Raw genomic sequence first — 57,108 nt, forward strand, 5'->3', positions numbered from 1 at the left:
CCCTGTTCCCGTCCGCCCCAAAACCAAAGCCCAACTCAACGCCGAAGAACAAGCACTCGAACCCCGCCACCTCACCTGGGACGAACTCATGGCCCTCCCGATACCCACGGACGAGATCCTGCCCTTCTGAACCCTTCTGAACCCTTCTGAACCCTTCTGAACCCGTCTGACCCCTTCTGAACCCTTGTGCGGCATCCGCCGGGCGGCGTAGTTTGACGGTCAACACGGTGCCCAAGGCGGTGCACCCAAGAGCCACTTTTTTCTCATCGGATTTTTTGCATCGGCTTTTTCTTGTCGGGAGTTTTTCTCATCGGGAGGGTGTTATGCACGCCACACAGGGAGATCGAATCGTCATCCGCGGCAGGTCGGTCGGCAGCCCCGACCGGCACGGCGAGATCATCGACGTGCGCGGCGCAGACGGAGGGCCGCCCTACGAGGTGCGCTTCCAGGACGGCCACCGCAGTGTCGTGTTTCCCGGGTCTGACTTCATCGTCGAGCACGCTTCCGCAGACGAGACCGTGTAGGTCGAGCCCGTGTAGGTCTGCTCCCTGCAGTTCGTGCCCTCCCACGCCGCTAAAGTTGGAGGGTCCGCAATAAACAGGGAGTTATACACGTGGCTGACGGCTTTGCGCTTTTCACCGACCGGTCTGTTGTCGCCATGCGCGTCAACGGCGAGCTGAAAGATCTCGCGGCTACCGTCGAGACCACGGATGTCGTGGAGCCGGTCACGATTGATTCTCCCGACGGCCTGAACATTCTGCGACACTCCGCCACTCACGTGCTGGCACAGGCGGTGCAGACGGTCAACCCGGCCGCGCGCCTCGGCATCGGGCCGTTCGTCACGGACGGCTTCTACTATGATTTCGACGTCGCCGATCCGTTCACCCCCGAGGACATCAAGTCGCTCGAGAAGGCGATGGACCGCATCATCCGCCAGGGCCAGCGTTTCGTGCGCCGCGTCGTCACCCACGACGAGGCCCGCGCCGAACTCGCCGCCGAGCCGTACAAGCTCGAACTGATCGGCATCAAGGGCGGCCCCGGCGGTGGCGGCACCGACGCGGCCACTGAAGAAGCCACTGAGGAAGCCAACAACAGCGCGACCGCCGAAGAAGAGTCCGTTGAGGTCGGCGGCGCCGAACTGACCATCTACGACAACGTCGACCCGAAGACGGGGGAGACTGTCTGGAAGGACCTCTGCCGCGGCCCTCACCTGCCCAACACCCGCATGATCGGCAACGGCTTTTCGCTCACCCGCCTGGCCGCCGCCTACTGGCGCGGCTCCGAGAAGAACCCGCAGCTGCAGCGCATCTACGGCACCGCCTGGCCCACCAAGGACGCCCTGCGCGCCTACCAAGCGCGCCAAGAGGAGGCGGCCAAGCGCGACCACCGCAAGCTCGGCGCCGAACTCGACCTGTTTAGCTTCCCCGAAGAAATCGGCTCCGGCCTGCCCGTCTTCCACCCCAAGGGCGGCATCATCCGCCAGGAGATGGAAAACTACTCCCGCCAGCGCCACACCGAAGCCGGCTACGACTTCGTCTATACCCCGCACATCACCAAGTCGACCCTGTTCGAGACCTCCGGCCACCTCGACTGGTACGCCGACGGCATGTTCCCGCCCATGCACCTCGATGAGGAGCGCGACGACTCCGGCCACGTGACCCGCCAGGGCGTCGACTATTACCTCAAGCCGATGAACTGCCCGTTCCACAACCTCATCTTCAAGTCCCGCGGCCGCAGCTACCGCGAGCTTCCGCTGCGCCTGTTCGAGTTCGGCTCGGTCTACCGCTACGAGAAGTCCGGCGTGGTTCACGGCCTTACCCGGGTGCGCGGCATGACCCAGGACGACGCCCACATCTACACGACCAAGGAAGGCATGAAGGAGGAGCTCACGAGCACCCTCAACTTCGTGCTCGACCTACTCGCCGACTACGGCCTGAACGACTACTACCTCGAGCTCTCCACCAAGGACCCGAAAAAGTTCGTCGGCAGCGACGAGGCCTGGGAGGAAGCCACCCAGACCCTGTCTGAGGTCGCCACCGCCTCCGGCCTCGAACTGGTCGCCGACCCGGGCGGAGCCGCGTTCTACGGCCCCAAGATCTCCGTGCAGGCCCGCGACGCCCTCGGCCGCACCTGGCAGATGTCGACCATCCAGCTCGACTTCAACCTGCCCGAGCGTTTCGAGCTCGAATACACCGCCAATGACGGCACCCGCCAGCGCCCGGTCATGATCCACCGCGCGCTGTTCGGGTCCGTCGAGCGGTTCTTCGCCGTGCTCACCGAGCACTATGCCGGGGCGTTCCCGGTCTGGCTGTCCCCGGTTCAGGTCGTCGGCATCCCCGTCTCGGAGCAGTACGGCCCGTTCCTCGACGACATCATCATGCGGCTCAAGAAGGTCGGCGTGCGCGCTGAGGTCGACCACTCCGACGACCGCATGCAGAAGAAGATCCGCACCCACACCAAGGCGAAGGTGCCCTTCCAGCTCATCGTCGGCGAAGAAGACCAGGCCAACAACGCGGTCAGCTTCCGGTTCCGCGACGGCACGCAGGACAACGGCGTGCCGGTGGAGGAGGCCATCCGTCGCATCGTGGAGGCCATCGAGACCCGGGCGCAGGTCGTGACCTCGCCGACCCCGGTCGTCGAGGCTGCCCCGACGGATGCTGCAGCGCCGACGGACGCCGCCGTCGCGCAGGCCGCGCACTAACGTGGTCGACTATCCCACTGACCGGCTGCGCGGTCCCGGCCCCGACGCGGACGGCCTCGTCGTTGACGGCTCGAGCGAGTACGCGGCCGTGCCCGATGCCTTCCAGCGTCTCTGGACCCCGCACCGGATGGCTTACATCCAGGACGGCCAGCAGCCCCACGCCGATGACTGCCCGTTTTGCGTTGCCCCGGCGATGACCGACGAGAAGGCGCTCATTGTGGCGCGGGGCGAGCACGCCTACGTGCTGCTCAACCTGTTCCCGTACAACAGCGGCCACCTGCTCGTCTGCCCCTACCGTCACGTGGCGACGTATGACCAGGCCACGCCCGCGGAGGTCGCCGAAATCGGCGAACTGACGCAGATCGCGATGCGCGTGCTCACCGCGGTCTCCCGCTGTGACGGCTTCAACATCGGCATGAACCAGGGCCGCATCGCTGGCGCCGGCATCGCCGAGCACCTGCACCAGCACATCGTGCCGCGCTGGGCACTCGACTCGAATTTCTTCCCCATCATCGCCGGTACCAAGGCGATTCCGCGGCTGCTCGGCGACGTGCGCGACGATGTCGCCAACGGCTGGCCGTCACGCTGAGCGCAGTAGCTCCTGAACTCCGGGCGCGCCCACCGGCCTCCCGTATCAATACAAAGCAAGGAATAGGATCAAGCATGACTGAAATCACTTCCCCCGAGCAGTTCGGCTCGAGCCGCGTCAAGCGTGGACTCGCCGAAATGCTCAAGGGCGGCGTCATCATGGACGTCGTCACCGCAGCCCAGGCCCGCATTGCCGAAGATGCCGGCGCGGTCGCCGTCATGGCGCTCGAGCGAGTCCCGGCCGACATCCGCTCGCAGGGCGGCGTGGCACGCATGAGCGACCCCGACCTGATCGACAGCATCCGCGCCGAGGTCAACATCCCGGTCATGGCGAAGGCCCGCATCGGTCACTTCGTCGAGGCGCAGATCCTGCAGGCACTCGAGGTGGACTACATCGACGAGTCCGAGGTGCTGAGCCCCGCCGACTACGTCAACCACATCGACAAGTGGAACTTCACCATCCCCTTCGTATGCGGCGCAACCAACCTGGGTGAGGCGCTGCGTCGCATCGTCGAGGGCGCGGCCATGATCCGATCCAAGGGTGAGGCCGGCACCGGCGACGTCTCCGAGGCGACCAAGCACATCCGCACGATCAAGGGTGAGATCGCCCGCCTCTCCTCCCTGGGCAAGGACGAACTCTACGTCGCCGCCAAGGAGCTGCAGGCCCCGTACGAGCTGGTCGCCGAGATCGCCGCAACCGGCAAGCTCCCCGTCGTACTCTTCACCGCCGGGGGAGTGGCCACCCCGGCCGACGCCGCGATGATGATGCAGCTCGGTGCCGACGGAGTCTTCGTCGGATCCGGCATCTTCAAATCGGGCAACCCGGAGCAGCGCGCCGCCGCCATCGTCAAGGCCGTCACTTTCTACGACGACGCCAAGATCATCGCGGATGTCTCGCGGGGCCTCGGCGAAGCGATGGTCGGCATCAACGTGACCGACATCCCGGCACCGCACCGCCTCGCCACCCGCGGCTGGTAGCGCACCCCTCGATGCCTGAGGCCACGCTCGTCGACATGCCCGCGCCCGCTCGTCTGGCAGGGGAGGCCCCCATCGGGGTTCTCGCCCTGCAGGGTGACTTTCGCGAGCATGCCGACGTGTTGCGGGCCCTGGGCGCCGAGGTCGTTCTGGTTCGTCGCCCCGAGGAACTCGCCCTCGTGGGCGGACTCGTCATTCCGGGCGGCGAGTCCAGCGTGATGGACAAGCTGGCGCGCATGTTCGGGCTGTTCGAGCCGCTGAGTGACGCGGTGGCTGCGGGACTGCCGGTCTACGGCACGTGTGCGGGCCTCATCATGCTCGCCGACACGGTTCTCGATGGCATCACCGGGCAGCAGAGCATCGGCGGCCTTGACATCGTCGTGCGTCGTAATGCCTTCGGCTCGCAGGCAGCCAGTTTCGAAACCGAGCTTGACGTGTCCGGGCTGGCCGGCGGCCCGATGCACGCCGCGTTCATTCGTGCCCCGGTCGTCGAGACGGTCGGGCCGGCCGCCACGGCGCTGGCCCGCCTGGCCGATGGCCGCTGTGTTGCCGTCGAGCAGGGCAGTCTGCTCGGCACCTCGTTTCACCCCGAAATCACCGGGGACTACCGGTTTCACGAGTACTTTTTACGCAGGGTGGCTGCCGCCGCCTTTCGTCGCTAACGCCCGGTCCAGCATCCGTCACGTCGTGACCGGATGATGCCGGGCGGTTATGGAAAGAGTCAACGATGACACGCTATATCGCCCTTCTTCGCGGCATCAACGTCAATGGCATCACGATCACCATGACGGACCTGGCCGATACTTTTACCGACCTCGGCTACACCGACGTGAAGACCGTCCTCGCCAGCGGCAACGTGATCTTCAGCATCGACAAGCCCCTCGCCGACCACGACGAGCTCGCCGCGCTCAAGGCGCGCATCGAGGCGGCCCTCACCGCCCGCTTCGACTACGAGGCCTGGATCGTGCTGATCGACCACGAGACCCTCGACCGGGTCGTGCGCGCGTATCCCTTCGATGAGAAGCATGCCGCCTGGCACCCCTACGTGATGTTCTCCTCCGAGCCCGGGCATCTGTCCGAGCTCGCCGGACACGCCCGGGAACTCGACGCCGCCGATGAGCGCGTCGAGCTCGGCCACGGCGTTCTGTACTGGGAGGTCAAGAAGGCCGTCGGCGTCAAGAGCGCCTTCAGCAAGAAGAGCGGCAAGGTCAAATACCGCGCCACCACGACGACCCGCAACCTGCACACGCTGCATACCTTGCTCGAGTGAGCCCCGGGATAGACTTCAACCACTAGAACGACAGCCGTAACAGGCACTGTTCACAGCAGTACGAACGAACACCAGTACGAACGAACACCAGTACCAGCGAGCAGACAACGGGAGAATTATGTCCGGGCATTCCAAATGGGCCACCACGAAGCACCAGAAGGCGGTCACCGACTCTCGGCGCGCCAAGGCCTTCGCCAAGCTCATCAAGAACATCGAAGTTGCCGCCCGCATGGGCGGCGCCGACCTGTCGGGCAACCCGACCCTGGTCGACGCCATCCAGAAGGCGAAGAAGACCTCGGTGCCCAACGACAACATCGACCGTGCCGTCAAGCGCGGCGCCGGGCTGTCAGGCGAGCAGGTCGACTACACGACCATCATGTACGAAGGCTATGCCGCCCACGGCGTGGCCATCATGGTCGAGTGCCTCACCGACAACAAGAACCGCGCGGCGGCCGAAGTGCGCACCACCATGGCCCGCAACGGCGGCACCATGGCCGATCCCGGCAGCGTCGCCTACAACTTCCACCGCAAGGGCGTTGTTGTCGTGGGACAGAGCGGCGGCCTCACGGAGGACGACATCATGCTGGCCGTTCTCGACGCTGGTGCCGAAGAGGTCATCACGGACGACGACACCTTCGAGGTGCACTCCGACGCGGCCGACCTCGTCGCGACCCGAACCGCCCTGCAGGCCGCCGGAATCGACTACAACTCCGCCGATATCGCCTTCATCCCCTCCCTCAAGGTCGAGGTCGACGCCGAGACCGCCCGCAAGGTGTTCCGACTCATCGACGCCCTCGAAGACCTCGACGACGTGCAGAACATCTATAGCAACTACGACGTGACCCCCGAGGTGCAGGCCGAACTCGAAGCCGACTCCGAGTAGGCGGTATGGTTCCGGCAGGCATGGTTCCGGCAGGCGCCGTCCGGTCCGGCGCTGTGCGGGCCGGTGCCGTCCGGGTGCTCGGTATCGACCCGGGCCTCACCCGCTGCGGAGTCGGCGTCGTCGACGTGGCTGGTAATCGCTCAGCCACCCTCGTCGACGTGGCCACCCTGAAAAGTGCGCCCGATCTCCCCCTCGAGGAGCGCCTGCTGCTGCTCAGCCGCGGCATTGAGGACATGCTCGACCGGCACCAGCCGCAATTCGTGGCCATCGAGCGGGTCTTCGCCCAGCACAACGTGCGCACCGTCATGGGCACCGCGCAGATCAGCGGGGTCGCCCTGCTGCTGGCCGCACAGCGCGGCCTGACCGTGACCCTGCACACCCCGAGCGAGGTGAAGGCCGCCATCACCGGCTACGGCGCCGCCGACAAGAAACAGGTCGGCACGATGGTCGCCCGCATCCTCGGCCTGACCGAGATTCCGAAACCGGCTGACTCGGCGGATGCCCTCGCTCTCGCCATCTGCCACGCCTGGCGCACCGGGGCCGCCGGCGGAACCCTGCCCACGAAGGCGTCGATTGCGGCGTCCGGGCCGGCTCCTGCCCTCACCCCGGCCCAGAAAGCCTGGCGCGCGGCTGAGCGGGGAACAGCAGTGTCGGTGGCTCCGCGTAGTCTTAAGCGGTGATTTCTTCCATACGTGGCCCCGTCCTGTCCGCCCTGGGTTCTGTTGTCGTCGTCGAGGTCGGCGGCATCGGATTCTCGGTTCAGGTCACCCCGGCGACGGCGCTCGGCTGCCGTATCGGCGATGAGGTTCGCCTGACGACGACCCTGATCGTGCGCGAGGACTCGCTCACCCTCTACGGCTTCCCCAGCCCGGAAGAACTGCACGTCTTTGAGTTGCTCGTCGGCGTGACCGGTGTCGGCCCCAAATCGGCGCTCGGTGTGCTCGCCGTTTTGGTTCCGCAGCAGATCGCGCAGGCCGTCGCCGATGACGACGACGCGGTCTTTCGCAAGGTCAGCGGCATCGGCCCGAAGACCGCCAAACTGATCGTGCTGTCCCTCGCCGGCAAACTCGCCGTGACGGCGCCCGCCGCGACCGCCCGCACGGCGCCGAACCGTTCGGTCGCTTCGACCGTGCAGGCTGCCCTGATCGGGCTCGGCTGGACGGAGCGGGTCGCCTCGGAGACTGTGGAGGAGACGCTCGCCGACCTCGCGGACGGCGAGCCGGCATCCGTCGCCGCAGTGCTGCGCCTCGCCCTCGGCCGCTTGGGCCCGGCACAGCACGTTTCCAGTCCGCACCAGTCAAGCCCGGGACGCCCCGAATGACTGATCCGGGTGTTGAAATCACAAACCCGAGCCTCGAGAGCGAGGGTGAGCTCGCGTTCGAGGGGGCGCTGCGCCCCCGCAGCCTGGCCGAATTCGTCGGCCAGCAGAAGGTGCGGGGCCAGCTGCAGTTGCTCCTCACTGCGGCCACGATGCAGAACCGCACGCCCGATCACATCCTGCTCGCCGGCCCGCCCGGCCTCGGCAAGACCACCCTGGCCATGATCATCGCCTATGAGGGCGACCGGCCCCTGCGCATGGCGAGCGGTCCGGCCATCCAGCACGCCGGCGACCTGGCCGCCGTGCTGTCCTCTCTCGTTCCGGGTGAGGTGCTCTTCATCGACGAAATCCACCGCATGGCCCGCTCCGCGGAGGAGATGCTGTATCTCGCCATGGAGGACTTCCGCATCGACATCATGGTGGGCAAGGGCGCCGGAGCGACATCCGTACCCCTTGATCTGGCACCGTTCACGCTGGTCGGGGCCACGACGCGCTCCGGAATGCTGCCCAACCCGCTCAGAGACCGCTTCGGCTTTACCGCCAACCTCGAGTTTTACGCCGAGAACGAACTCGAACTCGTGCTGAAGCGCGCCGCCGTGCTCATCGGCCTGCCGATCGGCCAGCGGGCCCTCGCCGAAATAGCCGGGCGGTGCCGCGGCACACCGCGCATCGCGAACCGGCTGCTGCGGCGGGTGCGTGACTACGCCCTGGTGCACGGCGGTGAGGCTGACATCGCGGCCGTACATGCCGCCCTCGAGCTCTACGACGTGGATGAGATCGGGCTGGACCGTCTCGACCGAGAGGTGATGCGCATCGTGCTGACCCGGTTCGGGGGAGGTCCGGTCGGCTTGAATACCCTGGCCGTGTCCGTCGGTGAGGAGTCCGAGACCATCGAAGCGGTCGTCGAACCCTTCCTGGTGCGGATAGGCTTCCTCACACGCACGCCCCGCGGGCGGGTCGCAACCCCCGCAGCGTGGCGGCATTTCGGACTCAGTTCAACGGGGGGTATGACCACTCAGGGTGGGCTGCCCCTCGATGACCTATAATTCAAGCTGGTTCGTACCGAATGCGGGTTCAGACAGAGCCCGCAACACAGGCTTCGGCGCTGCGTTTGTGAAGCATCGCCGCAATGGGAAGGTTTTTTAGTTTTATGGATCCGTTGACTCTCGTCATGCTTGCCGTTCTGGCGATGCTGGTGTTCTTCATGTTCCGCAACGGCCGCAAGCGCAAGAAGGACCAGGAGGCCCTGCAGGCCACCATGGTGCCCGGCGCCGACGTCATGACCAACTTCGGTCTCTACGGCACGATCGTGTCGATTGACGAAGAGGCCAACAAGGTCGCCCTGCAGATCGCGCCCGGCACGATCGTGGAGATCCACCGCCAGACGATCGCACGCGTAGTCGACCCGATCGTGGAGACCGACGACGACGTCGAGGCCGAGGGCGTCGAGACGCTCGTCGTGCCCGAGCCGGCCGACTTCGGCAGCGAGCCGGAGTTCGGTCAGCGCCGCGATGGTGACGACGAGAAACCCAAAAAGAGCGACGCGTAACCTCGTACTGCTATAAACGTACGAACGATAGACAAACGTACGCGCCGTCGGTATCAACGACCGTCGGCTAAGCGGGTCTGCGCCGATTGGCGCGGACCCTGGCCTGTGTGAACGGGCCGGCATGCACTGAATAGAAAGCTGAGTTCATAGGTGGCTAAGTCGTCCCCGGGCAGAAAAGCCTGGCGTTCCCTGACCTGGCTCGGTGTCATCATCGTCGCCCTCATTGGATTCAACGCCGTCGGCGTGGCTACCGGTGGCGGATCGTGGACACCAGCGTTGGCCCTCGACCTCGAAGGTGGCACCCAGATCATTCTGGAGCCGCTCGTCGAAGAGGGCGACACCGTATCGAGCGAACAGCTCAGCCAGGCCGTGTCGATCATCCGCCAGCGGATCGACTCGTCCGGCGTCTCCGAATCCGAGATCACCACCCAGGGCGGACAGAACATCGTCGTGTCGATCCCGGGAACCCCGGACGACGAGACGATCAACCGCATCGAGTCCTCCGCCAAGCTTGAATTCCGGCCGGTCCTCGTTGCCTCAGCGCCGTCGAGCGCGACCGTCGGTGAAGACGGCGTGTCCACGCCCGCACCGACAAGCGTCGACCCGAACCTGTCGACGACACCCGAGGTCGAACCCACCGACGCCAGCGACCTGAACTACATCACTCCCGCTCTGGCCGCCCAGTTCGAAGCCTTCGACTGCGACGCCATCGACTCCAGCAACGTCGCTCCGGCCGACGACCCACTCATCACGTGCGAGGCCGACGGTTCGATCAAATACATCCTCGGACCGGTCGAAGTCAGCGGCGAGACCATCACCGACGCCACCAACGGCACCGGAACCACACAGAGTGGTGCCAGCACGGGCGAGTGGCTCGTCAACATTGAATTCAGCAGCCAGGGCGGCGAGGAATTCCAGGCCATCTCCAGCCGGCTGATTGCGCTCACGTCTCCGCAGAACCAGTTCGCGGTCGTGCTCGACGGTCAGGTCATCACGGCTCCCGCGGTTCAGGGCGTCACCAACAAGCCCCAGATCAGCGGAAACTTCACCCAGGAATCGTCGAAGACGCTCGCCGACCAGCTCAAGTTCGGCGCTCTTCCGATCAGCTTCACCGTGCAGAGCCAGGACACGATCTCGGCCACGCTCGGTGAGACGCAGCTTCGGAACGGACTGATCGCCGGTCTCATCGGACTCGCGCTCGTCGTGCTCTACTCCCTGGCGCAGTACCGTCTGCTGGGGCTGGTCACCGTTGCGTCCCTCGTGGTCGCCGGCGTCATCACCTACTTCCTGATCACGCTCTTGTCGTGGCGGGAGGGCTACCGACTCTCCCTCGCCGGGGTGGCGGGCCTGATCGTGGCGATCGGTATCACCGCCGACTCCTTCATCGTCTACTTCGAACGGGTTCGGGACGAACTGCGCGACGGGCGCGGACTCGAGTCTGCCGTCGAGGCGGGCTGGAGACGTGCCCTCCGCACCATCATCGCCTCCGACGTCGTCAACTTCCTCGCCGCTGCGGTGCTCTTCGTGCTCGCCGTCGGCAACGTTCGCGGTTTCGCGCTCACCCTGGGCCTCACGACGGTCGTCGACCTGCTCGTGGTGAGCCTGTTCACCCACCCGATGCTGCAGCTCGTCGCCAAGACGAAGTACTTCCGGGAAGGTCATTCCCTCAGCGGCCTCGACCCGCGCGCCCTGGGCGCCGTATACCGGGGGCGCGCGAAATTCGTGCCCTCGGCATCCGTCGCACCGAGCAAAGCGGCCTCGTCGAGCAAGGAAGCCGCGAAACGGCAGACCATCGCCGAGCGCAAGGCCGCCGAACTCGTGGGTAGCAGCAGCGGCACGGGAACCACAGCGACCAACACCACGGATCGATCGAACGACGGGAAGGATTCCTGATGGCCAGCTTCTCGCAGTTCGGAAATGACCTCTACACGGGCAAGCGCTCGATCAACATCGTCAACCGGCGCAAGCTCTGGTATCTCATCGCCGGGGCCATGATCCTCATAGCCGTGCTCGGGCCGTTCGCCCGCGGTGGGTTCGTCTTCGGCATCGAGTTCACCGGTGGCAGCGAGTTCGTCGTCACCGAGGTTGCGGACTCGAACCAGGACGCCGCAGCCGCGGCGGTTGAGAGCATCGTTCCGGAGTCGGTGCCCAAGATTTCGTCCGTCGGCGAGAGCGAAATCCGGATCCAGACCGACCAGCTGACCAGCGACGACACCCGCGCGGTGCGCAACGCCCTCGCCGCGGCCTACGACGTTCCGCAGTCCGAAGTCGCGGCCTCGTTCATCGGGCCGTCGTGGGGTGCTGACATCACCGGCCAGGCGATCCGCGCCCTGATCGTGTTCCTCGTACTCGCCGGAATCGTCATGGCCGTCTACTTCCGCACCTGGAAGATGAGCGCCGCGGCCATGGTCGCGTTGCTGCACGACCTCGTCATCACCGCCGGGTTCTATGGCATCACCGGTTTCGAGATCACTCCGGCGGCCGTGATCGGCTTCCTGACGATCCTCGGCTATTCGCTCTACGACACGGTGGTGGTCTTCGACAAGATCCGTGAAAATACGATGGAGGACGGCTCCGAATCGCGGCGTACGTTCGCCGAGTCCGTCAACCTGGCGGTCAACCAGACCCTGGTGCGTTCGATCAACACCTCGGTCGTGGCCGCCCTGCCGGTGGCATCGATCCTGGTCATCGGCGCCTTCGTCCTGGGTGCGGGAACGCTGCGGGACATTTCGCTCGCCCTGCTGATCGGTATCCTCGTCGGCACCTACTCGACGATCTTCATCGCGGCGCCGTTCTACTCGCAGCTGCGCACCCGTGAGCCCGAAATCCAGAGGCGCGACAAGCGGGCCACTGCGGCCCGTGAGCAGGCCGAAGCGGTCACGGCCAAGGCCGACAAGGCCAGCGCCAATGTGACGGCCTGAACCGCCCTGCACCGGCGGCGTGCGAGAAACAGGCATAATGAGGGAACGGCAGTACCTGCCACACGGTTCCTGTCACACAGCACATGCCACGGAACGCGGGCCCGCCAGGGGAATGAGGTGAAGCGATGACGGACACGACGACACCATCATCTGCCTCGCTGCGCCGGCTCGTGCCCCGCATCTTCTCGCGCGCACAGCCGGCCGGTGCCGTCGACACCCTCATCAAGACGGTGCGATTGCACCACCCGAAGGTGGACCTGTCGATCATCGAGCGGGCCTACGCGGTCGCGGAACGCGCCCATGAGGGGCAGATGCGCCGCAGCGGCGAACCGTACATCACGCATCCGGTCGCCGTGGCCCAGATCCTGGCAGACCTCGGCATCGGCACCAAGACCGTGTCGGCAGCACTGCTGCACGACACGGTCGAGGACACCGACTACACCCTGGATCAGTTGCGGGCCGATTTCGGCGATGAGATCGCCATGCTCGTCGACGGCGTCACCAAGCTCGACAAGGTCAAGTACGGCGATTCAACGCAGGCCGAGACCGTGCGCAAGATGATCGTCGCGATGTCGAAGGACATCCGGGTTCTGATCATCAAGCTCGCCGACCGACTGCACAACGCGCGCACCTGGGGCTTCGTGCCCAACGAATCGGCCGTGCGCAAGGCTACCGAGACCCTCGAGATCTACGCGCCACTCGCGCACCGCCTCGGCATCCAGACCATCAAGTGGGAACTCGAAGACCTCTCCTTCGCGGTGCTCTACCCCAAGCTGTACGCTGAAATCGAAAGCCTCGTCAAGCAGCGCACCCCTCAGCGCGAAGAATTCGTGCAGAACATCATTGACACCATCAATGAAGATCTGAAGGCGTCGCGCATCCGGGGCAAGGTGGCCGGTCGGCCCAAGCAGTACTACTCGATCTACCAGAAGATGGTTGTACGCGGCCGCGAGTTCGACGAGATCTACGACCTCGTCGGCATCCGCGTGCTGGTCAACTCGGTGCGCGACTGCTACGCCGTACTCGGGTCCATCCATGCCCGCTGGACGCCGCTTCCGGGCCGGTTCAAGGACTACATCGCCACCCCCAAGTTCAACCTGTACCAGTCCCTGCACACGACCGTGATGGGCCCCAAGGGGCGCCCGGTCGAAATTCAGATTCGCACCCAGGAGATGCACCAGCGCGCCGAATTCGGTGTCGCCGCGCACTGGAAGTACAAGGAACAGGTCAACGGCAAGAGCGCCGGCGGCCCCGGCCCGCAGAGCGACACGGATATGGCGTGGCTGGCCCACATCAGTGACTGGCAGGCCGAGACGGCCGATCCGGGGGAGTTCCTCGACTCGCTGCGCTACGAGATCGGCGCCAAAGAGGTCTACGTCTTCACCCCCAAGGGCCGTGTCATCGGGCTGCCGACCGGGGCGACCCCGGTGGACTTCGCCTATGCGGTGCACACCGAGGTCGGGCACCGCACCATGGGATCCAAGGTCAACGGTCGGCTCGTGCCCCTGGAGAGCACCCTCACCACCGGTGACGTCGTCGAGGTCTTCACCTCGAAGAATCCGGATTCCGGGCCCAGCAAGGACTGGCTCAACTTCGTGCGGAGCCCCCGGGCACGCAACAAGATTCGCCAGTGGTTCACCAAGGAACGCCGCGACGAGGCCATCGAGCAGGGCCGGGATGCGATCGCTCGCGCCATGCGCAAGCAGAACCTCCCGCTTCAGAAGCTCATGAACCAGGACTCCTTCGCCGAGGTCGCCGCGCTGCTGCGCTACGAGGACGTCTCGGCGCTCTATGCCGCCGTCGGCGAAGGCCACGTATCGACGCAGTCGGTGCTGGAGAAGGTCGTCGCGTCGCTGCAGAGCATCGAGGAGAGCGACAGCACCGACCTGCCCGTCGCGCCGCGCGGCCACAACCAGACCCTGCGGCACAGTGACTCCGGCGTGCTCGTGCGCGGCGCACCCGATATCCTCGTCAAGCTCGCACGCTGTTGCACTCCCGTACCCGGGGACAAGATCGTGGGGTTCATCACCCGCGGCTCCGGAGTGTCGGTGCACCAGGCGTCCTGCCACAACGTGGCATCGCTGCTCAAGGAACCCGAACGCATGATCGACGTCGAATGGGCGCCCACCTCGAAGAGCCTCTTTCTGGTGCACATCCAGATTGAGGCGCTCGACCGGTCCGGGCTGCTGTCCGACGTGACGCGCGTGCTCTCCGAACACCACGTCAACATCCTCTCCGCCACGGTCAATACGTCCAGCGACCGGCTGGCGCTCAGCCGCTTCGTCTTCGAGATGGGCGACGCGACGCACCTCGACCGCATCCTCAACGCCGTGCGGCGCATCGACACCGTCTACGACGTCTACCGCGTCAGCGACGGCTAGGCTGGGCGGCCTCGAGGAGGCCGAACCGGCACTGGGGTAGCAACAGGTCAGGGTGCCCGGTCGAGGAGCTGCTGCACGGCTGCAAACCGTGCGGCAGCTCGCTCACCGACGGGTGAGTGGGCAGGCACGCAGCGGGCGATAGCCGCATGGGTGTCGCCGTATCCGCTGTAGCGCAGGAGATCCGCCAGCAGTGCGACGAGGCCGAGCTCGTGTCGCCCGTCGACGAGGTCACCGCGGCTGAGGGCCAGGTCGACCGCGGTGCGCAACGGAGTCGTCACCGGCACTCCGCCGATGTCGACAGTGTCGGCGAAAGGGTCGCGTACTTCGCGGACCCGCACGCGGACGGACGGCTGGACGTGTTTGCGGGCACGGCTGTCGAGGCGCAACTCGTGTCTGGCCGGTTCGGGAGTGAGACCGTAGATCCAGGCCGCGGTCGCGCGCTCAGCCGCGACTGCGACCGAGACGAGCATGCTCGTGGCACGTGCTCGTGTGATGGGGCCGTCATTCTCGTCGACGAGGCACCAGAAGTCGCCGAGCGGGTATACTTCGCCGTCGAGGCGCGCACCGCACAGCGCGGCGATGGGCAGGTCCGTAGCCGACAAAATGGACGGGAGCCGGGTGTTCGCGGGTGGGGGAGTCATGCGCACACCTTGGCACCGCGTCAACAACACGAGGTCATTCTCGGAAATCTGTGGACAGATGCCGAGAATGACCTCGTGGGGATAACTGCTGTGTTTTGTCTCGCTACAGGCCGATGGCCTTGAGCCACGCCTTACGAGCCTCGAGGGCCTCGGTGGCTTCCGTGATGGCTGCCGGGTCGTTGCCTGACTGCGCGACGGCCAGTTCGGCTTCGAGCTTTTCGATGGCCTCATAGAGCTGGCCGGCGAGGCCCTCGGTGCGTGCCTTGGTCTCGGGGTTGTTGCGAATCCAGTGGTCGTCGTCGAGCTTACGCACGGCGGCTTCGACCTTGCGCAGGCGCTCGTCGACGGTCTTGACCTGGTCACGCGGCACCTTGCCGATGGCGTCCCACTTGCGCTGGATGACCGTGAGCGTGTCGCGGGCCTTGGTGCGGTCGGTCGCCGTGAGCAGTGTCTCGGCCTCCGTCAGGAGTTCGAGCTTGAGCACCAGGTTGCCGGCGTACTCCTCGTCGTCAACGGCGTCGACTTCGGACTTGGCGGAGTAGAGAACGTCGCCGGCGGCCTTGAACTTGGCCCACATCGCGTCGTCCTGCTTCTTGCCGCTGCGGCCCGCGAGCTTCCATTCCTCGAGCAGGTTGCGGTAGACGGGAATGCCGTCGGCGCCCTTGGCCGCGAGGTTCTCGGCCTGCTCGATGAGGTGCTGCTTGCGGGTGCGCACATCCTTGTGGGCGCTGTCCAGCTCGGCGAAGAACGCCTTGCGGTTCTGCTCGATGATGGTGCGTGCGGCCCGGAATCGCTTCCACAGGTCGTTCGCCTCGCCCTTGGGGATGCGCGGGGCGTCGTGCTGGTGTGCCTGCCATTTGGCGAAGAGCGCGTCGAGCGCGGCGCTGGTCTGCTTCCACTGCGTCTTGGCGGGGTCTTCGGCGGCGAGGCGTTCGGCCTCTTCGACGATCGCGGCGCGTTCGGCGACGGCAGCGGACGCCGCGGCCTTCGCTTCGATGCCCTGCTGCTCGGTAAGCTCGCTCACGGCACCACCGAGGGCGCCGAGACGGGTGACGAGTGCGGCGAGGTTGCCGACGGCGTTGGCCGTCGCGACCGTCGCGCTAAGATTGGCGACCGCCTTGGCGACGTCGGCGGCGGGGGCGCCGCCCTTGGCGCGCTGTTCGAGCAGGGTGACCTGGCCGTTCAACTCGTTGTACTTACGCTCGAAGTAGGCCAGTGCTTCTTCCGGAGTTGCGTCCGGATACTGTCCAACGGCGCGTTCGCCCGACGCCTCGCGCACGAATACCGTGCCGGTTTCGTCTACGCGACCCCATGGTTGCTGATCTGTCGTAGTCAAGAGCCTCACCTTGCTGTTCTCGTTTGTGTGCCCCTGAGAGGGCTAATACCCGCTCAAGCCTATTGCAAGCCTGCGCGCGGATTATCGGTTTTCGTGGATTTTCGAGCGGCGCCGATTGTTGAAGAGCGCTGCGGTAAGGCTACTGGACGGAAAAAGCCGTGATGGTCGTCTCGACGGCGGGTGTGGAAGATCCGTCGACGGTGCCCGCATCGATGATCCCCGCCTTCAGCTCATCGAGGCCACTCGTCACGCGTCCCATCACCGTGTACGCACCGGCGTCGTCGGATTGGATCGTGGTGTCTTCATAGACGATGAAGAACTGGCTGCCCATGCTGGCGCCATCGCCGCCGACTCGGGCCATGGCGAGTGTGCCCGCGGGATAGAAGTTGTCTGCGGGGCCATTTTCAATCGGCCCGTAGGCGTAGCCGGGGCCGCCCTCTCCCGTGCCGTCGGGGTCACCGCACTGGAGCACGAAGATGCCCTCCGTCGTGAGACGGTGACAGATGATCCCGTCGTAGAAGCCGTCCTGGGCCAGGGTGATCGTCGAGGCGACCGCCTGCGGGGCACGCGCGCCGTCGAGTTCGAGACCGAGGGGGATGTCGTTCAGGGTCAGCGTGCCGGTCCAGGTGCGGTTCTCGGCCACGTCGGGCGAGGGCAGCGTGCGGGCCTCGTCGGTGGCGGCATCCGTCGGCGTGTCACTCGCGGTATCGGTGGTTGCAGGGGTGCCCGGGCCGCCGGAGAAGTAGAACACCTGGGCACTGACGAGCAGCACGAGAACGACGACGAGGCCGGCGCCGGCCACCAGGTTGTCCCGCTTGCGGCGTTTCACCTGGGTGTCATGCACGGCGCGACGCGCCTGGTAGCCGCGTACCCGCCCGCGTTCCTCGCGTGCTTCACGCTCCGGCTTGTAGTTCTGTGCCAACTTGAATCCTCCTGGGCCACGCGGACCGGCCACATGCCGCGACCTCGTTGAACTCTACGCACAAAGTACGCTGGGGGAATGTCGGATGCTCAACCGGGTCTGCGCACGGGCGCAACCCCCCTCGCCGTGCGGATGCGCCCCACCACCCTCGATGAGGTCGCCGGCCAACGGCACCTGCTCACGCCCGGTTCACCCCTGGTCAGCCTCGCGAGTGACAAGACGGGGGAGCGCGGTTCGGTCTCGGTCATCCTCTGGGGGCCGCCCGGCACCGGTAAGACAACGCTCGCCCAGGCGATCGCGCACAGCTCCGGGCGTCGTTTCGTCGAGCTGTCCGCCGTGTCCGCCGGCGTGCGCGACGTGCGACAGGTCATGGAAGAGGCACGCACCAGCCGCGACCTCTACGGCCTGTCCACAGTTCTCTTTCTCGATGAGATTCACCGCTTCTCGAAGGCGCAGCAGGATGCCCTTCTGCCCGGGGTCGAAAACGGGGTCATTATTCTTGTGGCAGCGACGACGGAGAACCCGTCGTTCTCGGTGATCTCCCCGCTGTTGTCCCGCTCCTTGCTGCTGACCCTCGAAACCTTGAGTGACGACGACCTCGGCGTGGTCGTCGACCGTGCCGTGACGGATGCTCGCGGGCTCGATGACAAATTCGACCTCGACCCGGAGGCCCGCTCGGCGATCATTCGGCTGGCGTCGGGGGATGCCCGGCGGGCCCTGACCGCGCTGGAGGCGGCATCCGTCTCCGCGGCGACGACCATCGCGCCGGGGGAGACGGGCAAGCCCCTCATCACCACTGAGATCGTGGCCCTCGCGGTGGACCGGGCCCTGCTGCGCTACGACCGCAACGGCGACGAGCACTACGACGTGATCAGCGCCTTCATCAAATCGGTGCGCGGCTCCGACGTTGACGCGGCCCTGCACTATCTGGCGCGCATGATCGAGGCCGGCGAGGACCCGCGTTTCATCTGTCGTCGTATCATCGTGCTCGCCTCGGAGGACATCGGCATGGCCGACCCGCAGTCGCTCGTGATCGCGATGGCCGCCGCCGATGCCGTGCAGATGATCGGCATGCCCGAGGGGCGCATACCGATGGCGCAGGCCGTCGTGCACCTCGCGACGGCGCCGAAGTCCAACGCGGCGTATATGGCGCTCGACGCGGCGATCGCGGACGTCAGGGCGGGTAAGGCTGGGCGGGTGCCCAAGCACCTGCGTGACGCCCACTATCCCGGGGCCAAGCGTCTCGGCCACGGCAAGGGCTACCAGTACCCGCACAACGATCCGATCGGCGTCGTGACGCAGCAGTACCCGCCGGACGAGATCAAGTCCGTGCGGTACTACGTGCCCACCGAGCACGGGTATGAGCGTGAAGTGTCGGCGCGGCTGGCCAAGATCATGCGGATCGTGCGCGGCCGCGATTAGTCGGATGCGACGAGGCGGTCCCGGCGGCTGTCCCGGTGGCTGTCCTGTGTTAGTCTGATCCTCGCCTACAACTGGTTTCGGCATGCGGCTGCGTCCGTCACCAGCTTGGAGGGGAAAAGCCCTGTAGCCGGGCGTCCCGTGGCACCCAATCCTCTGATCTCCCATGACGTACAGCCTGCGCACTGCACATCAGTGACCTGCGCGGCACACGCCCTGGTATCCCTGTTTGAGTCCCATTGAAAGGAAACCGTGTCTACAAAGTCACGTACCCGCAGTAAAACTCGTCTGTCCCGTGCTCTGGGCATTGCCCTGACCCCGAAGGCAGCTCGCTTCCTCGAGAAGCGCCCCTACGCACCGGGCGAGCACGGTCGCACCAAGCGCAAGACCGACTCGGACTATGCCGTTCGTCTTCGCGAGAAGCAGCGCTTACGCGCCCAGTACGGCATCCGCGAAGCTCAGCTCAAGATTGCCTTCGAGCAGGCTCGTCGTCGTCAGGGACTGACCGGTGAAAACCTCGTTGAGATCCTCGAGACCCGTCTCGATGCTCTCCTCGTTCGTTCCGCGATCGCCCGCACCACCGCCCAGGCGCGTCAGATGGTGACCCACCGTCACATCCTCGTTGACGGAGAACTCGTCGACCGCCCGTCCTACCGCCTCAAGCCGGGCCAGCTCATTCACGTGAAGGCTCGCAGTGAGGGCATGGAGCCGTTCCAGGTTGCCGCCGCCGGCGGACACGTGGACCTGCTCCCGAAGCTTCCCCCGTACCTCGAGGTTGAGCTCGACAAGCTTCAGGCGCGCCTCGTGCGCTCCCCGAAGCGCATCGAGATCCCCGTGACGTGTGAAGTTCAGCTCGTCGTTGAGTACTACGCAGCTCGCTAGAACGCAGCACTGAAGTACAGTAAGGGCGGATTACCTTCGGGTGATCCGCCCTTTTTGCTTCCCAACGTCGAAGGAATGGTCAGTCATGTCAGGTGGAGATATTGCCGGCCTCATCGCTGCCGGAGTGTTCGCGGTGCTCGTTGCGATCCTCGCCGTGCCCCTCGTCAAGCTGGGCCGGGTGTTCGATGAGACGACCCACGCCATCCGCGACCTGAGTGAGAACGTCACGCCGCTCATCGCTGAGTCGACGACGACGCTGAAGCAGACCAACGAGCAGATCGCACGGCTCGACACGATCACGAGCAATGTCGCGGATGTCACGGGGAACGTGTCCGCGCTGGTGGCCCTGTTCTCCGCAACGGTGGGCGGACCCCTCATCAAGCTCGCCGGTTTCTCGGCCGGAGTTCGAGCCGCATTCCGCACTGTTGTTCCGGCCGCCGAGCCGTCCGCAGAGCGCACCCCCCGGCGGCGTCGTCGCTAGACCGATACGCTGGTCGTGTACCAATTACCTCTGGGAGCATTGAAATGAAGAAGTTCGTCTGGCTGGTTGTTGGCGTTGCCGTGGGATTTGTCGTCGCCCACGAGGTCAATCAGACCAAGCAGGGCAAGCAGTTCTTCAGCGACCTCGACGTCAAGGCCCGCGAATTCGGTGAAGCCATCTCCGACGGCTATCGCCAGCGCGAGGCCGAGCTGCGCGATGCGATCGCCGAAGACGCGCCGGACCGGTGAGCTTCGCCGACCGCTAGCGGCATCCTCCCGCCACCCCGTTCGAGCTCGGCTCGACGGCGCCGCGGGGGCACAATTTTTCATGCACCTTTCACGTATCACCGAATAAACGGACCCCATGCAGACTGCTGATATTCGCGGGCGTTGGCTCGACTTTTTCGCCGAACGCGGCCACACCGTCGTTCCCTCGGCCTCGCTCGTCAGCGATGACCCCACTTTGTTGTTCACGGTCGCCGGCATGGTCCCGTTCGTCCCGTACCTGACCGGCCTGGTTCCGGCACCGTACAAGCGCGCCACGAGCGTGCAGAAGTGCATCCGTACCAACGACATCGAAGAGGTCGGCAAGACGCCGCGGCACGGCACGTTCTTCCAGATGAACGGCAACTTCTCCTTCGGGGACTACTTCAAGCAGGAGGCCATCGGCTTCGCCTGGGAACTGTTGACGACCCCCGAAAACCAGGGTGGGTACGGATTCCGCGAGAGTGACCTGTGGGTCACCATCTACCTCGATGACGACGAAGCATTCCGCTACTGGCGCGCGATCGGCGTTCCCGAGAACCGCATCCAGCGCCTCGGCATGGAGAGCAACTACTGGTCCACCGGCCAGCCCGGCCCGGCCGGTCCCTGCTCGGAGATCTTCTTCGACCGTGGCCCCGCCTATGGCGCCGACGGCGGCCCCGCCACCGACGACGACCGCTACGTCGAAATCTGGAACCTCGTCTTCATGCAGTACCTGCGCGGTGAGAGCACCGGCAAGAGCGATTTCAAGATTCTTGGCGACCTGCCGAGCAAGAACATCGATACCGGCATGGGCCTGGAACGCGTCGCCTTCCTGAAGCAGGGCGTCGAGAACATGTATGAGATCGACCAGGTGCGACCCGTGCTTGACCGCGCAGCCGCTCTGTCCGGCCGTCGCTACGGCGCCGACCATGACGACGACGTGCGGATGCGCATCGTCGCCGACCATGTGCGTTCCTCGCTCATGCTGATGAGCGACGGCGTCATGCCGTCCAATGAGGGCCGCGGCTACATCCTGCGGCGTCTGCTGCGCCGCTCGGTGCGGGCCATGCGCCTGCTCGGCGTCGACGCGGCCACCCTGCCGGAGCTCCTGCCGGCCAGCCGCGACGCCATGGCAGCCTCGTACCCCGAGGTCGCCGCCGACTACGGTCGCATCAGCCAGGCCGCGTACGCGGAGGAAGAGACCTTCCTGCGCACCCTCGCGAGCGGCAGCAGCGTGCTCGACCTCGCGGTCGCGAAGACCAAGTCCGAGCAGAAAACCGAACTGCCCGGCAATACCGCATTCCTTCTGCACGACACCTACGGGTTCCCGATCGAGATCACGCTGGAAATGGCCGAAGAGGCCGGTCTCAGCGTGAACCGCGAGGCCTTCGACACCCTGATGAGCAAACAGCGCGCCATGGCCAAGGCCGACGCGAAGTCCAAGAAGACCCTGCTGGCCGACCTGTCGGTGTACGCCGCGTTCCGGGCCGCCGGCGAGACGGTCTTCACGGGATATGAGCAGTTGAACTCCGAGTCGGCCATCCTCGGCCTCATCGTGGACGGTGTGTCGGTCAACCGAGCGGTGGCCGGCGATATCGCCGAGGTCATCCTCGCGGAAACGTCCCTCTACGCCGAGTCCGGCGGCCAGGAAGCCGACGCGGGCCTGATCGTCGGCGCCGGCTACGAACTCGAAGTGCTCGATGTGCAGAAGCCCGTCAAGGGACTCATCAGCCACAAGGTGCAGGTGCGCAGCGGCGAGGTCGGCGTGGGGGAGCGTGCCACGAGCGTCGTTGATCCCGACTGGCGGCGCGGTGCCCGCCAGGCGCATTCCGGAACCCACATCCTGCACGCGGCCCTGCGTCAGGTACTCGGACCGAACGCCCACCAGTCCGGCTCCTACAACAAGGCCGGATTCTTTCGCCTCGACTTCTCGTGGAACCAGGCGCTGTCGCCGGCCACCCGCAGCGAGATCGAAGAGATCTCCAACAACGCCATCCGCGATAACCTGCAGGTCACCACGCGCGAACTGCCCCTGGCCGAGGCGAAGTCCCTCGGGGCGATGGCGCTGTTCGGCGAGAAGTACGGCGACGTCGTTCGGGTCGTCGACATCGGCGGCCCCTGGTCCCGCGAACTCTGTGCGGGCACCCACGTCGCCTCGAGCGCCGAGATCGGCATGATCAACCTGGTGAGTGAAGCATCCGTCGGCTCCGCCAACCGCCGAGTCGAATCCCTCGTGGGCCTCGAAGCCTTCCGCGACCTCGCCGTCGAGCGTGCGATCGTGTCCCAGCTGACCGCGAATCTGAAGACCCCGCGCGAACAGCTGCCGGAACGAATCGGCGACCTGCTCGCCAACCTGAAGGCCGCCGAGAAGAAGATCGCCGCCTTCGAGGCCCGCGCCCTGACCGATCGTGTTCCCGCACTCCTCGCCACCGTGCAGCGCGCCGGGGAAGTCGCGGTTGTCGCCGTCGACCTCGGCGTCATCGCCAGCGCTGACGACGTGCGCATGCTCGTCACCGCGACCCGCGAACGCCTCGGCAGCGAGCCCTCGATTGTCGCCCTGGCCGCAACTGTCGCCGACAAGCCCGTCGTCATCGTGGCGACGAACGCCGCGGCCCGTGCCGCGGGCCACCGCGCCGGAGCCCTGGCGAAGGAACTGTCGGGCATCCTCGGCGGCGGCGGCGGCGGCAAGGACGACCTCGCGCAGGGCGGCGGCACCGACGTGGCCGCCATCCCCACGGCGCTGCAGGCCGTTATCGCGGCCGTCAGCCGCTAGGCGTGGCCTCCGAGACGAGCCCGTCCGACGACGCCGGCCGCGGCCTGCGGTCCGGCGTGCGCGTGGGGGTCGACGTGGGCACCGTGCGCATCGGCGTCGCCCGCAGCGACAACCACGCCATGCTCGCGACGCCCGTGGAGACCGTACCCCGCGACAAGGGCGGCACGGCCGACCTGGCCCGCCTGGGCGCGATCGTCACGGAGCTCGGCGCGATGGAGGTCATTGTGGGACTCCCGCTGGCCCTGTCGGGCAATCACACGGCGTCGACGGATGACGCGGTGCACTTTGCCGAGGCCCTCGCGCTCACCGTGGCCGTGCCGGTGCGCCTCGTCGATGAGCGCCTGTCCACGGTGTCGGCCCAGGCCGCCCTGCGCTCCTCGGGCCGGTCGACGCGAACGCAACGTCCAGTGGTCGATCAGGTGGCCGCAACTATAATTTTGCAACACGCGCTCGACTCTGAGCGTGCCACGGGCAAGCCAGCCGGCTCGCCCGTGCACCCGACCGAGAGGCCGTAGACGTGTCCGACCCCGACCAGCCACTGCCGTCTCGTCGAAGTCTGCGCGCCGCCGCCGAGGCCGCCGCCCTGGCCGAAGCACGCGCCCTGGCAGAAGCACATGACCCGGCGGAGGTCGGGCCCGGTGCTGCAGTGCCCGTCCCGGCCGGCGCCGCCGAGCCGGTTCCGGCCGCCCCGGCCGTCGAGGCTCACCCGGCGGATGCTGTGGCTGCGATGTTCGCCGCCGACGCCGACGCCGATTCCCGAGCATCCGCGTCGGCCGTGCAGGGCGGAAACATCGCGGGCAGCACGCGGTCGAAGCGCCGCCAGCGGCTTGTCGACGAGCCACCCCGGGAGAAGAAGTCCCGCCGCGGAGCCTGGGGCTGCCTCAGCGTTGTCGTGGTGCTGGTCGGACTGCTGGCCGTCGGAGCTTTTGCCCTGCAGGGGCCGCTCACCCAACTCATCAGCGCAACCCAGGGTCCCGAAGACTACACGCCCGAAGAAGCCGCCGGGGGTGAACCGATCGTCGCGATGATCTACGAGGGCGATTCCGGTGCCGACATCGCGCGCACCCTCCTCGAGGAGGACGTGGTGAAGAGCTTCGACGCGTTCTACGACGCCCTGCTGGCGATGAGCCCCGAACCCATTTTTCAGCCCGGTGCCTATCAGATGGCGACCAAGTTGAGCGGCACAGCGGCCCTCTCGGCGATTCTGGATGAGGCGAACAAGCTCGAACTGACCATCGTCGTGCCCGAGGGCACCGCGGCCGTCGATGTGTTGCAGATCATCTCTGAGGGCACCGAGATTCCCCTCACGGACCTGCAGGCCGCTGCGGCCGATCTGTCGCCGTACGGCCTCCCTGCTGAAGCGACGACCCTCGAAGGTTTCCTCTTTCCCGCGACGTACACCTTTGACCCGGGGATCACTGCGGTCGACGCCATCACTACCTTGGTCAATCGGCAGTTCCAGGCCCTGGATTCCGCGGGAGTGGCCATTGAAGACCGTTGGTCCACCATCGTGCTCGCGTCTTTGATTCAGCGTGAGGCCGGCCTGCGGGACGACTACTACAAGGTCTCCCGGGTGTTCCTCAACCGTCTCGATCGCACCCTCTGGGACAGCGGGCTGCTGCAGTCCGACGCGACGGTCGCCTACGGCACCGGCAACACCCACCTCGTGACGACGACGGACGCGGAACGTGCCGACGCCGGCAACCTGTACAACACCTATGTGCACCCCGGCATGGTCGTGGGCCCCATCTCGAATCCGGGGGATCTCGCGATCGATGCCGCCCTGCATCCGGCCGACGGAAGCTGGTTGTTCTTTGTGACGGTCAACCTTGATACCGGTGAAACGGTCTTCTCGAACACCGTCGACGAACATGACGCTGCCGTGGTCGTGTGGCAGGACTGGATGAGGGAGAACCGCCCCGTTGAATAATGTCCCCCGCCTGGCCGTGCTGGGCTCGCCTATCGGCCACTCCCAGTCGCCCGCCCTGCACCGCGCTGCCTACCGGGAGCTCGGCCTCGACTGGCAGTATGACGCCGCTGACGTGGGCGAGGGGGCGCTTGCGGCGTTCCTGACCGGGCTTGGTGCCGAGTGGCGTGGGCTCTCGCTCACCATGCCGCTGAAGCGCGAGGTGCTGCCCCTCCTGGACGATGTCGACCGGATCGCGCAGCTCACTAACGCCGTCAACACCGTTCTCATCGGGGCCAACCACGGGCGACGCACCCTGTCGGGCTTCAATACGGATGTCCCGGGCCTCGTGCGCGCGCTGGGCGAGAATGGTGTTGCCTACGCCACCCACGTGACCATTCTCGGAGCCGGAGCCACCGCTGCGTCGGCCATGGCCGCCGCAGCCGAACTCGGCGCGGAAACGGTCGATGTGGTCGTTCGCACCCCGGCGAAGGCGACCACCCTCGTCGAACTCGGTCACCTCCTCGGCCTGGTCGTCACCGTGTCCACCTTGCGGAGCATCGACGCACCGGGGCGAACGAGTGATCTCGTGATCAGCACGTTGCCCGGCGGCACGGTGCTCGACGTGCAGTTCCCCAGCACGCTCAGGGCCAGTGCGTTGCTCTTCGATGTGGCGTATTCGCCGTGGCCGAGCGCCCTCGCCGAATCGTGGGCGAACGCCGACGGCACGGTCGCCTCTGGCCTGGGGCTCTTGCTGCACCAGGCGCTGATCCAGGTGCGCATCTTCGTGGCCGGCGACCCGTTCGCGCCGCTGCCGCGGGAAGAGGCCGTGCTCTCAGCCATGCGCGCCGCGCTCTGAGCGGGCAGCGGGAAGACGCAGTGCGTGAAAGAAGCTGCGAGCCTGTGGAAGAATAGGTCCATGCTTCGTTGGCTCACTGCCGGAGAATCCCACGGCCCCGAACTCATCGCCATTGTCGAGGGTTTGCCCGCTGGAATCCCGGTTTCCCTGTCTGGTATCCGTCTCGATCTTGCGCGCCGAAAGCTCGGCTACGGCCGCGGCGCGCGCATGAAATTCGAGGAAGACGACCTCACGATCTCCGGCGGTGTGCGCCACGGCCTCACCCTCGGCGGTCCGATCGCGCTGCGTATCGGCAACACCGAGTGGCCCAAATGGGTCGACGTGATGGGGGCGGACGCCCCCGAGGCCGGACTCGAAGCATCCACGCGCGGCCGCGGCGCGCCGCTGACGCGCCCACGCCCCGGGCACGCCGACCTGGTCGGCATGCAAAAGTACGACTTCGACGAGGCCCGGCCCGTGCTCGAGCGTGCCAGCGCCCGCGAAACCGCCGCGCGGGTCGCTCTGGGCGCGGTCGCCCGTGCCTTTCTGGCCGAGCTCGGCATCACCCTCGTCAGCCACACCCTGGCGATCGGCCCGGTGCGGGTGCCCGACGACGCCCCCCTGCCGACCCCGGACGACGTCGGCACCCTCGACGCCGACCCGCTGCGCTGTTTCGACCCCGCGACCTCCGTTCTGATGGTCGCCGAGGTTGATGCCGCGCACGCCGACGGTGACACCCTCGGGGGCGTCGTCGAAGTGCTCGCTTACAACCTTCCCCCCGGCCTCGGCTCGTTCGTGCACTGGGACCGCCGGCTCGATTCGCAACTCGCCGCTGCCCTCATGGGCATCCAGGCGATCAAGGGTGTCGAGGTCGGCGACGGCTTCCTCACCACCACTCGACGCGGCTCTGACGCGCACGATGAACTCGTCATGAGCGACGGGGCCATCCAGCGTTCCAGCGACAAGGCCGGCGGCACCGAGGGTGGCATGAGCACCGGAACGGTTCTGCGGGTGCGTGCCGGTATGAAGCCGATCGCGACCATCCCGCGGGCGCTCCGCACGGTGGATGTCGCCACGAGCGAGGCCGCTCCGGCCCACCACCAGCGTTCCGACGTGTGTGCCGTGCCCGCCGCGGGCGTCGTCGCCGAGGCGATGGTTGCCCTCGTGCTGGCCAATTCGGTGCTCGAGAAATTCGGTGGCGACTCGATCGGGGAGACCCGCCGCAACCTGGAGTCGTATCTCGCGCACATTCCGGCCAACCTCAAGACGGGGGCCTCGAGCGACGCGACGCTGTAGCCGCGCCGGTCACCGCACCCAGCATGAACCGCTCCGCGAAGACGCGGCGAGGAACCTTCGATGAATGTGACACACAATGAGTGAAACCGAGACAACCTCGACCGATGCCCTGTTGCCGGTCGCTTTCCTTCCCCTCGTGTTCATCGGACCGATGGCGGCGGGTAAATCCAAGATCGGTAAGCGGGTCGCCCGCGCGCTCGGGCTGTCCTTTCTCGACACGGACAAGATCATCGTCGCCGCGCACGGCCCGATTCCGGAGATCTTCGAACGCGAGGGTGAGGCCTACTTTCGCCAGATCGAGCGTGAAGCCGTGATCGAGGCACTGAAGGGGGGAGCCGTGGTCTCTCTGGGCGGGGGAGCCGTGCTCGACGCGGCGACCCGCACCGACCTGTCGCAGGCGACGGTCGTGTTCCTAAGCGTGCGTGCCGCCGTCGTGGAGGCCCGACTCGGCGGCTCCCGCCGACCCCTGCTGAGCGCCGGCCCGGCCGGCGGCCTCGGCGATTGGCAACGCATTTACGACGAACGCCGGCCGATCTACGAAGAGCTCGCGAGCATCCGCTTTGACACATCAAATCGACCCATCGACGGCATCGTCGATGAAATCGTGACCTGGGTAAGAGAGAAATCATGACCGAAACTGCAGACAGCACGACCGAGGCGACCACCGTCATCACGGTGAGCGGCACCGACAGCTACGACGTTCTCGTGGGGCGGGGCCTCGTCGGCTCCCTCGCTGACCAGCTCGGCACCGGCGTCGCGAAGGTGCTGATCGTGCACACCTCGACGCTCGGCGCCCGTGCCGTGGCCCTGCGCGAGAGCCTGATGGAGCACTACGAAGTGCTCATCGCCGAGGTGCCCGACGCCGAGCCCGCCAAGCGGGTCGAGGTCGCCGCGTTCTGCTGGCAGGTCATGGGCCAGGCCGACTTCAGCCGCACCGACGCCGTGATCGGCCTCGGCGGCGGCGCCGTCACCGACCTGGCCGGCTTCGTCGCCGCGACCTGGCTGCGCGGCGTGAAGCTCGTGCAGGTTCCCACGAGCGTGCTCGGCATGGTCGACGCGGCCGTCGGCGGCAAGAACGGCATCAACACCGCCGAGGGCAAGAACCTCGTGGGCACGTTCTACGCGCCGAGCGCCGTGATCTGCGACCTCGACCTGCTCGAATACCTGCCGAAGAACGAGATCCTCGCCGGTTTCGCCGAGATCGCGAAGGCTGGATTCATCCAGGTTCCCGAGATTCTCGACATTATCGAAGCGGATGTCGCCCTCGCCACCGACCCGACCACCCCCCAGTTTCGCCGCCTGATCGAACTCTCCATCGCGATGAAGGCCCGGATAGTGGGTGAGGACTTCAAGGAGTCCGGCCTGCGCGAAATCCTCAACTACGGGCATACCCTCGGCCACGCGGTCGAGCACGCCGAACGCTACGGCTGGCGCCACGGGGCCGCGGTCGCCGTCGGCATGATGTTCGCCGCCGAGCTGGCAGCCCTGAGCGGCCGGCTATCGGTCGAGAACGTGGACCGGCACCGGCGCATCCTGGACTCCCTGACACTGCCGATCAGCTACCCGGTGGGCCGGTGGAGCACCCTGCTGGCGTCCATGCAGCGGGACAAGAAGACCCGCAGCGGCATGCTGCGGTTCGTCGTTCTCGACGACATCGGCAAGCCCACGATGCTCGAAGGGCCCGACGCGTCGCTGCTGTTCTCGGCGTACCAGGCGATCGGCTCTTAAGCCGGTACGGTCGCAGCCTCGGGGGGAAGCTCCGCGGGTTCGGCCGGTGCGGCGAAGGGCTCGGCGGTCTCCATCAGGCGGGACCGGATGAGGAAGCGCACGCCGCGGGGGGCTTCGGCGCTGAAGCCGCTGCCGCGGCCCGGAACCACGTCGACCGTGAGGAAGGTGTGGCTCCAGTAGGCGAACTGTTCGGTCGACATCCAGAAGTCGAGGGGTTGCTCCGGCTGGCCCGCTGCGGCGAGGTCGAACTGGCCGAGGCGCACGTCCTGCTCGGAGGTGATGAATTCCCCGGCCATGAACAGCATCGGGGAGCTCCCGTCGCAGCATCCGCCGGACTGGTGGAACATGAGCGGTCCGTGCTCCTGCCACAGGCTGCGCAGCAGGTCCACGGCGACCGGGGCGAGCTCCACCCGGGGAAGGGATTCGCCGGGAATCGTGACCGACGCGGTGATGGTTGGTGTCGACATTGACGTGCCTCCTGGCTGACTGCGTGTGACGTGCGGGTAAAACCCACAGGGGCTGCCTACGACGTTACGTCGTGGACAGCCCCCTGGCTAGGTGTGATGCGGAGTTGACGGTTTCCTAGAAGAAACCGAGCGCGTTTTCGGAGTAGGACACCAGGAGGTTCTTGGTCTGCTGGTAGTGCCCGAGGGCGAGCTTGTTGTTCTCCCGGCCGATGCCCGAGCTCTTGTAGCCACCGAACGCGGCACCGGCGGGGTAGGCGTGGTAGTTGTTGACCCAGACCCGTCCGGCCTGGATGTCCCGGCCGGCGCGGTAGGCGACGTTACCGTTGCGGGACCAGACACCGGCGCCCAGGCCGTAGAGCGTGTCGTTGGCGATCGAGATGGCGTCGTCGTAGTCGGTGAAGCTCGTGACGGCGAGCACCGGTCCGAAGATCTCCTCCTGGAACAGGCGCATCTTGTTGTGCCCCTCGAAGATGGTCGGCTGCACGTAGTAGCCGCCGGTGAGGTCTCCGCCGAGGTCGGCGCGTTCCCCGCCGAGGGCCAGCTTCGCGCCCTCTTTCTTGCCGATGTCGATGTAGGACAGGATCTTCTCGAGCTGGTCATTGCTGGCCTGGGCACCGACCTGGGTAGACGTGTCGAGGGGGTTTCCCTGGATGGCCAGTTTGGTTCGTGCGATGGCGTCGCTGAGGAAGCTGTCGTAGATGGGCTTCTGCAGCAGTGCCCGGCTCGGGGCGGTGCAGACTTCGCCCTGGTTGAATGCGAAGAGCACGAAGCCTTCCTGGGCCTTGTCGTAGAAGGCATCCTTCTCTTGCGCCACGTCGCTGAAGAAGATGTTCGGGCTCTTGCCGCCGAGTTCGACCGTGGAGGGGATGATGTTCGCCGAGGCGTACTGCAGGATCAGGCGGCCGGTGGAGGTCTCTCCGGTGAAGGCGATCTTGCGGATACGGTTGCTCGAGGCAAGCGGCTTGCCGGCTTCCAGCCCGAAGCCGTTGACGATGTTCACGACGCCCGGGGGGAGCACGTTGCCAAGAAGTTCGATGAGCACGAGGATCGAGGCAGGAGTCTGCTCGGCGGGCTTCAGCACGACGGTGTTGCCGGCGGCGAGGGCGGGCGCGAGCTTCCAGACGGCCATCAGAATGGGGAAGTTCCACGGGATGATCTGGCCGACGACGCCGAGCGGCTCGTGGAACTGGTAGGAGACGGTGTCTCCGTCGAGCTGGGCGTGGTCGCCGTCCTGGGCCCGGATCGCGGAGGCGAAGTAGCGGAAGTGGTCGGCGGCGAGCGGGATGTCGGCGTTGAGAGTCTCGCGGATCGCCTTGCCGTTGTCCCAGGTCTCGGCCACGGCCAGGAGTTCGAGGTTTGCGTCGATGATGTCGGCGATCTTGTTCAGCACCGCGGCACGCTCGGTGGCGCTCGTCTTGCCCCAGGCCGGCGCGGCCTTGTGCGCGGCGTCGAGGGCGAGGTCGATGTCTTCGGCGGTGCCACGAGCGACCTCGGTGAACGGCTTGCCATTGACGGGGGAGATATCTTCGAAGTACTGGCCCTTGACGGGAGCGACCCACTCGCCGCCGATCCAGTTCTCATAACGCGGCTTGAAGGTTACCTTCGAGTCGGGGGATCCGGGGGTTGCATAAACAGTCATGGCACTCCTCTGTCGACGACGATGTCGGCGGCTGCACTTGCGGCCGTGAGAAGAGGCTAGGGCATCGAACGTTGCGAAAGGTTGCGGTGGGTTCCGGTCTCGCGCAATTCGAGGTCGGCGTCCATGCGGCTGAGTTCGCTCTCGATGCGGGTCAACCGGGCGACGACCGTCGCGCGCTTCGGGGACCGTGGCGGCAGCAGTTCGAGACAAGCCCGCCAGACTTCGGTGTCGTAGGTGGCCTCCTCACTGCGGGCGTAATCGAGGAGCAGGTCGGGGGAGGCGTCGCTGAGCATCGATTCCCGCAATCGGGCGCTCACCTCGGCACGCAGTTCGACTATTCCGGGGGCCAGCGAGTTGGGGAGCACCGCGCCGCGGTAGGCGCCGAGGGCCACCCGGTGCGCGCCGCGTTCGAGGAACGCGAGCACACGCTGGGCGTCCAGTTCCAGGGGCGACTCGAGGCGGTACGGGCGTGAGCTGATCACGATCCGCGGGCTCAGGGTGTCGAGCACCTTGCGCACGCGCACCATCTCGGCGCGGACGGTGTCGACACCGTTGGCCTGGTCGCTGAGCATGAGGGCGAGCCGGTCGGCCGAGAGCCCCTGTCGGTGCCAAGCGAGCAGGGTGAGGATCTCGGCGTGGCGGGGGCTGATCTCCACGGTCTTGCCGCCGACGGTCAGCTGGCCATTGTCGCTGCCGAGAATGGTCAATCCCGCCGGTGCCTCGCGGCGCCGCGGCGTGGGGGTGAGCGCCAGGCCGACCCGGGCGGCGCCCTGCTCGTCGGCGCCGAGGCCGAGCCGCTGGATGCGCAGTTCCGCCTCGATTGCGGCGACGGCGGCCTCGACCAACGGCAGGGTCTGGGGAGCCACGGCATCCGCCCCGCCCGTAATGTCGATGACGCCGAGCACGACGCCGGACTCCGGATCGTGAATGGGCACCGCGGTGCAGCTCCAGGGGTGCGCCATGCGGTTGAAGTGTTCGGCGCGCTGGATCTGGATTCCGTGGTTGAGGGCGAGGGCAGTGCCCGGTGCGCTCGTGCCCACGCGACGCTCCGACCAGTCGGCGCCCTCGACGAACATCATTTCCTCGGCCTTGCGGCGCAGCACCCGGTCGCCGTCGATCCAGAGCAGTCGACCGGATTCGTCGCCGACGGCGACGATCAATCCCGCGTCGAAGGCGTGGCGAATGAGCAGGTTGTGCACGACCGGTAACACCGATGACAGCGGATGCCGACTGCGCAGGTCCCGCAGCTCGTTGGCGCTGAGTTCGTGCTCGGGGGCAACGGTGGACGGGTCGAGCCGGAGTGACAGGGATCGAACCCAGGATTCCTGCACGAGTCGCCGCACTCCGCTGCGCATGACTTTGTCCGACACGGCGGACTCGTGGTCCTTCTCGAGCTGGGCGAACGTCGCGCGTTCGGAATCCTCGGGGGAGAAAGCGGTCCAGGGACTGATCATCAACCTTCGATCCTCACGGGTCTGCGCGGCATGGGCGACGTTGCCCGGCCGGGACTTCCAGCATAAGTGCCCCAGGCACTGGGGCGACGGACTTTTCGAAAGTCCGCCGCCCGAGGTGAGCTTCGCTGCTGCTTAGAAGAAGCCCAGCGCGTTCTCGGAGTAGGAGACCAGGGTGTTCTTGGTCTGCTGGTAGTGGCCGAGGGCGAGCTTGTTGTTCTCGCGGCCGATGCCGGAGTTCTTGTACCCGCCGAACGCGGCGCCCGCCGGGTAGGTGTGGTAATTGTTGACCCACACGCGGCCGGCTTCGAGGTCTCGGCTCGCGCGGTACGCGACGTTGCCGTTGCGGGACCAGACCCCGGCCGCGAGGCCGAACTCCGAGTCGTTGGCGATCTCGATGGCGTCGGCGTAGTCCTCGAAGCTGGTGACGGCGAGCACCGGGCCGAAGATCTCCTCCTGGAAGATGCGCATCGAGTTGTCCCCCTCGAAGATCGTCGGCTGAATGTAGAAGCCGCCGCTGAGTTCGCCGCCGAGGTCGACGCCCTCGCCACCGAGCAGCAGCTTCGCGCCCTCCTGCTTGCCGATCTCGATGTAGGAGAGCACCTTGTCGTACTGCGCCTTGCTGGCCTGCGCGCCCATCTGGGTCTCGGTGTCGAGCGGGTTTCCCTGCTTGATGAGCTTGGTGCGGGCGACGGCGTCGGTGACGAAGGTGTCGTAGATCGACTTCTGCACCAGCGCGCGGGTCGGCGCGGCGCAAATCTCGCCCTGGTTGAGGGCGAAGAGCACGAAGCCCTCCTGGGCCTTGTTGTAGAAGGCGTCGTCTTCCTGGGCGACGTCGGCGAAGAACAGGTTCGGGCTCTTGCCGCCGAGTTCGACGGTGGAGGGGATGATGTTCTCGCTGGCAGCCTTCAAGATGGTGCGGCCGACCGGGGTGGAGCCGGTGAAGGCGATCTTGCGGATGCGCGGCGACGAGGCCAGGTGGGCGCCGGCATCCGAGCCGTAGCCGTTGACGATGTTGAGCACGCCGGCCGGCAGGATATCGCCGATGAGCTCGATCAGCACGAGGATCGATACGGGGGTCTGCGACGCGGGCTTCAGCACGATCGCATTGCCGGCGGCGAGGGCCGGGGCGAGCTTCCAGGAGGCCATCAGGATGGGGAAGTTCCAGGGGATGATCTGCCCGACGACGCCGAGCGGCTCGTGGAACTGGTAGGAGACGTTGTCGCCATCGAGTTCGGCGTGGTCGCCGTCCTGGGCGCGGATGGCGGCGGCGAAGTACCGGAAGTGGTCGGCGGCCAGGGGGATGTCGGCGGCGAGGTTCTCGCGCACGGGCTTGCCGTTGTCCCAGGTCTCCGTGACGGAGAGCAGTTCGCGGTTGGCGTCGATGACGTCGGCGATCCTGTTCAGCACGGCGGCGCGCTCGGCGGAGCTGGTCTTGCCCCAGGCCGGCGCGGCAGCGTGGGCGGCGTCGAGGGCGAGTTCGATGTCGGCGGGCGTTCCGAGGGCGACCTCCGTGAACTGCTTGCCGTTCACGGGGGAGATGTCCCCGAAGTACTCGCCGTTCACGGGCGGAGTCCACTGCCCGTTGATCCAGTTCTCGTAGCGGGGCTTGAAGGTGATCAGTGCGTCCGGGGTTCCGGGAGCGGAGTAGATGGTCATAAGTGTTCCTCAGTCGACGGCATCGTCGGTTGTCTCGCAGAATGGCTGTACCGGCCGTCTCACGGCCGTTGTCTGACGCTAAAGGCGCAGGGGTTGCCCGAACGTTGCCTGACCTTGCCTGCCCCCGGTCTGGGCCTTAACGAGCGGATACCGCGGCGCCCGAAGGCACCGCGGCATCCGTTGTCGAGAGGGTTAGAAGAGGCCCAGGGCGTCTTCGCTGTACGAGACCAGCAGGGTCTTGGTCTGCTGGTAGTGGCCGAGAGCCAGCTTGTTGTTCTCGCGGCCGATGCCGGAGTTCTTGTAGCCGCCGAAACCGGCGCCCGCGGGGTAGGTGTGGTAGTTGTTGATCCACACCCGGCCGGCCTGGATCTCCCGGCCGGCGCGGTAGGTGATGTTGCCATTGCGCGACCAGACGCCGGCGCCGAGGCCGAACTCGGTGTCGTTGGCGATGGTCATCGCGTCGTCGAAGTCGTCGAAGCTCGTGACCGACAGCACCGGTCCGAAGATCTCCTCCTGGAAGATGCGCATGTCGTTGGTGCCCTCGAAGATGGTCGGCTCCACGTAGAAGCCACCCGAGAGGTCGCCGCCGAGGTCGGCACGCTTGCCGCCGAGCAGCAGCTTCGCGCCCTCGGCCTTGCCGATTTCGATGTAGTCCATGATGCGCTCGAGCTGCTTGAGGCTGACCTGCGCGCCGACCTGAGTGGCGGTGTCGAGCGGGTTGCCCTGGATCGCCTTGGTCGTGCGTTCCACTCCCTCGGCCACGAAGGTGTCGTAGATCGACTTCTGCACGAGGGCGCGGGTCGGCGCGGTGCAGACCTCGCCCTGGTTGAAGGCGAAGAGCGAGAAGCCCTCCTGCGCCTTGTCGTAGAACGCGTCACGCTTCTGCGCAATGTCCTCGAAGAAGATGTTGGGGCTCTTGCCGCCGAGCTCGACGGTGGAGGGGATCAGGTTCGCGCTGGCGGCCTTCAGAATCGAACGGCCGGTCGGGGTGGAGCCGGTGAAACCGATCTTGCGGATGCGGGTGGAGCTCGCGAGCGCGGCTCCGGCTTCGGCACCGAAGCCATTGACGATGTTGATGACACCGGCCGGCACGATGTCGCCGAGCAGTTCCATCAGCACGAGGATCGACGCGGGTGTCTGCTCGGCGGGCTTCATGACGATGGCGTTACCTGCGGCGATCGCGGGAGCAAGCTTCCAGGAGGCCATCAGAATGGGGAAGTTCCAGGGAATGATCTGGCCGACGACGCCGAGCGGCTCGTGGAACTGGTACGCGACGTTGTCGGTGTCGAGTTCGGCGTGGTCGCCGTCCTGCGAGCGGATCGCGGCCGCGAAGTAGCGGAAGTGGTCGGCCGCGAGCGGGATGTCGGCGGCGAGGGTCTCGCGGATCGGCTTGCCGTTGTCCCAGGTCTCGGCGACGGCGAGGTATTCGAGGTTGGCGTCGATCTTGTCGGCGATCCTGTTCAGCACGGCGGCGCGTTCGGCGGGGCTGGTCTTGCCCCAGGCCGGTGCGGCGGCGTGGGCGGCGTCGAGGGCGAGTTCGATGTCCTCGGCGGTTCCCCGGGCGGCTTCGGTGAAGACCTTGCCGTTGATGGGGGAGACGTTGTCGAAATATTCGCCCTTGACGGGCTTGGTCCACTGGCCGCCGATCCAGTTCTCATAGCGCGGCTTGAAGGTGATTTTCGCATCCGGGGTTCCGGGGGCGGCAAAGATAGTCATAAAGCTCCTCAGGTGACGCACACCCCGGGGGTTTCCCGGCGTCCGCGCCTGGCCGCTTGGCGGCCTCACTCTCAAAGCTAGATCGGTCGGAGTTGCCGACCCCTTGCCTAACGTTGCCGGGCTATTGTTGTGCGATCTCGGCCTGGATGCTCGCGAGGCGGGCGACGATGCTCGCCCGCTTCGGGGAGTGGGTCGGCAGCAATTCGAGGCAGGCACGCCAGACCTCTGCGTCGTAGCGGGCCTCGTCGGTGCGCGCATAGGTCAGCAGCAGGTCGACGGAGGCGTCGCTCAGGAGGGATTCCCGCAGCCGGGCGCTGACCTCGGTGCGAATTTCGACGATGCCGGGGGCGATGGAGCGGGGCAGCAGCGGCCCGCGGTAGGCGGCGAGGGCGACGCGGTGCGCGCCGCGCTCGAGCAGTGTCAGCACCCGCTGGGCGTCGAGCTCCACCACGGATTCGAGCCGGTACGGCTGCGAGCTGATCACGATGCGGGGGCTGAGCCGGTCGAGCGCCTTGCGCAGGCGCACCATCTCGGAGCGCAGGGTGTCGAGCGAACTTGACTGCTCGTGCAGCAGGGAGGCGAGGCGCTCGGTGGACAGCCCGCCGGGGTACCAGGCCAGCAGGGTCAGGATTTCGGCGTGCCGCGGACGAATCTCGATCGACCGGTCGCCGCTGTCGAGGCGGCCGTGATCGGTGCCGAGAACGCTGAGCGCGACCGGGCCGGCCTTGCGCAGCGGCACGGAGACCGCGGGGGCCGGGGCTGCACTCGACGAGAGGCGGATGACGGCCGGCCGGGTCTTGTGGGGTACCGTGCCGCGTGAGGCCGGGCCGGCGGGGGGCGCCAGGGTCAGGGCGTTGATGCGCAGTTCGGCCTCCATCGCGGCGACCGACGCCTGCACGAGGGGCAGGGTCTGGGGGGCGACGGCATCCGTGCCCCCGGTGATGTCCACGACGCCGACGACGCGGCCGTCGGGGGCGTGCACGGGCACGGCGGTGCAGCTCCAGGCCAGGGCGAGCCGGTTGAAGTGTTCGGGGCCGCGAATCTGCACGGCCCGGTTCACCGCGAGGGCGAGACCGGGGGCATTGGTGCCGGCGTGGGCTTCGGACCAGTCCGCGCCCTCGACGAAGTTCATGGCCTCGACCTGACGGCGCAGCACGCGGTCGCCGTCGAGCCAGAGCAGTCGACCGAATTCGTCGCTGACGGCCACGACGAGACCGGCGTCGACGGCGTGGCGAATGAGCAGGCTGTGCACGACCGGCAAGACGGCGGCGAGCGGATGGTCGTTGCGCAGCTCGCGCAGCTGGCCGAACGTCAGGCTGGGCTCGGGAACGAGTGAGTCCCGGTCGAGTTCGAGTGAGCGGGATCGCTCCCAGCTCGCCTGCACGAGCTCACCCTGGGCCAGTTGCGCCGGTACGAGGTGAATCGGGCTCGCGGGGTGGCTGAACCAGCTGCGAGTCTTATCAAGGGCGCTGGGCATCGACATCCGTTCGGCGGGCCATCGGCGACGAGTGCGGGTGTGCCGGGCCGGGCACTCCAGTCTATGCGGGAGCATGCATTACAGGCTGGGAGTTGTGCCGGTACAAAACGCGAGAAAAACCGTCAGGTTCTTGAAATAGCCCTGTGGAAAACTCCGCGTGACGCTCAAACCGCAGCAGGGTGTGCGCATGACTCCCCACGAGATGCTCGAAGATGCCGCTCCGGTGACAACCGTCGCCGAAGCCCAGGACCGCGTGGCCGACCTGGTCGGCCCGGCGATTGTGCGCAAGATCTGGTTCATGATGTGTGACCGGCACGGCCTGCAGATGCCGATCCTCATGCCCATCGAGGATATTCCCCTGGTGCCCGAACCGGGGGAGCTGGCATCCTTCGCCGCCGGCCTCGGCACGCTCTTGCGCGATCTCGCCCCCGGGGGCAGCGTGATCCTGACCCTGGAACGCCCCGGGGCAGCGACCCTGACCGCGCCGGACCGGGCCTGGGGAACTGAACTGCGGGCATCCTTCGGCGCGGTGACCCGGGTGCTCGGGGTGTTCCTGGCCCACGATGACGGAGTGGTGGTGCTGAAGGGGTAGGGCAGCCGCAGTTCGTCGCCCCACCGGAGCCGGGAGCGCCTCGCCCAGCCGTACAGTTCAGCCGTGCAGTCCAATGGATTATGGTCGATGGATGACTACAATCCTCGTTCTGAACGGTCCGAACCTGGGGCGCCTCGGCAGCCGGGAACCGGATGTCTACGGCGCGGCGAACCTCGACGACCTGCGGGTGATGCTGGTCGCCGCCGCCCCCGCCGGGGTGAGCGTCGACCTGCGCCAGACCGATGATGAGGCAGAACTCATCCACTGGATCTACGAGGCCGTCGACGAGGGCATGCCCGTGATCCTCAACCCGGCGGCGTTCACGCACTACAGCTACGCGCTGCGGGATGCGGCTGCCCTCGTCACCAAGGCGGGGCTGCCGCTCATCGAGGTGCACATCTCTAACCCGCACGCGCGCGAGACGTTCCGCCACACGAGCGTTGTCAGTGCCGTCGCGACCGGCGTGATCGCCGGTCTCGGCTTCGATTCGTATCGCCTGGCCCTCGACTTCGTCACCCGCCGGCCGGCGTAGCGCGCCGGCCCGGGGTGAATCGGGGCTTTGGCGCTGGGGTGCCGGGGGAACTACACTCGTTTGAGGCCGATTGGGCCGCGCACCTTCCTAAGTGAACGAATTGAACGGAACCTCCCCCTCATGGCCTCTACCGCCGATATCAAGAATGGCGTCGTCCTCAAGATCGATGGCAACCTTTGGGCCGTCATTGAATTTCAGCACGTCAAGCCGGGCAAGGGTGGCGCGTTCGTGCGCACCAAGCTCAAGAACGTCGTGAGCGGCAAGACCGTCGACCGCACGTTCAACGCCGGCGCCAAGATCGAGACCGAGAACGTCGACCGTCGCGACTTCACCTACCTCTACGCCGATGGCGAGTCGTACGTGTTCATGGACGTCGCCGACTACGACCAGCTCTATGTCTCCGCCGCCGTCGTCGGCGACGCGAGCAACTTCATGCTCGAGAGCCAGGCCGTGACCGTGGCCCTGCACGACGGAAACCCGCTCTATGTCGAGCTGCCGGCATCCGTCGTTCTCGAAATCACGTACACCGAGCCCGGCCTGCAGGGCGACCGCTCGACCGGCGGCACCAAGCCTGCCACCGTCGAGACCGGCTACCAGATCCAGGTTCCACTGTTCCTCGAGCAGGGCACCAAGGTCAAGGTCGACACCCGCACCGGCGACTACCTCGGCCGCGTCAACTAGTGAGCGCTCGCACCAAAGCGCGCAAGCGCGCCCTCGACATCCTCTACGCCGCCGACGTGCGGCAGACGACGATCCCGGAGTCCCTCGCCCGCGAGGCCGAGCGTGCCGTCAGCGAACCGGACCGGATGGCCTCCTGGCTGTACGCCCGCGAGATCGTCGACGGGGTCGTCGACAACAAGGTCGAGATCGACGAACTGATCGAGACGTATTCGCAGGGCTGGACCCTGGCGCGGATGCCGACCATCGACCGCGCGATCCTGCGCATCGGAATCTGGGAGATTCTCTATAACGACGCCGTGCCGGTCGCCGTGGCGATCGACGAGGCGGTGGAGTCTGCCAAGGTGTTATCAACGGATGATTCTGCCGGCTTCGTCAACGGACTGCTCGGCAAGATCGCTCAAACCGCACCATCCGCGTAGCGCTACTCGTTCTGACAGGTAGCGGCTGACGGGCAACAGGGGGAACACGATGACCGGCAACGCACCCAGCACACCGCAGCAGATTTCGCCGCCGCCGGGAAGCCCGACCGGGCACGGCTATGCCGTGGCGCCGAAGACCAACACGCTCGCGATCGTGTCGTTCGTCTCCTCGTTCTTCGTCGGACTCGTGGCCATCATCACCGGCCATATCGCACTCGGGCAGATTCGTGCGCGTGGCGAGGCCGGTCGAGGGTTTGCCCTGGCCGGCCTGATCATCGGGTACGTCGCCGTGGCCGCGACCGCCGTCTCGGTCATCGTGGCGGTCTTCTTCGCGGCGGCCTTCGCGGCCTTCTTCGCCACGACCGGCCCGGGCGCGGGCGGCGTGACCTCCTCCAGCGAGGCGCCCGCTGACTCCCTCGGCACGGTTCCGGAGGGTCAGCTGGGCGCCGCGAACTTCGACGAGGGCTACCTCGAGCTCGGCACCGGCCCGGTCGTCATCGATGAGTTCTTCGACCCGATGTGCCCCTACTGCAAGGTCTTCGACGACACCAACGGACCCCAGCTTGCCCTCGCCGTGGAGAACAATGCGATCACCCTGCGCCTGCACTCGCTGAATTTTCTGGACCGCTACTCCGAGGGCACCGAATACTCCACCCGTGCCGGCGCGGCATTGACCTGCGAGGCCGCAATCAACCCCGACACCACCCTCGACTACCTCGCCGCACTGTATGCGAACCAGCCCGCGGAGAACACGTCCGGGCTGACGGACTCCGAACTGGTCGCCCTGTCCACCGGCAGTTCCAGCATCGAGTCGTGCGTGAGCGGTGGCGAGTACCAGCTCTGGAATCAGATCAACAACGATGCTGCCTTCGCTGGGGCCTATGCCGGCCTGCCGGCCATCTCGAGCTCTCCGACGGTCTTCGTCGATGGGGAGCAATATGTCGGGGCGCCCAACGACGCGGTGGGATTCTCCACCTTCGTCTCCGGCTTCTTCCAGCCCTAACGCCGGGCCGGTTGCCGCGTGTGGGTGAGGTGAGCGTCGACATCCGCTTGCCCGCTGAGGCCGCGGCGGCCGCGCTGATTCGTGCCTATTTCACGGACATCGTGGGTCGTTATCACTCGCGGGCAGCGGATGCCGCGGAGGTCGACGCCGCCATGGCTGACGCTCCGAGCGACGATCTGCAGGGGATGACCGGGGTGTTCGTCGTCGCCGAGCGGTCGGGTGCGCCGGTGGGGTGCGGCGGCATGCGGATCGTCGATGCGACGACCGGTGAGCTCGCGCGTATCTACGTCGATGCTGCGGCGCGGGGACAGGGGATCGGCGCGCTCATCGTGCGCCGCCTCGAAGAACTCGCCGTCGAGGCGGGGCTCACGCGGCTGCGGCTTGACACTCGGTCTGACCTGGTCGAGGCCCGGCGCCTCTATGCCCGCCTCGGCTACGTCGAGGGCTCCCGGCACAATGATGACCCGTACGCCGAGCACTGGTTCGCCAAGGAGCTGGGTTCGGGGCAACGGTAGGGGCGCACAAACGACGTGCGCAGCGACGGATGTCGCGGTGCGGTTGTCGAGGTTGTCGCACCCCCTCCCGCAGCGGCGCAGTACCCGCGTAGCTCTTCCGGCCAGGCGGGCGTCAGGCGGTGATGAAGGGGCCGCGGCCGGCGTCGTCGGGGGCCGGTGCGTGGGGCGTGAGTGCGCGCATCCGCTGCCCGAGCAGCACGTTTCCCGCCGCGTAGCCGAGCAGTACGAGCGGCAGCGCGACGACATCGAAGACCACGATCGCCGGCGACCCGAGCAGCGGCGTCGGACCGGTGACGAAGATCGCCGCGACGAGCACGAGCAGTGTGAACGTGGGCCAGACATACCCGAGCAGTACGGTCGGTGCACCGACGCCCACAGCGGATGCCCGGGCCCGCGACATCGTGACGGCCGTCGCCGCGATCAGCAGGCCGAGCCAGCCGAACAGAAACCAGCCGAACAGGAACGCCGCCAGGAGGGCGAGCACGAGCAGAGTCGCGACGATGCCGGCGACCGCGTCGAAAGCCCCGGTGACCTGCACGTTGAGGCTGAGCAACACGATGCCCGAGGCGGCGATCGCGGCGGAGATGAGCACGATGGCCGTGACGTAGGCGCCCTGGGTCCAGGAGGCGATGAGATTGTCCTGGGCGAAGGGAAGGGAGACCGCAGCGGCGGTCCAGAGAACGGCAGCCACGAAGGCGAAGAAGCTCGCCTCCCGGCTGAAGATGGTGTGCATGGCATGTCCTTTCGCGGGAACAGAATTGATGAGGGACGCGATCAGGTCGGGGTCGCCAAAGCGGCTGAGCGATCGACGTTCGGCGGAGTCGCTGTCGACACCGCTCGCACGCAGGCGTTCCACGGCTTCGATGAGATGGTCGGCTAGTTCGTCGAGCAGATCCTGGGCATCCGTGCGGTGACGGATGACCGGATCCACGGCGAGGAGATACCGCCGAATGAGCGGGTACTCGGCGTTGGTGAGATTCAGGGGGTACTCGGCCACGGCTTCCTCCGCAGAACGGTGTTGACACTCGCGGAGAACAGTTGCCAGCTGGCGCGCTGCTGCTCCAGGCGGGCCGAGCCGGCCCGGGTGAGCCGGTAGGACCGGCGACGACGGCCGCCGACCTCGCCCCACTCGCTGCTGAGGTGCCCGGCGACCTCGAGGCGGTGCAGCACCGGGTACACGGTGCCCTCGGCCAGGTCGAAGACCTCTCCGCTGCGCGTGCGGAGTTCGTCGATCACGGCGTACCCGTGCAGGGGACCGTCGGCCAGGACCGAGAGGATGAGCAGGTCGAGGTGGCCCTTGAGCGCTTCTCGATTCATCCGTGCCTCCTGTCATGCGTGCCTCGTGGATAGCCAGACGGGTTGATACCTCGACAGGCTACGCCTCGTAACGCTAGGTGTAAAGAGTGAGCGTCCACTAGGCTGGTCGAAACATACGTCCTTTAACAGCCGTCCAGTGAGACGGGGAAGGAGGTTGGTTTGACGAAGCACACCGTGCTCACCCAGGCCGACATCACACGCGCACTGACCCGCATCTCCCACGAGATCCTGGAGTCCAACCACGGCCCGGCGAATCTCGTGATTCTCGGCATCCCGACCCGAGGCGTGATCCTCGCGCGGCGCATCGCCGAGACCATCCGCCGCATCGAACCGGGCGCGACCGACGTGCGCGTCGGCTCCCTCGACGTGACACTGTACCGCGACGATCTCGCCCACGGTCGCACCCGCACCCCGGCACCCACGCTCGTGCCCGGCAGCATCGACGGTGCGACCGTCGTGCTCGTCGACGACGTGCTGTACTCGGGCCGCACCATTCGCGCCGCCCTCGACGCGCTCGGCGACCACGGCCGCCCGCGCATCGTGCGCCTCGCGGTGCTCGTCGACCGCGGCCACCGTGAACTGCCCATTCGCGCCGACTTTGTAGGCAAGAACCTGCCGAGTAGCGCCGACGAGCGCATCAACCTGCACCTGACCGAGACCGACGGCGACGAGTTCGTCGCCATCGAAGGAGGACGCGCCGTATGAGTACCAGCCAGAAACAGAGCACCAGCATGAGACACCTGTTGAGTACCAAGGACCTGTCCCGGGACGCGGCCATCCGACTGCTCGATGTGGCCGAAGACATGTCGGATGTCGCCACCCGCGAGGTCAAGAAGCTCCCGACCCTGCGCGGCAAGACCGTCGTCAACCTGTTCTTCGAGGACTCCACCCGCACCCGGATCTCGTTCGAGGCCGCCGCGAAGCGGCTGAGCGCCGACGTCATCAACTTCAGCGCCAAGGGCTCGAGCGTCTCGAAGGGCGAAAGCCTCAAGGACACCGCGCAGACCCTCGCCGAGATCGGCGCGGACGGCGTCGTGATTCGCCACCCCGCATCCGGTGCCCCCGCTGTGCTTGCCTCGAGCGGCTGGATCGACGCCGGCATCATCAACGCCGGCGACGGCACCCACGAGCACCCCACCCAGGCCCTGCTCGACGCGTTCACCATCCGGCGCCGCCTGCATGGCAGCGCGTCGCGCGGCAAGAGCCTCGACGGCGTCAGGGTCGCGATCGTCGGCGACATCCTGCACTCCCGCGTCGCCCGCTCCAACCTGTGGCTGCTCAACACCCTCGGCGCCGAGGTCACCTTCGTCTCCCCGCCGACCCTGGTGCCGGCGGATGTCTCGGGCTGGCCGGCGACCTTCGGCTTCGACCTCGACGCCGCCATCGACACGCAGCCCGACGTGGTCATGATGCTGCGCATCCAGGCCGAACGGATGAGCGCCGCATTTTTCCCCAACAGCCGGGAGTATTCCCGCGCCTGGGGCCTGACCGACGCGCGCTTCGACCGGCTCGGCCCGGTTAGCATTGTTATGCACCCGGGCCCGATGAATCGTGGCCTGGAGATTTCGTCCGCGGCGGCCGACTCGGCCCGTTCGACCGTGCGTGAGCAGGTCGCCAACGGTGTCTCGGTGCGCATGGCCGCGCTGTACCTGCTGTTGTCCGGAGATCGGGAGAATGCTTAATGTCGAATCAGTCTGACCTCACGTCGAGGGCCGTGCCCTACCTGATCCGCGGCGCGACCCTGCCCGACGGCACCCGCAGCGATGTGCTGCTGGCCGGCGGCCGGATCAGCGAACTCGGCATCGGCCTCAGCCACGCCGGCGCCACGGTCATCGACGCCGACGGGCTGCAGGCCCTGCCGGGCCTCGTCGACCTGCACACTCATCTGCGGGAGCCCGGCGCCGAGCAGAGCGAAACAGTGCTGACCGGCAGCCAGGCCGCGGCCCGCGGCGGTTTCACGAGCGTGTTCGCCATGGCGAACACCTCCCCGACCCAGGACACCGCCGGCGTCGTCGAGCAGGTGCTCGCCCTCGGTGAACGCGCCGGCTACGTCACCGTGCAGCCGATCGGCGCCGTCACCAAAGGCCTCGGCGGCACCCAGCTCGCCGAACTCGGCGCGATGGCGACGAGCCGCGCCCGGGTGCGGGTCTTCAGCGACGACGGCCTGTGCGTTTCTGACCCGCTGCTGATGCGCCGTGCCCTCGAATACGTCAAGGCCTTCGACGGGGTCATCGCCCAGCACTCCCAGGAACCGCGCCTGACCGAGAAAGCCCAGATGAACGAGGGCGCCCTCTCGGGCGAACTCGGCCTCGTGGGCTGGCCGGCCGTGGCGGAGGAAGCGATCATCGCCCGCGATGTGCTGCTCGCCGAACACGTCGGTTCCCGGCTGCACGTCTGCCACATCTCCACCGCCGGCAGTGTCGACGTGATCCGCTGGGCGAAGGCCCGCGGCATCAACGTGACCGCCGAGGTCACGCCGCACCATCTGCTGCTGACCGAAGACCTCGTGGTGGGCTACGACGCCCGGTTCAAGGTGAACCCGCCGCTGCGGCGCCGGGAAGACGTCGAGGCACTGCGCGCGGCCCTCGCCGACGGCACGATCGACATCGTGGCGACCGACCATGCCCCGCACCCGATCGAATCGAAGGACTGCGAGTGGGATGCCGCCGCCAACGGCATGGTGGGCCTCGAATCCGCGCTCTCGGTGGTGCAGGCATCCGTCGTCGACACCGGCCAGCTGAGCTGGGCCGACGTCGCCCGGGTACTCTCCGCGACGCCCGCACGCATCGGACGCATCGACGGCCAGGGCCAGCCCATCGCCGTCGGCGCCCCGGCCGAACTCACCCTCGTCGACCCGGCCGCTCGCCGTGTGTTCGGCCGAGCGGACCTGTCCGGGCTGAGCGCCAACTCGCCCTACCTCGACATGGCCCTGCCGGGCAGGGTGCTCGCGACCTTCCACCGCGGCGCCGCGACCGTGCTGGATGGAGTGCTGCGGCCCGCGGCCGAGGTCGCGCACCTGAACGGAGTGTTCCATGGATAGGACCCTGCCCGCGATCATCACCGGCCTCGTCGTGATCGCCCTGTTCGCGCTGATGTGGCGCAGTTGGCGGGCCCGCAAGCGCCGCGACTCCGGGCTCGACGCCGGCTACCCGGCGCCGGCGACCGACTCGGCGCCCCTCGTCAGCGTGTCCTGCCTCTACGTCGCCACGACCCCGCGCGACCGGCCGCTCGAACGCCTCGCGATCCCCGGACTCGGCTTTCGTGCCCGCGCTGACATCGCGGTGACGGATGCCGGCGTCTGGCTCTCTCCGCGCGGCGAAACTCCGGTCTACATTCCGGCGGAGGCCATCACCCTGCTCGGCCCGGCGACCGTCGCCATCGACCGCGTCGTCGAGAAAGACGGCCTGCTGCGCCTCGGCTGGCACCTCGTCGGCTCGGCCACGCCCGTCAACAGCTACTTCCGAATCACCGACGTCGGCGATCGCCGAAGGTTGACGGCAGCGATCCGCTCGCTGTCGGCCGCCACCATAACTTCCACCACTCCCGACCACGAAAGCGAGGCCTAAACCGTGGGCTACACGAATACAGAACCATCGGCCGTGCTCGTGCTGGAAGACGGCTCACGCTATGTGGGCCGCGCCTACGGCAGCGAAGGCCAGACCCTCGGCGAGATCGTCTTCGCCACCGGCATGACCGGCTATCAGGAAACCCTGACCGACCCGTCGTACGCCGGCCAGATCGTGCTCATGACCGCGCCGCACATCGGCAACACCGGCGCCAACGACGAGGACATGGAATCCCGCCAGATCTGGGTCTCCGGCTTCGTCGTGCGCGAACCGGCCCGGGTCGCGTCGAACCACCGCTCCACGCGAACCCTCGACGCCGATCTCGAGTCCGGCGGCATCGTGGGCATCAGCGGCATCGACACCCGCGCGATCACCCGCCGCATCCGCTCGGCCGGCGCGATGCGCTCCGGCATCTTCTCCGGCGACACCTTCGGGCTCTCCGATGGTGAACAGCTCGAGCGGGTGCGCGCCGGCGCGTCCATGCGCGGCCGCAACCTGAGCGACGACGTCTCGACCGTCGAACCGTTCTCCATTCCGCCCGTCGGCGAACGCATCGGCTCCGTCGCGGTGCTCGATCTCGGCGTGAAGACCAGCACGCTCAACTTTCTCGCCGAGCGCGGCTTCGAGGTTCTCGTACTGCCGCAGTCGGTGACCGCCGAGCACGTCTTGTCGCTGAAGCCGTCTGCGCTGTTCTTCTCGAACGGCCCCGGTGACCCCGCCGCGAGCGACAAGCACGTCACCCTGCTGCAGGAGGTACTGCGCGCCGGGGTGCCGTACTTCGGCATCTGCTTCGGCAACCAGCTGCTCGGCCGGGCGCTCGGGTTTCGCACCTACAAGCTGCCCTTCGGCCACCGAGGCATCAACCAGCCGGTGCTCGACAAGACCACCGGCCGGGTCGAGATCACCTCGCAGAACCACGGCTTCGCCGTGGACATGCCGATCGAGGGCGTGCACGAGTCCAAGACCGGGTTCGGCCAGGTCGAGGTGAGCCACTACAGCCTCAACGACCAGGTCGTGGAAGGCATCCGCTGCCTTGATATCGACGCGTTCTCGGTGCAGTACCACCCGGAGGCGGCCGCCGGCCCGCACGATGCCAACTACCTTTTTGACCGATTCCGGGACGTGGTGGTTGCCCGCAACCAAGCCAACGCCGACGCAGCCGCCGCTGCAGCAGGAGAGACCAAATAATGCCCAAGCGCGACGATATCAACAGCGTCCTTGTCATCGGCAGCGGCCCGATCGTGATCGGCCAGGCCTGCGAGTTCGACTACTCCGGCACCCAGGCCTGCCGCGTGCTGCGCGAAGAGGGCGTGCGCGTCATCCTCGTCAACTCCAACCCGGCGACGATCATGACCGACCCCGACTTCGCGGATGCGACGTACATCGAGCCGATCACCCCCGAAATCCTCGAGACCATCATCGCCAAGGAACGCCCCGACGCTATTTTGCCGACCCTCGGCGGCCAGACGGCGCTGAACGCGGCCATCGCGCTGCACGAGCGCGGCATCCTGGAAAAATACGACGTGGAACTGATCGGCGCGAGCTTCGACGCCATCAACAAGGGTGAAGACCGCCAGATCTTCAAGCAGCTCGTGCTCGACGCCGGCGCCGATGTGGCCCGGTCACACATCGCCCGCACCGTGGAGGAGGCCGTGGGCTTCGCCGACGACCTCGGCTACCCGCTCGTCGTGCGCCCCTCGTTCACGATGGGCGGCCTCGGCTCCGGCTTCGCCTACACCGAGGTCGAACTGCGCCGCATCGTCGGCGACGGACTGCACCACAGCCCGACCACCGAGGTGCTGCTCGAAGAGTCGATCCTGGGCTGGAAGGAGTTCGAGCTCGAAATGATGCGCGACCGCGCCGACAACACCGTCGTGGTCTGCTCGATCGAGAACGTCGACCCGGTCGGCGTGCACACCGGCGACTCGATCACCGTCGCCCCCGCCCTGACCCTGACCGACCGTGAGTTCCAGCACCTGCGTGACATCTCGATCGACATCATCCGCGCCGTCGGCGTCGACACCGGCGGCTGCAACATCCAGTTCGCCATCAACCCCGCCGACGGCCGCATCATCGTGATCGAGATGAACCCGCGGGTGTCCCGCTCCTCCGCCCTTGCGAGCAAGGCCACCGGCTTTCCGATCGCGAAGATCGCCGCGAAGCTCGCCATCGGTTACCGCCTCGACGAGATCCCCAACGACATCACCGGCGTCACCCCGGCAAGCTTCGAGCCGACCCTCGACTACGTCGTCGTCAAGGTGCCGCGGTTCGCGTTCGAGAAGTTCCCGGCCGCCGACCCGCGCCTCACCACGACCATGAAGTCGGTCGGTGAGGCGATGGCGATCGGCCGCAACTACGCCTCCGCGCTGCAGAAGGCGCTGCGCTCGCTCGAAAAGCGCGGCTCGTCCTTCCACTGGGGCGCCGAGACCCGTACCCTCGACGAGCTGCTGATCGAGTGCGAGATCCCGACCGACGGCCGCATCGTCACGGTGCAGCAGGCCTTCCGCAAGGGCGCCACCATCGAGCAGCTCTTCGAGGCGACCAAGATCGACCCGTGGTTCCTCGACCAGATCGTGCTGATCAACGAGGTCGCCGCCGCGGTCGCCGCGGCCGAACGCCTCGACATCGATATCCTCCGTCACGCCAAGGACCACGGCTTCTCCGACGCCCAGATCGGTGAGCTGCGCGGCTTCGGCGAAGCGGATGTCCGCGCCGTGCGTCACATTCTCGGCCTCCGCCCGGTCTTCAAGACCGTCGACACCTGTGCGGGGGAGTTCCCGGCCCTCACGCCGTACCACTACTCCAGCTACGACCAGGAGACCGAGGTCGTGCCGAGCGACCGCCGTAAGGTCGTCATCCTGGGCTCCGGCCCGAACCGCATCGGCCAGGGCGTCGAGTTCGACTACTCCTGCGTGCACGCCTCCTTCGCCCTCTCCGAGGCCGGCTACGAGACGATCATGATCAACTGCAACCCCGAGACGGTCTCCACCGACTACGACACGAGCGACCGGCTCTACTTCGAGCCGCTCACCCTGGAGGACGTGCTCGAGGTCATCCACGCCGAGAGCCAGAGCGGCGAACTCGTCGGCGTCGTCGTGCAGCTCGGCGGCCAGACCGCCCTGGGTCTCGCCCGCGGCCTCGAGGCGGCCGGCATCCCGATCCTCGGGACCACGCCCGATGCGATCGACCTCGCCGAAGAGCGCGGACTGTTCTCCGACATCCTCGACGCCGCCGGCCTGCTCGCCCCCCGCAACGGTGTCGCCACCGACTACGCCGGCGCCGTCGTCGCGGCGGAGGAGATCGGCTACCCCGTGCTCGTGCGCCCGAGCTACGTGCTCGGCGGCCGCGGCATGGAGATCATCTACGACTCACCATCACTCGCGGATTACTTCACCCGCATGAAGGGGCAGGGCATCATCGGCCCGTCGCATCCGCTGCTCGTCGACCGTTTTCTCGACGACGCGATCGAGATCGACGTCGACGCGATCTTCGACGGCACCGACCTCTACATCGGCGGCGTCATGGAGCACATCGAGGAGGCGGGCATCCACTCCGGCGACTCGAGCTGCACCCTGCCGCCCGTCACCCTGGGACGGGCCGAAATCGACCGCGTACGCGAGGCCACCCTCGGCATCGCTCGCGGCATCGGCGTCAAGGGCCTGCTCAACGTGCAGTTCGCGATCGGCGCCGGAGTGCTCTACGTGCTCGAGGCGAACCCGCGGGCCAGCCGCACGGTGCCCTTCGTCGCGAAGGCACTCGGCATCACCCTCGCCAAGGCCGCGGCGCTGATCATGGTCGGCAAGACCATCAAGGAACTGAAAGCCGAAGGCAAACTGCCCGAGATCGACGGCTCGCGCGTGCCGATGGAGGCCCCCGTCGCCGTCAAGGAGGCCGTCTTGCCCTTCAACCGGTTCCGCACCCCCGAGGGACTCGTCGTCGACTCCGTTCTCGGCCCGGAGATGCGCTCCACCGGCGAGGTCATGGGCATCGACCGCGACTTCCCCCGCGCCTTCGCGAAGAGCCAGCTCGCCGCGTACGGCGGAATCCCGCTCTCCGGCACGGTCTTCGTGTCGGTCTCCGACCGGGACAAGCGTGCGATCATCCTGCCTATGCTGCGCCTGCAGCAGCTCGGCTACGAGATCGCCGCGACCATCGGAACCGCCGAAATCCTGCAGCGCAACGGCATCCGGGCTCGCGTCGTCACGAAATTCAGCGACAAGGCCGACGAGGACGACGTGTCGATCGTCGAGCTGATTCGCCGCGAAGAGATCCAGATCGTGATCAACACCCCCGGCGGCCGCACGGCCCGGGCCGACGGCTACGAGATCCGCGCGGCCGCCGTCGCCGGCGACCTGCCGCTCTTCACGACGATCGCCGAGCTCAGCGCGGCCGTCGCCTCGATCGACGCCATTCGCGACGGCTTCGAGGTGACCAGCCTGCAGGAGTACGCCACCGCCCGGACGGCCCTCCTGTGATGAGCCAGGCTGCGGCGTCGCACACGACGACGGATGCCGCGGCGTCACCCTTCGGGGATCGCCTCGCCCGCGTGTTCGCCGAGCAGGGACGCCTCTGCGTGGGCATCGACCCGCACGCGTTTCTCCTGGCTGACTGGGACCTGCCCGACACGGCGGCCGGGGCCGAGTCCTTCGGCCGCACGGTCGTCGCGGCCGCGGCCGGTTCGGTTGGCATCATCAAACCGCAGGTCGCCTTCTACGAGCGTTTCGGCTCGCAGGGCTACGTCGCCCTCGAACGGGTACTGCAGGACGCCCGCGATGCCGGGCTGCTGGTCATCGCCGATGTGAAGCGCGGCGACCTCGGCACGAGCGTCGACGCCTACGGCGCCGGCTGGCTCGGTGCGGGTTCACCGCTCGAGGTGGATGCCATCACGGTCAGCGCCTACATGGGCCTCGGCTCGCTCGACGGCCTCATCGACCTCGCCGCCGCGCGCGGCAAGGGCCTCTTCGTGCTCGCGGCGACCTCCAACCCGGAGGCCGCCGAGATCCAGCAGGCGATCGTCGCGGGCGGCCCGCACGCCGGGAAGTCCGTGGCCCGCACCATTCTGGAACAGGTGGCCGAGCGCAATGCGCGCGCGGCGGCATCCGCTTCGAACCGTTCACAGATCGGATCGATCGGTGTGGTGCTCGGCGCCACGCTCGACCTGCACGACTTCGGCATCGATACGACGGATGTCGCGTCCCGCGGCCTGACCCCGGTGCTCGCGCCGGGCTTCGGTCACCAGGGCGGAAATATTTCCAACCTGGTCGGGCTATATGGGGGATACTCGAAGAGCGTTATCGTGAGTGAATCGCGAAGTGTGCTTGCGGCCGGCCCCGCTCGGCTGGCCGAGTCGATCGTTCGTCGAGTCGCCGAGGTAGGAGCAATCCGTGGCTGAAGTTTCTTCAAGGAATCGCCCCACACCACCGGAGGTTGACCGGGTCGCGGCCTCCCGCGCCGCCGTCGCCGCCCGGCGCGCCCGAGCCGCCGTGAAGGCACAGATCGCCGGGGGAGAGCGCACCGCACTCGACGTGCTGTCCGCCGCGCTCGGCGACCCCACCGGCGTCGAGGGGCGCCTGCGCGTCACCGAACTTCTCATCAGTATTCCCGCGATCGGCGTCACGAAAATGCAGCGCATTATGCACCGGCTTGAAATTTCTCCCTCGAAGCGCCTCGGCGGTCTCGGCACCCATCAGCGCGACCGGCTGCGTGACTTTCTCAGCGAGCGGCCCTCGCTGCGGCACGGTTCACCCGATTCCCGCCTCGTCGTGCTCGCCGGCCCGACCGCCGTCGGCAAGGGAACCGTCGCCGCCTATATTCGCGAGAACTACCCCAACGTGCACCTGTCGGTCTCGGCGACGACGCGCACGCCCCGCCCCGGCGAGGTCGAGGGCGTCAGCTACTTCTTCGTCACCGACGAGCAGTTCGACCAGATGATCGAAGCGAACGAACTGCTCGAGTACGCCACCGTGCACAACGCGTACCGTTACGGAACCCCGCGCGGCCCGGTTGATGCGGCCATCGCCGCGGGAAACAGCGTGCTGCTCGAGATCGACCTGCAGGGTGCCCGCGCCGTGCGCCGCGCCATGCCCGAGGCTCGCCTGGTGTTTCTGCTGCCGCCCACCTGGGACGAACTCGTGCGTCGCCTGATCGGCCGCGGCACCGAGGATTCCGCCGAACAGGCCCGCCGGCTGCAGACCGCGAAGCTCGAATTGGCCGCCCAGGGCGAGTTCGACTACCGCGTTGTGAACCACGATGTGGGAGAAGCGGCCCGCGAGGTCGTAGACTTGATGCAGATTCGCGAGGCGACCACTTCATAGCGCCCGCTTGCAAGCTTTTGTTCGTTGATTGTGTTCTAAAACTCTAAAGGAGTGCGTCAGTATGACCACCAAGCTCACCGGCATCATTGATCCGCCCATCGACGACCTGCTCTCCAAGGTCGACTCGAAGTACGCCCTCGTGATCTTCGCGTCGAAGCGCGCGCGTCAGATCAACGATTACTACGCCGACCTGCACGAAGGCAGCCTGTTCGACAACGTCGGACCGCTCGTCGACTCGACCGTCGACGACAAGCCCCTCTCCGTCGCCCTGCGCGAGATCAACGAGGACAAGCTCACCTCACGCCCGATCGTCGAGCCGTAACTCTCGTCATCCGTCAGGACACGGCACCAGCGCGCACGATGGTGACAGCCCGCACGATTGTCGTCGGTATTACCGGTGGGATCGCAGCGTATAAGGCCGTCAGTGTCGTGCGCGCTTGTGTGTTGCACGGCGATGACGTGCACGTCATCGCAACCGAGGCCGCCCTGCGGTTCATCGGCAAACCGACCCTCGAAGCCATCAGCCGAAACCCCGTGCACACTGACCTCTACGAGGGTGTCGCCGCGGTGCGGCACGTGTCGATCGGACAGTCCGCCGACGTCATCGTCATCGTTCCCGCGACCGCGAACACCCTCGCGAAGATCACGGCAGGCCTTGCCGACGACCTGCTCGGCAACACGATCCTCGCCAGCACCGCCCCGCTCATCGTGGCGCCGGCGATGCACACCGAGATGTGGAACAATCCCGCGACCGTCGCCAACGTGGCGACCCTGCGAGCACGCGGCGTCACCTTTGTCGGGCCGGCAATCGGTCAGCTCACCGGAACGGATGTCGGCGCCGGCCGCCTCGAAGAGCCCGAGACCATTGTCGCCGCGGTCTATGCCGTGCTGGATGCGACGTCGACCCGGCAGGATCTGTCCGGAAAACACGTTCTGATCAGTGCCGGCGGAACCCGGGAGCCCCTCGACCCGGTGCGCTTTCTCGGAAACCGTTCCAGCGGCAAGCAGGGCGTCGCGCTGGCCGAAGCGGCCGTAGCGCGCGGGGCATCCGTCACCCTCGTCGCCGCGCACCTCGAAGTGAGCCCGCCGGGCGGTGTCACCCTCGTCAGCGTCAGTACCGCGCTCGAGATGCACGAGCGCCTGCGCGTGCTCGCCGATACGGCCGACGTCGTGATCATGGCTGCCGCCGTGGCCGATTACCGGCCGCGAGAGGTGCAGCAGGGAAAGATCAAGAAGGATGAGGTCGGCGACACGCTGACCCTCGAACTCGTTAAAAACCCCGACATCCTGGCCGGCCTGACCGCCGCCCGGCGCCCGGGACAGGTCATCGTCGGCTTTGCAGCCGAGACTGAAAGCGACCCCGACGCGCTGCTCGCGCTCGCCCGCACCAAGCTCGCCCGTAAGGGCTGCGATTTCCTGGTCGTGAACCGGGTCGGCTGGTCCGAGGGCTTCGCCACAGACGGTAGTGCGATCACGGTGCTCGATCGCTCCGGAGCTATAGTGACAGAGGCCTCCGGAACGAAAATGTCGGTGGCCACTTCTATTCTTGACGCACTCGGTTCCTAGCTGTCGTCACTGCTAGGCCGAGGCAGTCCACCTTTTTTCTACAGCCGCCGAATTTGCTAATAGTTCAGCGCAGACGGGCCAGATGAGCGAGCTTCGCCTCTTCACTTCCGAATCAGTCACCGAGGGTCACCCCGATAAGATCTGCGACCAGATCTCGGACAGCATCCTTGACGCACTCCTCACGGAGGACCCGCACAGCCGGGTCGCCGTGGAGACCCTCGTCACCACGGGCCTCGTGCACGTCGCCGGAGAGGTCTCGACCGAGGGCTACGTGGAGATCCCGTCGATCGTGCGCAAGTGCATCACCGACATCGGCTACGACTCCTCCGACGTCTGGTTCGATGGCCGCTCCTGCGGCGTCGAGATCTCCATCGGTGGCCAGTCACCCGACATCGCGCAGGGCGTCGACGACGCCTTCGAGAGCCGCGAGCAATCCAGCGACGACGTCTTCGACCGTCAGGGCGCCGGCGACCAGGGCATCATGTTCGGCTACGCGACCCGGGAGACCCCCGAGCTGATGCCGATCCCGATCTGGATCGCGCACCGCCTCGCCGAGCAGCTCGCCGCCGTGCGCAAGAGCGGCGAACTGGACTACCTGCGCCCCGACGGTAAAACCCAGGTCACCATCGGCTACGACGGCATCGTGCCGCGCACCGTCGAAACCGTCGTGCTGTCCACCCAGCACGCGCCATCCGTCACGACGGCCCGGCTGCGCGCCGAGGTCGAAGAGCTCGTCATTCGCCCGGTGCTCGCCCGCGTCGACCTCGATTCGTCAAAGCTGAACACCCTGATCAACCCGACAGGCCGGTTCGAGATCGGTGGCCCGCAGGGCGACGCCGGCCTGACCGGCCGCAAGATCATCATCGACACCTACGGCGGATCCAGCCGGCACGGCGGCGGCGCCTTCAGCGGCAAGGACCCGTCGAAAGTCGACCGCTCGGCCGCCTACGCCATGCGCTGGGTCGCCAAGAACGCCGTCGCCGCCGGGCTCGCCGAACGGCTCGAAATCCAGGTCGCCTACGCGATCGGCAAGGCTGCCCCGGTCGGCCTCTACGTGGAGACCTTTGGCACCGGCACCTTGCCCGACCATGTCATCACCGCCGCGATCCGGGAGGTCTTCGACCTGCGGCCGGCCGCGATCATCCATGATCTCGACCTGCTCCGCCCGATCTACGCGCAGACCGCGACCTACGGCCACTTCGGGCGCGAGCTGCCCGACTTCACCTGGGAGCGCCTCGACCGGGTCGACGACCTGCGTAGCGCCGCCAAGCTGTAGGGCGTCGTGCCGCACACCGGGCTCGTTGCACGGGTGCTCATCGATTCTCCGCTGCCCCAGCTCGACCACCTCTTCGACTATGGCATTCCCGCTGAGATGGTCGACCTTGTGACACCGGGGGTGCGGGTGCGAGTGCCGTTCCGCTCCGGCGGACGCATCGTCGACGGCTACGTCATCGAGGTGTTCGACCGGGCCGTGGTGGCCGCCGAGGCCCAGGCCGCGGCGCGGTCGGCGACCACGTCGGCACTGGCCGCCCCCGAGGCACCGTTCCTCGGCGCGCTCAGCCCGCTCGACGGTGTCGTCTCGACCGCGGCGGTGCTGCGCCCCGAGGTGTACCGGCTGGCCCGCAGCGTGGCCGACCGGGCCGCCGGGAACGCGAGTGACGTTATTCGTCTGGGCGTGCCGCCGCGTGCGGTGCGGGTGGAGAAGGCCTGGCTGGCCGCGCGGGCCGCCTCGGCCGAGGCTCAGCAGACGGATGCCGCGGTGCCGGCGGCCGCGGACGTACTCGCCGAGCCCGCCCGCGCGCTGGTCGCACCGTTTTTCTCCGGGTACCCCACCGGGCGGCTCGACACCGGCGTAATGAACCGGGAACGGCTCGCGGTCGCCGCGATCCCAGAGGTCATCACCCTCGCCAGCGGTCGCACGGTGGGCCGCTGGGCCGTGACCCTCGCCGAACTGGGACTGGCGACCCTCGGCACCGGGCATAGCGCGATTCTCTGCGTGCCGGACTTTCGCGACCAGGACCAACTGCAGGCCGCGCTCGACGACCTCGCGCCGACGCTCGTCGCCGACTCCGGCGTCACTCGGGTGGATGCCCGGCAGGCGAACCCTGCGCGCTACAAGGCGTTTCTCGGACTGCTCGACGACCGGCCGCGCATCATCATCGGCAACCGCTCGGCCGTCTACGCGCCGGCATTCCGCCTCGGCCTGATCGCCCTCTGGGACGACGGCGATCCGCTCTACTCCGAACCGCTCAGCCCCTACGTGCACGCGCGCGATGCCGCCCTGGTGCGCCGCGAACAGGCCGACTGCGCCCTCGTGCTGCTCAGCCACTCCCGCAGCGTCGAAGCCGAACGCCTCGTCGAGATCGGCTGGCTCGCGGCGGTGCACCCGGCGAAGAACCGGCATCCGCGGGTGATTCCCACCGATTTTCAGAGTGAGCCCGACCCGCAGGCCCGGGCCGCCCGCATCCCGTCGGCGGCGTGGCAGGCGGCGCGAGCAGCGCTTGCGCAGGGGCCCGTGCTCGTGCAGGTCGCGAGCCCCGGATACGCGCCGATGCTCGCCTGCCAGAGTTGCAAGAAGGCCGCCCGCTGCACCACCTGTCAGGGCCCGCTCGGCCTCGCCTCCCGCAGCGCGGTGCCGGCCTGCCGCTGGTGCGGCGCCCTCGCCGCCGGCTGGGCCTGCGTGCACTGCGAAGCCACGAACCTGCGGGTGACGTCGATGGGCACGGGACGCACGGCCGAGGAGCTCGGGCGGGCGTTCCCGGGCGCCCGCGTGATCGTCGCCGACGGCGACCACACCATTCAGGAGCTCGGCCCCGAACCGGCCCTCGTGATCGCGACCCGCGGCGCCGAACCGATCCCGACCGGCGGCTACCGGGCCATCCTGCTGCTCGACGGGGAGCGGATGCTCGCCCGCGAATCCCTGCGGGTGGGGGAGGACTGCCTGCGCTGGTGGTCGAACGCGGCGGCGCTGGCCGCGCCCGGCGCATCCGTGCTGCTCGCCGGCGTCGGTGGCGCCCTCGCGAGCGCGTTGAACGCCTGGCAGCCCGAGGTCTTCGCCGCGAGCGAGCTGAGCGACCGGCGTCAGCTGCGGTTTCCGCCGGCCGTGCGGGTCGCCTCGGTCACCGGCACCCCAAACGATGT

At 67.1% G+C, this 57,108-nt stretch carries 54 protein-coding genes (1 of these 54 only partly in view); 43 read left to right on the forward strand and 11 right to left on the reverse strand.

What is annotated here, in order from left to right:
* Window positions 1-323: 323 nt before the first annotated feature.
* The 14 genes from D6T64_RS06495 to D6T64_RS06560 all read left to right on the forward strand — a co-directional run bounded on the left by D6T64_RS06495 (window position 324) and on the right by D6T64_RS06560 (window position 14,586).
* Entirely contained in the window at window positions 324-524 is a 201-nt protein-coding gene (locus D6T64_RS06495; protein ID WP_119973351.1) for a DUF1918 domain-containing protein, read from the forward strand.
* A 134-nt stretch (window positions 525-658) separates the two neighbouring features.
* Window positions 659-2,701, forward strand: coding sequence for a threonine--tRNA ligase (gene thrS / locus D6T64_RS06500; RefSeq protein ID WP_233550881.1), 2,043 nt, complete (start codon window positions 659-661; stop codon window positions 2,699-2,701).
* A 25-nt stretch (window positions 2,702-2,726) separates the two neighbouring features.
* A complete protein-coding gene (locus D6T64_RS06505; protein ID WP_377012448.1) occupies window positions 2,727-3,290 on the forward strand; it encodes an HIT family protein in 564 nt (187 codons plus the stop codon).
* Window positions 3,291-3,364: 74 nt separating this feature from the next.
* Window positions 3,365-4,267 carry a pyridoxal 5'-phosphate synthase lyase subunit PdxS gene (pdxS, locus tag D6T64_RS06510; protein ID WP_119973358.1) on the forward strand — a complete coding sequence of 301 codons (903 nt, stop codon included), beginning with the start codon at window positions 3,365-3,367 and terminating at the stop codon, window positions 4,265-4,267.
* 11 nt (window positions 4,268-4,278) lie between these two features.
* Window positions 4,279-4,926 (forward strand): pyridoxal 5'-phosphate synthase glutaminase subunit PdxT, encoded by a 648-nt coding sequence (pdxT, locus tag D6T64_RS06515; RefSeq protein WP_199719086.1) that lies wholly within the window; start codon window positions 4,279-4,281, stop codon window positions 4,924-4,926.
* A 65-nt stretch (window positions 4,927-4,991) separates the two neighbouring features.
* Window positions 4,992-5,534, forward strand: a complete 543-nt coding sequence (locus D6T64_RS06520; RefSeq protein ID WP_119973360.1) for a DUF1697 domain-containing protein — start codon at window positions 4,992-4,994, stop codon at window positions 5,532-5,534.
* A 118-nt stretch (window positions 5,535-5,652) separates the two neighbouring features.
* Window positions 5,653-6,417 (forward strand): YebC/PmpR family DNA-binding transcriptional regulator, encoded by a 765-nt coding sequence (locus tag D6T64_RS06525; RefSeq protein WP_119973363.1) that lies wholly within the window; start codon window positions 5,653-5,655, stop codon window positions 6,415-6,417.
* Window positions 6,418-6,437: 20 nt separating this feature from the next.
* Window positions 6,438-7,097, forward strand: coding sequence for a crossover junction endodeoxyribonuclease RuvC (gene ruvC / locus D6T64_RS06530; protein ID WP_119973365.1), 660 nt, complete (start codon window positions 6,438-6,440; stop codon window positions 7,095-7,097).
* On the forward strand, window positions 7,094-7,738 hold the full coding sequence (ruvA, locus tag D6T64_RS06535; protein ID WP_119973367.1) for a Holliday junction branch migration protein RuvA: 645 nt from the start codon (window positions 7,094-7,096) through the stop codon (window positions 7,736-7,738). Before ruvC ends, ruvA begins: the two co-directional genes overlap by 4 nt.
* Window positions 7,735-8,781 (forward strand): Holliday junction branch migration DNA helicase RuvB, encoded by a 1,047-nt coding sequence (gene ruvB / locus D6T64_RS06540; protein WP_119973370.1) that lies wholly within the window; start codon window positions 7,735-7,737, stop codon window positions 8,779-8,781. Before ruvA ends, ruvB begins: the two co-directional genes overlap by 4 nt.
* A gap of 104 nt (window positions 8,782-8,885) precedes the next feature.
* Window positions 8,886-9,284 (forward strand): preprotein translocase subunit YajC, encoded by a 399-nt coding sequence (gene yajC, locus D6T64_RS06545; RefSeq protein WP_119973372.1) that lies wholly within the window; start codon window positions 8,886-8,888, stop codon window positions 9,282-9,284.
* 150 nt (window positions 9,285-9,434) lie between these two features.
* Window positions 9,435-11,177 (forward strand): protein translocase subunit SecD, encoded by a 1,743-nt coding sequence (gene secD, locus D6T64_RS06550; protein ID WP_119973375.1) that lies wholly within the window; start codon window positions 9,435-9,437, stop codon window positions 11,175-11,177.
* Window positions 11,177-12,205, forward strand: a complete 1,029-nt coding sequence (gene secF, locus D6T64_RS06555) for a protein translocase subunit SecF (protein WP_119973377.1) — start codon at window positions 11,177-11,179, stop codon at window positions 12,203-12,205. Before secD ends, secF begins: the two co-directional genes overlap by 1 nt.
* A 125-nt stretch (window positions 12,206-12,330) precedes the next feature.
* A complete protein-coding gene (locus tag D6T64_RS06560) occupies window positions 12,331-14,586 on the forward strand; it encodes a RelA/SpoT family protein (protein WP_119973380.1) in 2,256 nt (751 codons plus the stop codon).
* Between the two features lie 47 nt (window positions 14,587-14,633).
* Here the strand turns inward: D6T64_RS06560 and D6T64_RS06565 are convergent, their stop codons facing one another.
* The 3 genes from D6T64_RS06565 to D6T64_RS06575 all read right to left on the reverse strand — a co-directional run bounded on the left by D6T64_RS06565 (window position 14,634) and on the right by D6T64_RS06575 (window position 17,485).
* On the reverse strand, window positions 14,634-15,227 hold the full coding sequence (locus tag D6T64_RS06565; protein ID WP_147364497.1) for a type IV toxin-antitoxin system AbiEi family antitoxin: 594 nt from the start codon (window positions 15,225-15,227) through the stop codon (window positions 14,634-14,636).
* Between the two features lie 103 nt (window positions 15,228-15,330).
* On the reverse strand, window positions 15,331-16,563 hold the full coding sequence (locus D6T64_RS06570) for a DUF349 domain-containing protein (protein ID WP_119973385.1): 1,233 nt from the start codon (window positions 16,561-16,563) through the stop codon (window positions 15,331-15,333).
* A gap of 139 nt (window positions 16,564-16,702) precedes the next feature.
* Window positions 16,703-17,485 (reverse strand): peptidylprolyl isomerase, encoded by a 783-nt coding sequence (locus D6T64_RS06575; protein WP_119973387.1) that lies wholly within the window; start codon window positions 17,483-17,485, stop codon window positions 16,703-16,705.
* A 78-nt stretch (window positions 17,486-17,563) separates the two neighbouring features.
* Between D6T64_RS06575 and D6T64_RS06580 the strand changes: the two genes are divergently transcribed.
* From D6T64_RS06580 to aroB, 11 genes are all read left to right on the forward strand, one after another.
* Complete coding sequence (locus D6T64_RS06580) at window positions 17,564-18,907, forward strand: replication-associated recombination protein A (protein WP_119973389.1); 1,344 nt, start codon at window positions 17,564-17,566, stop codon at window positions 18,905-18,907.
* 249 nt (window positions 18,908-19,156) lie between these two features.
* A complete protein-coding gene (gene rpsD, locus D6T64_RS06585) occupies window positions 19,157-19,786 on the forward strand; it encodes a 30S ribosomal protein S4 (protein WP_119973391.1) in 630 nt (209 codons plus the stop codon).
* A gap of 85 nt (window positions 19,787-19,871) precedes the next feature.
* Window positions 19,872-20,267 carry a DUF948 domain-containing protein gene (locus D6T64_RS06590; protein WP_119973393.1) on the forward strand — a complete coding sequence of 132 codons (396 nt, stop codon included), beginning with the start codon at window positions 19,872-19,874 and terminating at the stop codon, window positions 20,265-20,267.
* Window positions 20,268-20,311: 44 nt separating this feature from the next.
* Window positions 20,312-20,515, forward strand: coding sequence for a hypothetical protein (locus D6T64_RS06595; protein WP_119973396.1), 204 nt, complete (start codon window positions 20,312-20,314; stop codon window positions 20,513-20,515).
* A gap of 115 nt (window positions 20,516-20,630) precedes the next feature.
* On the forward strand, window positions 20,631-23,285 hold the full coding sequence (gene alaS / locus D6T64_RS06600) for an alanine--tRNA ligase (protein ID WP_119973399.1): 2,655 nt from the start codon (window positions 20,631-20,633) through the stop codon (window positions 23,283-23,285).
* A gap of 44 nt (window positions 23,286-23,329) precedes the next feature.
* The gene (gene ruvX, locus D6T64_RS06605; RefSeq protein WP_119973464.1) at window positions 23,330-23,800 is read left to right on the forward strand and encodes a Holliday junction resolvase RuvX; all 471 of its coding nucleotides are present in this window, start codon (window positions 23,330-23,332) and stop codon (window positions 23,798-23,800) included.
* Between the two features lie 2 nt (window positions 23,801-23,802).
* Window positions 23,803-25,215 (forward strand): endolytic transglycosylase MltG, encoded by a 1,413-nt coding sequence (gene mltG / locus D6T64_RS06610; protein ID WP_233550878.1) that lies wholly within the window; start codon window positions 23,803-23,805, stop codon window positions 25,213-25,215.
* Window positions 25,208-26,050, forward strand: coding sequence for a shikimate dehydrogenase (locus D6T64_RS06615; protein ID WP_119973401.1), 843 nt, complete (start codon window positions 25,208-25,210; stop codon window positions 26,048-26,050). The genes mltG and D6T64_RS06615 overlap by 8 nt, the downstream gene beginning before the upstream one ends.
* Before the next feature lie 60 nt (window positions 26,051-26,110).
* The gene (aroC, locus tag D6T64_RS06620) at window positions 26,111-27,325 is read left to right on the forward strand and encodes a chorismate synthase (RefSeq protein WP_119973403.1); all 1,215 of its coding nucleotides are present in this window, start codon (window positions 26,111-26,113) and stop codon (window positions 27,323-27,325) included.
* 76 nt (window positions 27,326-27,401) lie between these two features.
* Complete coding sequence (locus D6T64_RS06625; RefSeq protein WP_119973405.1) at window positions 27,402-27,956, forward strand: shikimate kinase; 555 nt, start codon at window positions 27,402-27,404, stop codon at window positions 27,954-27,956.
* Window positions 27,953-29,053 (forward strand): 3-dehydroquinate synthase, encoded by a 1,101-nt coding sequence (gene aroB, locus D6T64_RS06630; protein WP_119973407.1) that lies wholly within the window; start codon window positions 27,953-27,955, stop codon window positions 29,051-29,053. Before D6T64_RS06625 ends, aroB begins: the two co-directional genes overlap by 4 nt.
* Here the strand turns inward: aroB and D6T64_RS06635 are convergent.
* The 6 genes from D6T64_RS06635 to D6T64_RS06660 form a co-directional block, all read right to left on the reverse strand.
* Window positions 29,050-29,520 (reverse strand): DUF779 domain-containing protein, encoded by a 471-nt coding sequence (locus D6T64_RS06635; protein WP_119973409.1) that lies wholly within the window; start codon window positions 29,518-29,520, stop codon window positions 29,050-29,052. The two genes, aroB and D6T64_RS06635, sit on opposite strands and share 4 nt — an antisense overlap.
* Before the next feature lie 115 nt (window positions 29,521-29,635).
* The gene (gene exaC, locus D6T64_RS06640; RefSeq protein ID WP_119973411.1) at window positions 29,636-31,159 is read right to left on the reverse strand and encodes an acetaldehyde dehydrogenase ExaC; all 1,524 of its coding nucleotides are present in this window, start codon (window positions 31,157-31,159) and stop codon (window positions 29,636-29,638) included.
* 56 nt (window positions 31,160-31,215) lie between these two features.
* Window positions 31,216-32,613: a GAF domain-containing protein gene (locus D6T64_RS06645; RefSeq protein WP_119973413.1), complete on the reverse strand. Its 1,398-nt coding sequence runs from the start codon at window positions 32,611-32,613 to the stop codon at window positions 31,216-31,218.
* A 132-nt stretch (window positions 32,614-32,745) separates the two neighbouring features.
* Window positions 32,746-34,269 (reverse strand): aldehyde dehydrogenase family protein, encoded by a 1,524-nt coding sequence (locus tag D6T64_RS06650; RefSeq protein WP_119973416.1) that lies wholly within the window; start codon window positions 34,267-34,269, stop codon window positions 32,746-32,748.
* 192 nt (window positions 34,270-34,461) lie between these two features.
* Window positions 34,462-35,985 (reverse strand): aldehyde dehydrogenase family protein, encoded by a 1,524-nt coding sequence (locus D6T64_RS06655; protein WP_119973418.1) that lies wholly within the window; start codon window positions 35,983-35,985, stop codon window positions 34,462-34,464.
* 121 nt (window positions 35,986-36,106) lie between these two features.
* Entirely contained in the window at window positions 36,107-37,462 is a 1,356-nt protein-coding gene (locus D6T64_RS06660; RefSeq protein ID WP_233550879.1) for a GAF domain-containing protein, read from the reverse strand.
* A 187-nt stretch (window positions 37,463-37,649) separates the two neighbouring features.
* Here D6T64_RS06660 and D6T64_RS06665 point away from each other — a divergent pair, with 187 nt between their 5' ends.
* From D6T64_RS06665 to D6T64_RS06690, 6 genes are all read left to right on the forward strand, one after another.
* Window positions 37,650-38,054 (forward strand): hypothetical protein, encoded by a 405-nt coding sequence (locus tag D6T64_RS06665; protein WP_147364498.1) that lies wholly within the window; start codon window positions 37,650-37,652, stop codon window positions 38,052-38,054.
* 91 nt (window positions 38,055-38,145) lie between these two features.
* Window positions 38,146-38,586, forward strand: coding sequence for a type II 3-dehydroquinate dehydratase (locus D6T64_RS06670; RefSeq protein ID WP_119973422.1), 441 nt, complete (start codon window positions 38,146-38,148; stop codon window positions 38,584-38,586).
* 120 nt (window positions 38,587-38,706) lie between these two features.
* Entirely contained in the window at window positions 38,707-39,267 is a 561-nt protein-coding gene (gene efp / locus D6T64_RS06675; RefSeq protein ID WP_119973424.1) for an elongation factor P, read from the forward strand.
* Complete coding sequence (gene nusB / locus D6T64_RS06680) at window positions 39,267-39,686, forward strand: transcription antitermination factor NusB (protein ID WP_119973427.1); 420 nt, start codon at window positions 39,267-39,269, stop codon at window positions 39,684-39,686. Before efp ends, nusB begins: the two co-directional genes overlap by 1 nt.
* Window positions 39,687-39,735: 49 nt before the next feature.
* Window positions 39,736-40,689 carry a DUF4190 domain-containing protein gene (locus D6T64_RS06685; protein ID WP_119973429.1) on the forward strand — a complete coding sequence of 318 codons (954 nt, stop codon included), beginning with the start codon at window positions 39,736-39,738 and terminating at the stop codon, window positions 40,687-40,689.
* 29 nt (window positions 40,690-40,718) lie between these two features.
* The gene (locus D6T64_RS06690; protein WP_199719087.1) at window positions 40,719-41,204 is read left to right on the forward strand and encodes a GNAT family N-acetyltransferase; all 486 of its coding nucleotides are present in this window, start codon (window positions 40,719-40,721) and stop codon (window positions 41,202-41,204) included.
* 112 nt (window positions 41,205-41,316) lie between these two features.
* Here the strand turns inward: D6T64_RS06690 and D6T64_RS06695 are convergent, their stop codons facing one another.
* Both D6T64_RS06695 and D6T64_RS06700 read right to left on the reverse strand, forming a co-directional pair.
* A complete protein-coding gene (locus tag D6T64_RS06695) occupies window positions 41,317-42,201 on the reverse strand; it encodes a permease prefix domain 1-containing protein (RefSeq protein WP_119973432.1) in 885 nt (294 codons plus the stop codon).
* Window positions 42,183-42,521 carry a PadR family transcriptional regulator gene (locus D6T64_RS06700; protein WP_119973434.1) on the reverse strand — a complete coding sequence of 113 codons (339 nt, stop codon included), beginning with the start codon at window positions 42,519-42,521 and terminating at the stop codon, window positions 42,183-42,185. Before D6T64_RS06700 ends, D6T64_RS06695 begins: the two co-directional genes overlap by 19 nt.
* 159 nt (window positions 42,522-42,680) lie before the next feature.
* Between D6T64_RS06700 and pyrR the strand changes: the two genes are divergently transcribed.
* From pyrR to D6T64_RS06760, 12 genes are all read left to right on the forward strand, one after another.
* Window positions 42,681-43,226: a bifunctional pyr operon transcriptional regulator/uracil phosphoribosyltransferase PyrR gene (pyrR, locus tag D6T64_RS06705; protein WP_119973436.1), complete on the forward strand. Its 546-nt coding sequence runs from the start codon at window positions 42,681-42,683 to the stop codon at window positions 43,224-43,226.
* A gap of 26 nt (window positions 43,227-43,252) precedes the next feature.
* Window positions 43,253-44,203, forward strand: a complete 951-nt coding sequence (locus tag D6T64_RS06710; protein ID WP_119973474.1) for an aspartate carbamoyltransferase catalytic subunit — start codon at window positions 43,253-43,255, stop codon at window positions 44,201-44,203.
* A complete protein-coding gene (locus tag D6T64_RS06715; protein WP_119973439.1) occupies window positions 44,203-45,561 on the forward strand; it encodes a dihydroorotase in 1,359 nt (452 codons plus the stop codon). Before D6T64_RS06710 ends, D6T64_RS06715 begins: the two co-directional genes overlap by 1 nt.
* Complete coding sequence (locus D6T64_RS06720) at window positions 45,554-46,087, forward strand: PH-like domain-containing protein (protein ID WP_119973441.1); 534 nt, start codon at window positions 45,554-45,556, stop codon at window positions 46,085-46,087. The genes D6T64_RS06715 and D6T64_RS06720 overlap by 8 nt, the downstream gene beginning before the upstream one ends.
* Before the next feature lie 3 nt (window positions 46,088-46,090).
* Window positions 46,091-47,275 (forward strand): glutamine-hydrolyzing carbamoyl-phosphate synthase small subunit, encoded by a 1,185-nt coding sequence (gene carA, locus D6T64_RS06725; protein WP_233550880.1) that lies wholly within the window; start codon window positions 46,091-46,093, stop codon window positions 47,273-47,275.
* Window positions 47,275-50,562: a carbamoyl-phosphate synthase large subunit gene (gene carB, locus D6T64_RS06730; protein WP_119973443.1), complete on the forward strand. Its 3,288-nt coding sequence runs from the start codon at window positions 47,275-47,277 to the stop codon at window positions 50,560-50,562. The genes carA and carB overlap by 1 nt, the downstream gene beginning before the upstream one ends.
* Window positions 50,562-51,479, forward strand: a complete 918-nt coding sequence (gene pyrF, locus D6T64_RS06735; RefSeq protein WP_119973445.1) for an orotidine-5'-phosphate decarboxylase — start codon at window positions 50,562-50,564, stop codon at window positions 51,477-51,479. Before carB ends, pyrF begins: the two co-directional genes overlap by 1 nt.
* Window positions 51,472-52,401, forward strand: coding sequence for a guanylate kinase (gene gmk, locus D6T64_RS06740; RefSeq protein WP_119973447.1), 930 nt, complete (start codon window positions 51,472-51,474; stop codon window positions 52,399-52,401). Before pyrF ends, gmk begins: the two co-directional genes overlap by 8 nt.
* Window positions 52,402-52,462: 61 nt before the next feature.
* Window positions 52,463-52,723 carry a DNA-directed RNA polymerase subunit omega gene (gene rpoZ, locus D6T64_RS06745; RefSeq protein ID WP_119973450.1) on the forward strand — a complete coding sequence of 87 codons (261 nt, stop codon included), beginning with the start codon at window positions 52,463-52,465 and terminating at the stop codon, window positions 52,721-52,723.
* A 38-nt stretch (window positions 52,724-52,761) separates the two neighbouring features.
* Window positions 52,762-53,967 (forward strand): bifunctional phosphopantothenoylcysteine decarboxylase/phosphopantothenate--cysteine ligase CoaBC, encoded by a 1,206-nt coding sequence (coaBC, locus tag D6T64_RS06750; protein WP_119973453.1) that lies wholly within the window; start codon window positions 52,762-52,764, stop codon window positions 53,965-53,967.
* Between the two features lie 82 nt (window positions 53,968-54,049).
* Window positions 54,050-55,243 (forward strand): methionine adenosyltransferase, encoded by a 1,194-nt coding sequence (gene metK / locus D6T64_RS06755; RefSeq protein WP_119973455.1) that lies wholly within the window; start codon window positions 54,050-54,052, stop codon window positions 55,241-55,243.
* A gap of 6 nt (window positions 55,244-55,249) precedes the next feature.
* Window positions 55,250-57,108, forward strand: the 5' portion of a protein-coding gene (locus D6T64_RS06760; RefSeq protein ID WP_119973457.1) for a primosomal protein N' family DNA-binding protein. It continues 265 nt past the right edge of the window; 1,859 of the gene's 2,124 nt are visible here — the first part of the coding sequence; the start codon lies at window positions 55,250-55,252; its stop codon lies beyond the right edge, outside the window.

This window comes from Cryobacterium melibiosiphilum, from assembly GCF_003602235.1.
In the GTDB taxonomy this organism is placed as follows: domain Bacteria; phylum Actinomycetota; class Actinomycetes; order Actinomycetales; family Microbacteriaceae; genus Cryobacterium; species Cryobacterium melibiosiphilum.

What these genes read in the sequence shown, in the direction of transcription:
- D6T64_RS06495 (WP_119973351.1), top strand. Translation starts at nt 324, where the DNA reads ATGCACGCCACACAGGGAGATCGAATCGTCATCCGCGGCAGGTCGGTC.
- thrS (WP_233550881.1), top strand. Translation starts at nt 659, where the DNA reads ATGCGCGTCAACGGCGAGCTGAAAGATCTCGCGGCTACCGTCGAGACC.
- pdxS (WP_119973358.1), top strand. Translation starts at nt 3,365, where the DNA reads ATGACTGAAATCACTTCCCCCGAGCAGTTCGGCTCGAGCCGCGTCAAG.
- pdxT (WP_199719086.1), top strand. Translation starts at nt 4,279, where the DNA reads ATGCCTGAGGCCACGCTCGTCGACATGCCCGCGCCCGCTCGTCTGGCA.
- D6T64_RS06520 (WP_119973360.1), top strand. Translation starts at nt 4,992, where the DNA reads ATGACACGCTATATCGCCCTTCTTCGCGGCATCAACGTCAATGGCATC.
- D6T64_RS06525 (WP_119973363.1), top strand. Translation starts at nt 5,653, where the DNA reads ATGTCCGGGCATTCCAAATGGGCCACCACGAAGCACCAGAAGGCGGTC.
- ruvC (WP_119973365.1), top strand. Translation starts at nt 6,438, where the DNA reads ATGGTTCCGGCAGGCGCCGTCCGGTCCGGCGCTGTGCGGGCCGGTGCC.
- ruvB (WP_119973370.1), top strand. Translation starts at nt 7,735, where the DNA reads ATGACTGATCCGGGTGTTGAAATCACAAACCCGAGCCTCGAGAGCGAG.
- yajC (WP_119973372.1), top strand. Translation starts at nt 8,886, where the DNA reads ATGGATCCGTTGACTCTCGTCATGCTTGCCGTTCTGGCGATGCTGGTG.
- secF (WP_119973377.1), top strand. Translation starts at nt 11,177, where the DNA reads ATGGCCAGCTTCTCGCAGTTCGGAAATGACCTCTACACGGGCAAGCGC.
- D6T64_RS06560 (WP_119973380.1), top strand. Translation starts at nt 12,331, where the DNA reads ATGACGGACACGACGACACCATCATCTGCCTCGCTGCGCCGGCTCGTG.
- D6T64_RS06565 (WP_147364497.1), bottom strand. Translation starts at nt 15,227, where the DNA reads ATGACTCCCCCACCCGCGAACACCCGGCTCCCGTCCATTTTGTCGGCT.
- D6T64_RS06580 (WP_119973389.1), top strand. Translation starts at nt 17,564, where the DNA reads ATGTCGGATGCTCAACCGGGTCTGCGCACGGGCGCAACCCCCCTCGCC.
- D6T64_RS06590 (WP_119973393.1), top strand. Translation starts at nt 19,872, where the DNA reads ATGTCAGGTGGAGATATTGCCGGCCTCATCGCTGCCGGAGTGTTCGCG.
- D6T64_RS06595 (WP_119973396.1), top strand. Translation starts at nt 20,312, where the DNA reads ATGAAGAAGTTCGTCTGGCTGGTTGTTGGCGTTGCCGTGGGATTTGTC.
- alaS (WP_119973399.1), top strand. Translation starts at nt 20,631, where the DNA reads ATGCAGACTGCTGATATTCGCGGGCGTTGGCTCGACTTTTTCGCCGAA.
- aroC (WP_119973403.1), top strand. Translation starts at nt 26,111, where the DNA reads ATGCTTCGTTGGCTCACTGCCGGAGAATCCCACGGCCCCGAACTCATC.
- D6T64_RS06625 (WP_119973405.1), top strand. Translation starts at nt 27,402, where the DNA reads ATGAGTGAAACCGAGACAACCTCGACCGATGCCCTGTTGCCGGTCGCT.
- aroB (WP_119973407.1), top strand. Translation starts at nt 27,953, where the DNA reads ATGACCGAAACTGCAGACAGCACGACCGAGGCGACCACCGTCATCACG.
- D6T64_RS06635 (WP_119973409.1), bottom strand. Translation starts at nt 29,520, where the DNA reads ATGTCGACACCAACCATCACCGCGTCGGTCACGATTCCCGGCGAATCC.
- exaC (WP_119973411.1), bottom strand. Translation starts at nt 31,159, where the DNA reads ATGACTGTTTATGCAACCCCCGGATCCCCCGACTCGAAGGTAACCTTC.
- D6T64_RS06645 (WP_119973413.1), bottom strand. Translation starts at nt 32,613, where the DNA reads ATGATCAGTCCCTGGACCGCTTTCTCCCCCGAGGATTCCGAACGCGCG.
- D6T64_RS06650 (WP_119973416.1), bottom strand. Translation starts at nt 34,269, where the DNA reads ATGACCATCTACTCCGCTCCCGGAACCCCGGACGCACTGATCACCTTC.
- D6T64_RS06655 (WP_119973418.1), bottom strand. Translation starts at nt 35,985, where the DNA reads ATGACTATCTTTGCCGCCCCCGGAACCCCGGATGCGAAAATCACCTTC.
- D6T64_RS06660 (WP_233550879.1), bottom strand. Translation starts at nt 37,462, where the DNA reads ATGCCCAGCGCCCTTGATAAGACTCGCAGCTGGTTCAGCCACCCCGCG.
- D6T64_RS06665 (WP_147364498.1), top strand. Translation starts at nt 37,650, where the DNA reads ATGACTCCCCACGAGATGCTCGAAGATGCCGCTCCGGTGACAACCGTC.
- D6T64_RS06670 (WP_119973422.1), top strand. Translation starts at nt 38,146, where the DNA reads ATGACTACAATCCTCGTTCTGAACGGTCCGAACCTGGGGCGCCTCGGC.
- efp (WP_119973424.1), top strand. Translation starts at nt 38,707, where the DNA reads ATGGCCTCTACCGCCGATATCAAGAATGGCGTCGTCCTCAAGATCGAT.
- D6T64_RS06685 (WP_119973429.1), top strand. Translation starts at nt 39,736, where the DNA reads ATGACCGGCAACGCACCCAGCACACCGCAGCAGATTTCGCCGCCGCCG.
- D6T64_RS06700 (WP_119973434.1), bottom strand. Translation starts at nt 42,521, where the DNA reads ATGAATCGAGAAGCGCTCAAGGGCCACCTCGACCTGCTCATCCTCTCG.
- D6T64_RS06710 (WP_119973474.1), top strand. Translation starts at nt 43,253, where the DNA reads ATGAGACACCTGTTGAGTACCAAGGACCTGTCCCGGGACGCGGCCATC.
- D6T64_RS06715 (WP_119973439.1), top strand. Translation starts at nt 44,203, where the DNA reads ATGTCGAATCAGTCTGACCTCACGTCGAGGGCCGTGCCCTACCTGATC.
- D6T64_RS06720 (WP_119973441.1), top strand. Translation starts at nt 45,554, where the DNA reads ATGGATAGGACCCTGCCCGCGATCATCACCGGCCTCGTCGTGATCGCC.
- carB (WP_119973443.1), top strand. Translation starts at nt 47,275, where the DNA reads ATGCCCAAGCGCGACGATATCAACAGCGTCCTTGTCATCGGCAGCGGC.
- pyrF (WP_119973445.1), top strand. Translation starts at nt 50,562, where the DNA reads ATGAGCCAGGCTGCGGCGTCGCACACGACGACGGATGCCGCGGCGTCA.
- rpoZ (WP_119973450.1), top strand. Translation starts at nt 52,463, where the DNA reads ATGACCACCAAGCTCACCGGCATCATTGATCCGCCCATCGACGACCTG.
- coaBC (WP_119973453.1), top strand. Translation starts at nt 52,762, where the DNA reads ATGGTGACAGCCCGCACGATTGTCGTCGGTATTACCGGTGGGATCGCA.
- metK (WP_119973455.1), top strand. Translation starts at nt 54,050, where the DNA reads ATGAGCGAGCTTCGCCTCTTCACTTCCGAATCAGTCACCGAGGGTCAC.